Below are 56,576 nucleotides of genomic sequence, written 5' to 3' on the forward strand. Positions count from 1 at the left end.
GTCAGCGGCAGACGGTGCATCTGCCGACGTGGGTGTGGCTGGATGAGGGCACCTACAAGCCGTTGTCGGTGACGGCGTCGGTGGATCTGGGCGCTGGGAGGAGGATTTCGGCGACGACGCGGGTGGAGCCGGAGTCGTTGGCGCTGTCCGCGGGGACGAGGGAGGCCGTGGTGCATCCGGCGTCGGGTGAGTGCGCCGTGCGGGAGGACGGCGGGATCGGGGTGCCGTACCGGAAGGGGGCGGGGAAGAAGTCTCCGCCGTGCGGGGTGACGTATCTGCGGGCGACGCAGGGCGGCGGCAGCTACCCGTTGCGGGCCACGCTCACCTGGGACGCCTCGTGGAAGGGCACCGGGGGCGCGGGGGACGACGACCTGCCCGACGGCGAGTTCGGCAGCACGCGCAACGTCACCGTCCAGGAGATCCAGTCCATCAACTAGGTGTTGCAGGTGAGGGCGTTGGCGAGGCGAACGCTTGGCAAGCTGGACACTCGCGAACAACGGGGTGGCCACACTCCAGCACGTGATCGAGGAACGCCGCGGTCCGTTCGAGCTGCGCGCGTTGCCGGTTGATCGCATCGCGCTGCTCGACGACGAGGTGCTTGCGCTCCTGCGGCGGCCCGTTCAGCAGCTGGGCGATCGTGCTGAGCGACATGCCTGCCTGCTGGCACTTGACTGCGATCGACAGTGCATCCAGCAGTGCCGGGCCGTAGCGTCGGGCACCGCTCGTGGTGCGATGCGGTGTGATCACCCCTTCCACCTCCCAATGTCGGAGGAGGTGGGTGGAGACTCCAAGACGTTCAGCCGCCTCGCCGATTCGCAGTAGCTGGGTGCGCATGAGCTCATGATGCTTGACTTCGTGTCGACACGAACTTCTACTGTCCGCCGGGTGCGCATCCACGAACTCAATTGCGGAACCCTGAACGTCCCCGGCGGGGCAGCCGTCTTCGGGGTATCCCACTTCGTCTGCAGATGTCTCCTGATCGAGCTGGAGAACCGGCTCATCGCCGTGGACACCGGGATCGGGCACAGGGACATCGAGTCCCCCGGGCCCCGGCTGGGGAAAGACTGGATTGCGCAGGTCAACCCAGCTCTCGATCCGGGCGAGACACTGATGGCCCGTGTGATCTCGCTGGGTCTGGACCCACGGGACGTCTCCGATGCGATCTTGACTCACCACCACCGCGACCATGTCGGCGGCCTCGCCGACTTCCCCTCGGCCCGCGTACACACCACGCCCGCGTGCCGGTCTGCTGTCGAGCAGGGCGATGGCCGTGCCGTGCCCGCACAATGGGCGCACGGCGTGGCGTGGGCTCCCGCACCCGTGCCGGCACCGCGCTGGCGGGGACAGGCTTCCTGGACACTCGCGGGCATCCCTGACTCGATCCGGTTGGTCGAGCTGTCGGGCCACTCGCCGGGGCACGCCGGCGTGCTCATCGACGACGTCGGCCCGGGTCAGGAGCTTCTGCACACCGGTGACGCGATCCACCACCACACCCAACTCACTTGCACCGCACCGCTCGCAGTCGAGGCGTTCGCCGCCTCCACGCAACACGACGAGACCGCCCGACTCGACACGCAGCGGCTGCTGGCGAGGCTTGCCGATGAGGGATCCGTACGCCTGGTCAGCTCACACGACCCCGATCCCGACCCCCTCGGCAGGCCCCGGCAACCATGTACGGGGGGCACCGTCGGAACACCGCCTCGTGGGTGAGGCGGGAGGGCCGCCCGACCCCCGTACGGTCCGCAGCGCGAGCAACTGCCGACCAGGAGGTGACGTCCTGGCCGTACCCGGTGGACCGGTCGCCGGTCTTGCCCACGTCTCAGCTGCCGGGGTCGGGCACGAAGCCGCTCTCGTCGGCACTCGGAACCATGGCCCCGCCGACACGGGCCACGTGCTCGCTGTGCCACGCTGCCGCGGGCCGCACCGGCGTGCGGGCTGAACTCGTGCACCCCTCTCACGAACCGGTGCACGATCCTCGCCGCCGACCTGATGGGATGAGCGTCGTCGCACGGTACGAGGCAAGGAGCGATGGTATGCGCACGGTGATGACGGGGATGGCTCTGGTCGCGGGGCTGGCGCTGTTGGCGGGCTGCGGGAGCGACGACGGGGAGAAGCCGCAGGCACACCAGCAGCATGCCGACAAGAGCGGCGGGGGCGGCAAGAAGAGTGGTGAGGCCGAGGGGGAGCGTGCCACGCACAAGGTGACCCTGGAGCTGCGGGGCGAGGGCAAGGCGACCAAGAGCATGTACATCCTGGACGGCGGGCCCTACTACACGTCCGAGCTGCCGTGGAAGAAGGAGAAGACCGTCAGCCTGACGCCCGCCGAGCAGAAGGTGGGCTCCCTGGTCAGCGTGGTCCCGGGCTCGGTACAGGGTGACGACGGGCAGCTCACGGCGGCGTCCTGCGTCATCGAGGTCGACGGCAGGCAGGTGGCGGACAACGACGGCGGCAAGAGCGACAAGGGCTGCAAGTACAAGATCAGGTGACCGGGCCCTCGCCCCCGGCCCGGCCTCACCGGGCCGGGGGCACCGCGCAAGCGGCCGCACCGCCCGGCAGCCGGTGCCGGTTGGCCGCGACGAGGCGGTACGCGGCTGCCCCGAGCCACCGTTGAGGCGGCAGCGTGAGCAGGGCGCCCGCCACCGGCCACCCGCCGCCAGGCGCGCTCAGCAGCGCTTTCGCCACGGCCTGGACGCCCCCGTGGACGGCACCCGACGGCGTCACCCACAACGCCTCGTGCTCCGCGCGCTCGCGGGTCACCCCGAGTGCGGCGAGCTCGGCGGCGCCGAGGGACTGCCACGGCACGGCGGTGCAGCGGGGGCGTACCCGCCGCAGGCCGAACCGCACCGCTGTGGTGCAGAAACCGCAGTCACCGTCGTAGATCAGTACGGGCCACGTGTGCATGCCCCCATTCTGGCCCGTGCGCTTGCGAGACTCGGCGCATGGCAGCCAAGGAGCGGGGCGTGGAGCGTCAGGGCGCGGAGCGCGGTGAGGAGCACGGCATGAAGGTGTACGTCAGCGCGGACATGGAGGGGGTGACCGGGCTGGTCGGGGCCGACGACGTCCAGATGGGGGGCCGCGACTACGAGCGCGGGCGCGTGATGATGACCGAGGACGTCAACGCGGCCGTGCGGGGTGCCGTGGCGGCCGGCGCCGGGACGGTGGTCGTCAACGACTGCCACAGCACCATGCGCAACCTGCTGATCGAGGAGCTGCATCCGGCGGCCTCCCTCGTTCGCGGCAAGCCGAAGCCGATGGGCATGCTGGAGGACCTGGACGACTCGTTCGACGCCGTCGTCTGCGTCGGCTACCACGCGCGGGCGGGCGCGCTGGGGGTCCTCAGCCACAGTTTCATGGGCCACGAGGTCGAGGACATGTGGCTGGACGACACCCACGCCATGGGCGAGATCGGTTTCTCCTGCGCGACGGCCGGCGCGATCGGCGTGCCGGTGGTCGCCCTCTCCGGCTGCGACGTGGCCTGCGCGGAGGTCGAGGAGTGGGCCCCGGACGTGCGCACGGCACCCGTGAAGTACGCGCGCGACCGGTTCGCCGCCCGGTTGCGCCCGGCCCCCGAGGCGCGCGGCGCCATCGAGGAGGCGGCGGCGGACGGGGTACGGGACGCCGTGTCCCGTACCCGCATGGTGCCCGACACCACCGAGCACACCCTCGCCGTGCGCTGGCAGTCGGCGTCCGTCGCCCAGCAGCTGGAGGGGGTTCCGGGGGTGGCCCGTACGGACGACCGCACGGTGCGCGTACACGCCGAACTGCCCGCCCTCTTCCGCCTCTTCGGGGTCTTCATGGGCGTGGCCCACTCCCTGACCGGCCAGCCGCCCTACTGCTGACGGGCCGACACGGAGGTGTGGCCGAGGCTGGTGCGGCCGGGGCGGGCGTACCTGGCGTGTCCACGTCTCGGCCGCCCCGGCGGCCACCGAGCGTGAGCGGCGTGCGCTGCGCGCTGTGCGGTGACGCGTCCAGGCGCAGCGGGCGCGGGCGCTGAGCGCCCGGCTGCGCGAGGTCGACCGGCGCAGCCCGGGCACGCTGCTCCGGCCAGCGAAGAGGGAGGAAGCAGGGCGGGTGCAACGATTCCCCGCATGGCGGCGCCGTGCGCAAGGGTCGTGCGGCAACACGCAACGGACGTGCATTACGGCCGTGAGCTGCCCACTCGTAGGCTCGTGCCCCGTGTCAGGAGTGGCGGTGACCGCCGGCTGGGCCACCGCAGGTCCCTTGTCGCAGGTCCACACCTCCACCCGAGGCCGACCGACGCGGAACGAAGCGACCGAAGCGACAAGGGGAGCCCCAGATGCTGCAACACGGCGCCGCACCGCCCTCGGCCGAGGGGCCGCACGGCCCCGGTGGCTCCGGCGGCCCGCGCCCGTCCCCCCGGCTCGGGCGGCGGCTGATGCGGCGCAAGCCCGTCGACCAGCTCGTCGCCGAGAGCGGACAGGGCGAGGGCGGCGCGCTGCGGCGCTCCCTGTCGATGTGGCAGCTCACGACGATCAGCATCGGCGCGACGCTCGGCACGGGCATCTTCGTCGTCATGGGGGAGGCCGCGCCGCTCGCCGGTCCTGCCGTGGCGATCTCGTTCGTCCTGGCCGGGCTGACCGCCCTGTTCTCCGCGCTCTCCTACGCGGAGCTGGCCGGCTCCATCCCCGTCTCCGGCTCCTCGTACTCGTACGCGTACGCGACGATGGGCGAACTCGTCGCCTGGGTGTGCGGCTGGTGCCTGCTGCTGGAGTACGGCATCTCGGTCGCGGCCGTCGCCGTCGGCTGGGGCGAGTACCTCGACGAGCTGCTCGACGGCACGTTCGGGGTGACCCTCCCCGCCGCCGTCTCCGCCCCGCTGGGCGAGGGCGGGTACGTCAACCTGCCGGCGCTCGCCGTCATCGTCCTCGCCATGGCCTTCTTGATGGGCGGCGCCAAGGAGAGCGCCCGGATCAACACCGTCATGGTCGTCATCAAGATCGTGACGCTGCTGCTCTTCTGCGGCATCGGCTTCTTCGGCATCGAATCCGGCAACTACACGCCGCTCGCCCCGCTCGGCATCAGCGGCATCAGTGCCGCAGCCGCCACCCTCTTCTTCTCCTACATCGGCTTCGACGCCGCCTCCACGGCCGGTGAGGAGGCCAAGAACGCGCAGCGGGACCTGCCGCGCGCCATCATGCTGTCGCTGCTGATCGTCACCGTGCTCTACTGCCTCGTCGCGCTGGTCGCCGTCGGCGCCATGCCCTGGCAGGAGTTCGGCCACACCGACGCCGCCCTCGCCAGGATCATGAAGGACGTCACCGGTCTGGGCCTGTGGAGCGTGGTGCTGGCCGCGGGAGCCGTCGTCGCCATCGCCAGCGTCGTCTTCGCCGTCCTGTACGGGCAGACCCGCATCCTGTTCGCCATGGCCCGCGACGGGCTCGTACCCAAGGTGTTCGAGAGGGTGCACGCGCGCACCGGGACGCCCCGCGCCAACACGGTGCTCGTCGCGGCGTTCTGCGGCGTCCTGGCCGCCACCGTCCCCCTCGGCGAACTCGCCGACGCCACCAGCATCGGCACCCTCTTCGCGTTCGCGCTCGTCAACGTCGCCGTCCTCATCCTGCGCTACAGCCGGCCCGACATGCCGCGCACCTTCCGCGTGCTGCTCTTCCCCGTCACGCCGCTGCTCGGCTTCGGCTTCTGCGTGTGGATGATGCTCAGCCTGCCCGCCGTCACCTGGACCGTCTTCGGCTGCTGGATGGCGGCAGGGCTCGCCGTCTACTTCCTGTACGGGGTACGGCACTCGCGGCTGGCGGCCGTCCCCTCCGGGGAGGACGGGGCCGGGACGGGCTGAGGTGGCGGGGCCGGCCGAGTGGGGCGGGCGGGGTCAGTCGCCGTCCCCCGCCCGGAGAGGGAGCGTGAGCCACGGGCTCTCGGGGTCCGTCGTCAGGAGGCGATGGGCTTCGAGCATGTCCTCGTACCAGTGCCCGAACTCCTCGTCGTCGAAGTGCAGACAGCGGCCCAGGATGTAGCCGGCCGAGAAGTCCTCCCAGGAGCGGTAGGCCACCGCGCTGACCCGCCCGGCGCGCAGCACGGCTTCCTCCGCCTCGGCCAGGGAGCAGAAACGGGCCGCCAGACCGAAGCGGGCCATGCCCGAGGCGCGGCCGTAGTCCCAGGCCGCCACGGAGCGGACGAAACGGCCCTCCGGGAGCAGGCCGTCCGCACGGAAGCGGGACTCGTAGCGGGTGATACGGCCTATGAGCCGCTTCACGCCCTCGATCTGGTACTCCGCCTCCTCCTCGGAGGGGCCCTCGACCCGGGTGACCCCGTCCGGAGTCAGCTCGACGGTGGCCGTCGCGGAACGGCTGCGCAGCACCCTCTCGGCCGCCTGCCGCCAGTGCGCCGTCTCGACCTGGCCGCCGAAGTCCTGCGCCATGCTGTACCGCAACCCGAGCGTGAACTCCCACACCTGGCTGCTCATCTCGTTGCACAGCAGCTCCTCCTGATGGCGTCGCCACGTCGCCCGGGAGGTGCAGTCCCACCAGCGTGCGAGGGTCTGCCGCTCGTCGACGTAACCCCAGCCGTGCCCGAGGGAGTTCCAGTAGGAACCGTTCCGTACCGACAGCAGCGCGCCACACGCCAGACCGCGCGCCACGGCCCCGCTGCGCGGGCCACCGACCCACAAGGTGCGCAGCGTCGTGGACTTCTCCGGGGACGTACGGTCCGCGTGCTGCCGCCACAGCGCGCACAGTGCGCGGCTTGCGGGGAAGTACGCCTCGCAGGGCGACCCGGGGTTCACGGCCAGCCAGGCCGGGTCCTGCTGCGTCCAGTCGCGGGCGTAGTCCCCCAGGCCCTCGGAGATGAACACCGGATCCTCGACGGGCGCGGGCAGCATGCCCTGGGTGTAGACGGCAGCACACCAGCCCTGCACCTCGGGGCGCCACACCGGGGTCAGCCGCGCCGGGAGCCTCCCCGGGTTGGCGTCCAGCCACTGCCTGGAGACGAGACGGTAGAGCCACTCGCCCGCCAGCACATCCATGTAGGCCGCCCAGTCGTGGCGCACCTTCGCCTCAAGAAGCCGCCGCTCCACCTCACTCGGCGCCTCCCACGACGGAGACGGGGCCCCGGGCGCCGCCCCCTGCGCTGCTGTCGCCCCCGCGTTCGATGCCGCCCCGGCCCCCGGCGCCGCCCCGGCCCCTTGGCCTCCCGCCGACGTCACCGGTTCGCCCGGCCCGTCCGACGCCGCCCCCGTGCGCTTCCACATGCTGTGACCTCGACCCCTCGACCTCGACTCGTCTTCGTACCGGCGCCCGGTGCCCGCGCCGCCCTCAGGAGAACAGCCAGTCCCCGACCGGCAGCACGACGTAGAAGAACACCAACGCCCCGCCGACGCACATCCCGATGACCCGCCCACTGCCGGAACCCTTCCGGGGCACCACCGGCGGCGCCCACCCCGCCCCCGGATGCGCCCCGTAGGGGTTCGCCGGCGGCGTCGGAAGCTGCGGCTGCCGCTTGCTCATGAGGCGGTGTCCTCCTGGAACGGTGGGCGGACGGCGACCTTCCGCGAAGGGCTTGGTACGCCGCGCGTGGCCTGACCCTGTGTGATGGTGGGGTCAACGTACGGTCAGCCAGCAGGGTAGCCCCCTGCAGGGGCACGGGTGGAGAGGGGGCGCCCACTCCGCCGGGGCCTCGCCGTGAGGGCGCAGTGGCGTCCGGCCGCCGCGCGGGCGTCGACGGCCGGGGGTGCTGGTGGGCCGCTCTGCCTCGCCGCGGCTTGCCCAACTGTTCGGTGTCTCCACGTCTGCTGCGGGCCGGATCACCGTCTCCCTGGCCTCGCGGCCGAACGTGGGCTGATGGTGCCGTCCCCCCTGCGCAAGTCGCACTCCGCCTGCTCGGTCCCGTTGTGTGGAGAAACGGGGTGTCACCTGGGGCGATGAGGTTTCTTCCGGCGGTCTCCGGGCGACGGCTGTCGCGTCGTTGGTTCAGACCTATTGCCCCGTCCGCGTGGGCCTCGTAGCCTCACGGCTCACGCGTGCAGGTTGTGCAGTGCGAAACAGCCGTTGCGTATCGTGCAATACCAGTGCTTGGGGGTCTCATCGTGAGGGACGGCAGAAGCAGGGTGGGGCGGCGGGTGGCGGGGGTCGGCGCCGTGGTCGTGGCGGTGGCGATGGCTACGGGGGCGGCGGGGTGCGCACCGTCCACGTCGGGTGGCGGGGGAGAGGGGAAGGACAGCAAGAGCGGCACCGTGCGGGTGTGGCTCTTCCGGGAGGTCGGCAACGGGCCGAAGGAGAAGGTGGTCAAGGAGGTCGCCGACCGGTTCGAGAAGCGGCACCACGGTGTCGATGTCGACGTCCAGTACATCCCCGTCGACAGCCGGGCCGAGAAGATCAAGGGGGCGTTCAACGACCCCGACTCCGCCCCGGACGTCATCGAGTACGGCAACACGGACACCGCCGGCTATGTCGCGGACGGCGGGCTCGCCGACATCAGCGCCGAGTTCGGCGACTGGAAGGCGGCCCGCGACCTCGACCCCACGGCCAAGAAGTCGGTGACCGTCGAGGGGAAGCAGTACGGGCTGCCTCTCTTCGTCGGAGTCCGCGCCCTGTACTACCGCACCGACGTCTTCGAGGAACTGGACCTGAAGCCGCCGCGCACGCTCCAGGAGCTGACCGGAGCCGCGAAGAAGATCCGGGACGCGCACCACGACATGTACGGCATCGCGGTGGGCGGCGCCTACACCTACGGGGCGATGCCCTTCCTGTGGGCGCACGGCGGTGAGCTGGCCGAGGAGGGGAAAGGTGGCTCGTTCCACTCGACGCTCACCAGCGCGGGCGCCAAGAAGGGCATCACCGCGTACACCTCCCTCTTCGGCGGCGACAACTGCCCCGCGGGCAAGTGCGCCAAGATGGGCGGCAACGAGACCGTGGAGGCCTTCGCAGGCGGGAAGGCGGGCATGGTGATCGGCGGTGACTTCAACCGCCAGGCCATGGAGGACGGCGAGGTGAAGGGGGACTACGGCGTCGTCCCGCTGCCCGGCGTGAAGAAGGGGGAGGTCGCGCCCGCGTTCGCCGGCGGCAACAACATCGGCGTGCTCAAGAGCACCGACCACCGCAGCCTCGCCGTGGACCTGGCCGAGGAGTTGGCGGGCAAGCGCACCCAGGAGAAGCTGTTCGACGCGATGGGTTTCCTGCCGACCTACGGTGACACCCGCACGAAGGTCGCCGAGCGGGAGCCGTTCGTCGAACCGTTCGTGGCGACGCTGGAGGCGGGGACGGAGTTCGTGCCCGCCAGCCCCGCCTGGGGGCGGATCGACGCGTCGCAGGTGCTGCCTTCGATGTTCCAGCGGATCGTCAGCGGCAAGGACGACGTCGACGGTGCGGCCGCCGACGCCGCCGCGGCGATGGACGAGGCGTTCGCCCGGTGAGCCTGACCACCGCCGCCGAGGCGGGGGGCGGCTCCGAGAAGGAACCCGCCGCCGCCCGGCTGTCGGGCCCGCGCAGCGGCGGACCGGGCACCGGCGGTCCCCACGAGGGACCGCGCAGGAGCGGCCCGTTCAGGGGCGGCCCGCGGGCGGGCGCCGCGCGGGGGCGGCCGGCGCAGGGCCGTTGGACGCCGTGGCTCTACCTCGCGCCCGCCCTGGTCGTCCTGGCGGGGCTGCTCGCCTACCCCGTCTACCAGCTCGGCCTGATCTCCTTCCTGGAGTACACGCAGGCGCAGGTCAGTGGCGGGGAGCCGACCAGTTTCCAGGGGTTCGCCAACTATGCGGAACTGCTGGGCGACGGCGAGTTCTGGAACGTCCTGCTGGCGACCGTCGTGTTCGCCGCCGCCTGCGTGCTGGGCACGGTGGCCGTCGGGTGCGCCCTGGCGGTGCTGCTGACCCGGGTGCGGGCGGTGCCGCGGCTGGTGCTGATGCTGGCCGCGCTCGGCGCCTGGGCCACCCCCGCCATCACCGGGTCCACCGTATGGGTGTTCCTCTTCGACCCGGACTTCGGGCCCGTCAACCGGGTGCTGGGGCTGGGCGACTTCGCCTGGACGTACGGGCGCTACAGCGCGTTCGCACTCGTCTTCTTCGAGGTCGTCTGGTGCTCCTTCCCGCTGGTCATGGTGACGACCTACGCCGGGATCCGCGCCGTTCCGGCCGAGGTGCTGGAGGCCGCCTCGCTGGACGGGGCGAGTGTGTGGCGCACCTGGCGCAGCGTGCTGGCGCCGATGCTGCGGCCCATTCTGATCGTCGTGACGATCCAGTCCGTCATCTGGGACTTCAAGGTGTTCACACAGATCTACGTGATGACGGGCGGCGGTGGAATCGCCAAACAGAATCTGGTGCTCAACGTGTACGCCTACCAGAAGGCTTTCGCCTCCTCCCAGTACAGCCTGGGTTCGGCCATCGGCGTCGTCATGCTGCTGATTCTGCTGGCCGTCACGCTCGGATACCTGAAACTGCTGCGCAGGAACGGGGAGGAGATATGAGCACCCCGGCCACCACCGCCCCCGGCGCGCCCACCCGGCGGTGGCGCGTCCGCAAACCCTGGCGGCTCGCCGCCGAGTGCGCCGCCGTACTCATCGCCGTGGCTGTCGCTTTCCCGCTCTACTGGATGGTGCTCTCGGCGTTCAAACCGTCCGGTGAGGTCCGCTCCGACCGGCCCGTTCCGTGGACCCTCACACCCACGCTCGACTCGTTCCGGCGCGTCTTCGAACAGCAGGAATTCGGGCGCTATTTCCTCAACAGCGTGCTGGTGGCGGGCACCGTCGTCGTCGGCTCCGCACTCATCGCCTTTCTGGCGGCCACCGCCGTCACCCGGTTCCGCTTCCGGCTGCGCACCACGCTGCTCGTCCTCTTCCTCGTCGCGCAGATGGTGCCCGTGGAGGCGCTGACCATTCCGCTGTTCTTCCTCATGCGGGACCTCGGTGCGCTCAACTCGCTGCTCTCCCTGATCCTGCCGCACCTCGCCTTCTCGCTGCCGTTCGCCGTGTGGATGCTGCGCGGTTTCGTCAAGGCGGTGCCCGAGGCGCTGGAGGAGCAGGCGTTCATCGACGGGGCGAGCCGCACGCGGTTCCTGTGGCAGATCCTCTTTCCGCTCGTGTTCCCCGGCCTCGTCGCCACGAGTGTCTTCTCCTTCATCTCCACCTGGAACGACTTCCTCTTCGCCAAGTCGTTCATCATCAGCGCGACGGAGAACTCCACCCTCCCCATGGCGCTGCTCGTCTTCTTCGACACCGAAACCCCCGACTGGGGCGGGGTGATGGCCGCCTCGACGGTCATGACGCTGCCCGTGCTCGTCTTCTTCGTCTGCGTACACCGCCGCCTGGTCTCCGGACTGGGCGGAGCGGTGAAGTAAGGAGGACCGACCATGCCGGCCACTGGCAGCACAGCGGCGGGACGCCCCGGACTGGTGCCCCGCGCCCGCGACGTACGGGAGGAGGAGGGGCCGCCCTTCGTGTGGGGGAGCGGCACCGTCCTCGTCGCCGGGCCCGGCACGGGCGGGACCGCGCGGTGGCTGCGCGCACAAGCGGTGCTGCCCTTCCGTGAGGAGGAGCACGAAGCCGCGGTGGGGGCGCCCGGCAACGAAGGCGGGGCGCCCGGCAACACCGTCGAGCTGCGCATCGACGCCACGCGCGGGCCCGAGACCTACCGGCTGGAGGTCACCGCGGCACGCGTGCTGATCGAGGGCGGGGACGCGGCCGGCGTCTTCTGGGGTGCCCAGACGCTCCGCCAGCGCCTGCCGCCGGCCGCGTACCGGCGCGCGGGCGGGGCGCGGGAGTGGCGGCTGGCGCCCTGCCGCGTCGAGGACGCACCGCGGTTCGCCTGGCGCGGCATGATGCTGGACGTCGCCCGGCACTTCACGCCCAAGGACGGTGTGCTGCGCCTCCTCGACCTGCTGGCCGCGCACAAGGTGAACGTCTTCCACTTCCACCTGACGGACGACCAGGGCTGGCGCATGGAGGTGCGCCGGTACCCGGAGCTGACCCGCATCGGCGCGTGGCGGCCCCGCACCCGGGTGGGCCACCGGGCGTCCCCGCTGTGGGACGAGAGGCCGCACGGCGGCTACTACACCCAGGACGACCTGCGCGAGATCGTCGCCTACGCCGCCGACCGCCACATCACCGTCGTCCCCGAGATCGAACTGCCCGGACACTCGCAGGCCGCCATCGCCGCCTACCCCGAACTGGGCACCAGCGACGCGGTGGACACCGCCACGCTCGGCGTGTGGACCGACTGGGGCGTCAGCCCCTACCTGCTCGCCCCCACCGACGACGTCCTGAGCTTCTACGAGCACGTGCTGGAAGAGGTCCTCGACGTCTTCCCCTCGCCTTTCGTGCACATCGGCGGCGACGAGACCCCGAAGGAGCAGTGGCGGTCCTCCGCCGTCGCACAGGCCCGCATCGCCCAGGAGGGGTTGCGCGACGAGGACGCTCTCCAGGGGTGGATGGTGCGGCACTTCGACCGGTGGCTCGCCGCACGGGGGCGGCGGCTCGTCGGGTGGGACGAGATCCTGGAGGGCGGCACCCTCCAAGGGCCGGGACTCACGCCCGGCGCCGTCGTCTCCTCCTGGCGGGGGACGGAGGGCGGCATCGCCGCCGCCGAGGCGGGCCACGATGTGGTGATGTGCCCGGAGGACCAGCTCTACCTCGACCGGCGGCAGGCCCCCGGCACCGAGGAGCCCGTGCCGCTGGGCAAGGTCGCCACCCTGCGCGACGTGTACGGGTTCGAGCCGGTGCCCGCGCAGTTGACCCGGGGCGGGAGCGGGAGCGACGCCGCGGCCCGGGTCATGGGGGTGCAGGCCAACATGTGGACGGAGTGCACCGAGAGCCCCGCCCGCATCGACTACCAGGTCTTCCCGCGGCTGGCCGCCGTCGCCGAGCTGGCGTGGTCGGGACCCGGCGGGGACTACGCGGACTTCGCCGAACGGTTGGCGGGATCGCACCTGGCGCGGCTGGACGCGCTGGGAGTGGCCTACCGGCCCCTGGACGGCCCCCTGCCCTGGCAGCAGCGACCCGGAATTCCCGGCCGCCCCCTGGACTGAGAGGGCACCGCCCCGCGGGCCGGACCGGGAGAACCCGCGGGCGGACCGGGGGCCCCGCGGGGCCGAGACGGAGCACCGGCGCATGTGCGTCCTGGTGCGAAGTAGGCGGCGAACAGCCCCGTTCCGGCCTCTTTCCTGCCTCTTCCCGCTTACTCCGCGAGAGAGGGTCAACCGGGCGAAAGGGCCCATCCCCGGCCCTCGTGTCGGTGCCCGGCCGAGATATGCCAGAGTTGCCTCGTCCGGGCTGTGAGCACGTACCGTACGGCAATGCAGCCGGAGGCCCGGTCGGTCGGGGAAGGGGCAGCAGGTTGAGCACGCACGTACGGCATGCACCAGGCGGCGGACAAGCCGCGCAGGCTGTGCCCCCTGTCATGCTGCCGACCACCCTGGACGAAGCCGTCTCGGCGCTCTCCGCGGTACCGGCGGCCGTCCCCGTGGCCGGGGGCACGGACCTGATGTGCCACGTCAACTCCGGGCAGCTCCGCCCCGCCGCGCTCGTCGGCCTCGGCCGGATCAGCGAGATCCGCGGCTGGTCCTACCAGGACGGGCACGCCGTCCTCGGCGCGGGCCTGACGCACGCGCGGATGGGACGGCCCGACTTCGCGGCGCTCATCCCCGCGCTGGCCGCCGCCGCCCGCGCCGCGGGCCCGCCGCAGATCCGCAACGCGGGCACGCTGGGCGGCAACGTCGTCAGCGCCGCGCCCACCGGTGACGCGCTGCCCGTGCTGGCAGCGCTGGAAGCGACGCTGTCCATCGCAGGGCCGGAGGGTGCCCGCCGGGAACTGCCCGTCAGCCATCTGCTCGCAGGCATGGACATGCTCCAGCCCAGCGAGGTCGTCGGCTATGTGAAGGTGCCCCTGCTGCACGCACCGCAGACCTTCCTGAAAGCCACCAGCCGCACCGGGCCCAGCCGCGCGCTGGCCTCCGTCGCCGTCGTCCTCGACCCCATGCGGCGCCATGTGCGGTGCGCCGTCGGCGCGGTCGCGCCGATGCCGCTGCGCCCGCTGGAGGCCGAGACCTGGATCGCCTCGCTCATCGACTGGGACGGCCGGCGCGGCCTCGCCGCCGAGGCGCTGACCGCCTTCGGGGAGTACGTCGCCATGGCGTGCATCCCCGACCCGCCGCCGGAGGAGAGCACCGACGGCGCCGCCGGTGCCGTACCCCAGCTACCGCCCGCCGCCCTCCACTTGCGGCGTACGGTGGCGACACTGGCCCGCCGAGGACTCGGGAGGGCTCTCGCATGAGCGGCACACCACAGGACAACGGGAACGGAAACCGGAACGGGGGCGCGGGGCCGCACGCGGGTGCGGACCCGCAGGGACACGTGAACGCGCACACGGACGCAGAGGACCACCGCCACACCGCCCCGCACACCGCGCACACCCCACCCGCGCCGTACGACCCGTACGGTGCGGGCGACCCGTACGGCGCGGACCCCGCCTACGGACAGGACGCTGCTTACGGGCCGGGCGGCGCCTACGACCAGGGCGGCGCCTACGGGCAGCATGTGCCGCGGAGTTGGGGCGGTGGCGAGTACGACGCCGACGCCACCGCCTTCGTGCAGCTGCCCGCCGGCGGCTTCCAGGACGAGGTGCCGCTGGCCGCGCCCGGCACCGGGCAGGGCGGGTACACCCCGCCGGCCATCGACCCGTCCGAGGCCGCCGCCGCGGCCGGGCCCGCATCCGCCCCGCTGCCACCCGCCGCGGGCACGGACCCCGCCGCCGCGGGCCACTGGGTGCTGCCGTTCGCCCCCGAGACGGGGTATCAGGACGCCCCGGGCCGGGGTGACGGCGGTGACGGCGGTTTCGGTGGTGACGGCGGTTTCGGTGGTGCCGGCGGCGGCCCCGGTGCCGGACACGTCGGCGGTACCGGGCAGCAGGGGACCGCCGGGCACGAGGCCGTGTTCGGCGCCGACCCCTCCCAGGGACAGGGGAACGGGCACGGAGACGGCGACGGCGGCGCCCACCTGCCGGGCGGCTCCGCCGCGGCCGCGCTCGCCGGTTCCCACGAGGCCCGCACGGGCCGCCGCCCCCTCGGCACGGGTGTGGCCCGCGGGGAGCGGGAGGGCAACCCCGCCGGGGCAGCCGGTCCCGCCTCGCCCGCTGCCGCGCCACCCGAGTCCGCCTCCGGCCACTGGCCGCCCTCTTCCCCCGCCGCGGCCCCGCACTGGGGCGAGCCCGGCACCGGACCGTTGCCGCCCCAGTCGCCCGCGGGCTCCTTCGAGTCGGCCGACACCCCTCCGCACGGCAACTCCGCGGGGCCGCAGGGGACTCCCGGGCCGCACGGGTCCGCGGAGCCGCATGGTGCCGCGGGTCCGCATGGTCCCGCTGCGCAGGGTTCCGGTGCCCCGCATGATCCTGCGGGTCCGCATGGTCCCGCTGCTGCGCAGGGTTCTGCGGGTCCGCAGGCGCCTGTCGGGCCGCACGCGCCTGCGGGACCGCACGGGTCCGCGGAGCCGTCGGGGCACGTCGGCCCTTCCGCGGCCCCCGGGTCCGGTGAGCGTGCCGGAGCCTCCGGGACTTCGCCGGAGGCGGGTGCGCCGGAGGGCTCCGCGCCTTCGGACGGCTCCGGCCGCATCCCGTCGGATGCCGCCTTCCCGGGATGGCCCTCGGTGGACCTGCCCGAGCGTCCGAGCGCGAACTACACCTTCCCGAGCGCCCCGTCGGGTGCCCCGGGCTCCGTCCCCGTGCCCCCCGACGCCCTGCCCAGGCCCACGGCGGACTCCGCACCGGCACCCGCGCCGTCCGGGGAGGACCCGGGCGAGGGCGGGGGCGCCCCGGGGAGGGCCGGACACTTCGGGGCGGAACACCTCGCGGCCGAGCAGTCGGCCCCGCCCATCGTCGCCGCCGAGCCCCCGGCGCCGCCCGCCGAGCCGGAGAGCCGTACGGACGCCGAGGTGACGCCGCTGGGCGAGGCCGAGCCCCAGGCGCACCTTTCACCGCAGCCCCACCCGCACACGGTGCCCCAGCCCGCGCCGGGCCCGCCCCCGGTCGCCGCGGAGACCTCCGACGCCTCCGGCTCCGCACCGGCGGGCGGGCAGGAGCCGGGCGCGCCCGGCGACGACGGCGCGGCCGCAGCTCCCGGTACCGACGGCCCGGACGCGGAGGAGTGGGCCGGGGCCGCCCGTGCTCCTTCCGTCCCCCAGGACGGCGAAGCCGCGGGCCCGCACGCCTCCGAGGGGTCCGCGCACGCTGCCGCGGACGGCGCGGAGGCGACGGCCGCAGGCGGGGGAACGACGGAGGGCCCGGCGGCGGAAGCAGCCCAGGGGCCCGGCGCCGGCCAGGGCACCGATTCCGCAACCGGCCCGGCTGCCGACACCTCCGACGCGGCGACCGACGCCGGGACCGACGGGACCGAGCCGGGGGACGACGGGGCCGGTGACGTGTCCGAGACGGTCCCCGAGGCGGTCGGGACGGAGGACGAACACCCGCACGTCTCCTACGTGCTGCGTGTCAACGGTGTCGACCGCCCCGTGACGAGCGCCTGGATCGGCGAGTCACTGCTGTACGTGCTGCGGGAACGGCTGGGGCTCGCCGGTGCCAAGGACGGCTGCGCGCAGGGCGAGTGCGGCGCCTGCTCGGTGCAGGTGGACGGCCGGCTGGTGGCCGCGTGCCTGGTGCCCGCCGCCACCGCCGCCGGCAGCGAGGTGCGGACGGTCGAGGGGCTCTCGTCCGACGGCACCCCGTCCGACGTGCAGTGCGCGCTGGCGGAGAGCGGTTCGGTGCAGTGCGGCTTCTGCGTACCCGGACTCGCGATGACCGTGCACGACCTGCTGGAGGGCAACCACGCCCCCAGCGAGTTGGAGACCCGCAAGGCGATCAGCGGCAACCTGTGCAGGTGTTCGGGCTACCGCGGGGTGCTGGACGCGGTCCGTACGGTGGTCGAGGGACGGGCCGCCAAGGCCGAGCGCGAGGCCGCCGAGGCGGAGGCGCACGCGGCACACGGCGGTGCGCCCCACGGTCCCGGCGGGCACGGCGCCTACGGCCAACCCCCGTTCGGCCAGGGCGGCTACGGGCAGCAGCCCGGCGCCTATCCCGAGACGACGTACGAGCCGGGCGCCCCGGGGCCGCACCACGGCCAGGGCCCGTACGGCGAGCAGGGTCCCTACGACGGCGGCCAGGGCTCGTACGCGGGCCAGGGCACCTACGAGGGCCAGGGCGCGTACGACTCCGGCACGTACGGGGAGGGGCTCGACTCCGGTCCGGAGTACGGCGCGTACGGGTACGACGCCTACGGTCAGCCGCAGCAGGGCTCCTACGGGTACGATCCGGCCGCGCACATCCCGCACCAGACCCGCAGCTCCGAGCACCCCGGCTACGCGGAGCACCCCGAGAACGGCGGCGAGTCGTGAGGCGTGGGGCGCGCACGCACGGAAAGGGCACAGAAAGGCGGCGGCATGACGGACACGGCTGACGGTCACACCGGTGCCGGGCGAGGTGCGGGCGCCTCCACCGCGACGCCCCCGGAGGGGACACCGCTGCCCGCGCACCCCGGCCCCGAGCCGGAGCCGCGCGGCCTGGGGACCTCCGTGCTGCCGACCGACTCCTACGCCAAGGCGCAGGGCACCTTCCCCTACGCCGCCGACCTGTGGGCGGAGGGACTGCTGTGGGCGGCGGTGCACCGGTCGCCCCACCCGCACGCGCGGATCGTCTCCATCGACACCGCGGAGGCCGCCAAGATGCCCGGCGTCCAGGCGGTGCTCACGCACGAGGACGTGCCCGGCGACGCGGCGCACGGGCGCCGGATCGCCGACCAGCCCGCGTTCGCCCGGGACATGGTGCGCTACTACGGCGAGCCGGTCGCCGCCGTCGCCGCCGACCACCCGGACACGGCGCGGCTCGCGGCGGCCGCCGTCGCCGTCGAGTACGAGGTGCTGGAGCCGGTCACCGACCCGGAGAAGTCGTTCGAGGCCGAACCGCTGCACCCGGACGGCAACCTGCTGCGCCACATCCCGCTGCGCTACGGCGACCCGGAGGTGACCGGGGACGTCGTCGTCGAGGGCCTCTACCGGATCGGCCGGCAGGACCCGGCGCCCATCGGCGCCGAGGCCGCGCTGGCCGTACCGCGCCCGGACGGCGGGGTGGAGATCTACACCGCCACCACCGACCCGCACACCGACCGCGACCTGGCCGCCGCCTGCTTCGGGCTGCCGCCCGAACAGGTCAAGGTCGTGGTGACGGGCGTGCCGGGCGCGATGGGCGACCGTGAGGATGCCGGAATCCAGGTGCCGCTGGGGCTGCTGGCGATGCGTACCGGCTGTCCCGTCAAGATCGCACTCAACCGCGAGGAGTCCTTCCTCGGGCACGCCCACCGCCACCCCACCCTGCTGCGCTACCGCCATCACGCCGACAGCGAAGGCGCGTTGGTGAAGGTGGAGGCGCAGATCCTGCTGGACGGCGGCGCCTACGCCGACACCTCCTCGGACGCGCTCGCGGCGGCCGTCTCCTTCGCCTGCGGCCCGTACGTGGTGCCGCACGCGGTGATCGACGGCTGGGTCGTGCGCACCAACAACCCGCCCTCGGGCCACGTGCGCGGTGAGGGCGCCCTCCAGGTGTGCGCCGCCTACGAGGGGCAGATGGACAAGCTCGCCGAGCGGCTCGGGCTCGACCCGGCCGAGGTGCGGGCCCGCAACGCGATGGCGACGGGCGACCTGCTGCCGACCGGGCAGACCGTGACCTGCCCGGCGCCGGTCGCCGAACTGCTCGACGCCGTACGGGAAGCGCCGCTGCCGCCGCTGCCCAAGGACGCGCCGGAGGAGGACTGGCTGCTGCCCGGCGGGCCGGAGGGCGCCGGTGACCCGGCGGCCGTACGGCGCGGCGTCGGCTACGCGCTCGGCATGGTCCACATGCTCGGCGCGGAGGGCACCGACGAGGTCTCCACGGCCACGGTGAAGGTCGACGGGCCCGTGGCCACCGTGATGTGCGCCGCCGTCGAGTCCGGGCAGGGCTTCGACACGCTGGCCCGGCAGATCGTCCAGGACGTCCTCGGGGTCGAGGAGGTCCACGTCGCCTCCGTCGACACCGACCAGCCCCCGTCCGGGGCGAGCGGACGCGGCCGGCACACGTGGGTGTCCGGGGGCGCCGTGGAGCGCGCCGCCAAGATGGTGCGCACCCAGTTGCTCCAGCCGCTCGCCGCGAAGTTCGGCATGTCCACGGAGCTGTTGACCATCGCCGACGGCAAGATCACCTCCTACGACGGGGTGCTCTCCACGACGGTCGTCGAGGCGCTGGAGGGCAAGGAGCTGTGGGCCACCGCGCAGTGCCGCCCGCACCCCACCGAGCCCCTCGACGAGTGGGGGCAGGGCGACGCGTTCGTCGGCCTGGCCTTCGCCGCCGTGCGCGCCGTCGTCGACGTCGACATCGAGCTGGGCTCGGTACGGGTGGTGGAGGTCGCGCTGGCCCAGGACGTCGGGACGGTGCTCAACCCGCGTCAGTTGCGGGCCCGTCTGGAGGCCGGGGTCACCCAGGGCATCGGTACCGCGCTGACCGAGCACCTGCGGGTGGCCAAGGGCGTGGTGCGGCACCCGGACTTCACGGCGTACGCCCTGCCCACCGCGCTCGACACCCCGGACATCCGCATCGTGAAGCTGGTGGAGGAACGTGACGTCGTCGCCCCGTTCGGCGCCAAGGCGGCCTCGACGGTCCCGGTCGTCACGACCCCCGCGGCCGTCGCCTCGGCCGTACGGGCCGCCACCGGCCGCCCGGTCAACCGCATGCCGATCCGCCCCCAGGCCGCGGTCGGCGCGTGAGCCGTAGGCCGGGGATACCGGAGCCCGGCGCTCCGGGCCCGGGGCCGGAACGGTGCGGTGCCGGGCCCGGGAACGAGTCGCGACGACGATCCACGCGCACAGGCCCACCGCGGCGACGGGCGGGGCGTCCGCAGGTGGGGGCCGGGCGCCATCAGGCGTCGGCGGGGAGGTCGTAGACGCGGCGGACGCTGCTGCCCAGCCGGGAGATGTCGGCTCCGTAGACGTGCAGGGAGACGGCGGGCCCGTCGCAGCCGTTCCACACCCGGTGGATGTCGCCGGGCGGGGCGAACCCGCACACCGAGCCCCTCGGGTTGACCACGTCCTCCGTCGCGACGAGCCGGGCGGCGCCGCCCGCCGCCTCGGCCGGCAGCAGCCGGTAGCGGCGCTCGTGCTCCTCGCCCCGGTGGACGCCGGTCACACACCAGGAGACGTGGTCGTGGACGGCGGTGCCCTGACCGGGCAGCCACACCAGGGCGACGAGGGAGAAGCTGCCGTCGCTCTCGGCGTGCAGCACGTGCTGGCGGTAGTGCGCCGGGTCGGGTTCGCACTGCTCCGCGGTCAGCAGGTCCGCTGCCCCCAGGTGCGGGGCCAGCCGCTCGCCGACCAGGTAGGCGGTCACGTCCGGGGACAGCCCCCGGCCGACGGCCTCGCGCACCTCTTCGATGAGGGCGCGCAGGCGCTCCGTCGCGGGGGAGAGGGTCGGGGTCGTCGTCGCGGTCATACGGGCAGCGTCGAGCCGGGTGTGCCGGGCGTCCAACGACGGTTCGTTGGGGGAACCCCCGCTGCCGCTTATGGATCCAAGGGGCCGGGAGGGCTCAGCAGCCGACGCGGCGCTCCGCTGCGCGGCGCAGCGCGTCCAGTGCGCGTGCCGTCGCCGGGACACGCAGGTGCTCGCGCAGCACGTACGCCGAGACCTGGCGGCGCGAGGCCGGGTCCAGAGCGCGACCCGTCACCTTCTGGTGGACGAGGAAGGAGAGCACCAGGCCCGGCACCATCGCGATGCCCAGCCCCTCGGCCACGAGGCTCTGCACCACCAGGTTGTCGTCGGTGGTGAACGCGATCTCGGGGGCGAAGCCCAACTCGGCGCACTCGTGCAGGAAGTTGGCGCGGCAGCGCAGGCAGCCCGCGATCCAGCGTTCGCCGGCGAGTTCGGCCAGTTTGACGGCGCGGCGCCGGGCCATCGGGTGGCCGGCGGGCAGCAGGACGGTGAGCTGGTCCTCCAGGAGCGGGATCTCCACCAGCTCGTCGGGCACCTGCTCGCGCAGCCCGGGATAGGTGAAGGCGAGCGTGATGTCGCACTCGCCGCGCACCACCCGGCGCAGCGACTCGGGCGGCTCCTCCTCCACCAGGTCCACCCGTATCCCGGGGTGCTCGGCGGCCAGCGCGGCCAGCGCCTCGGGGACGACGGTGGCCCCGGCGCTGGGGAAGGCGCAGACGGTGACCTTCCCGGCGCGCAGCCTGGTGAGGGACTCCATCTGCTGCTGGGCCGTGCCGATGGACTCCAGGATCACCTCGGCGTGCCGCGCCAGCGTCTCGCCCGCCTCGGTGAGCCGCATCCGCCGGCCGACGCGGACGAAGAGCGGGGTGCCCACGGACCGCTCCAGCGCCTTCATCTGCTGGGTGATCGCCGGCTGGGTGTAGCCCAGGGTGCGGGCGGCGGCCGAGTAGGAGCCCGCGCGCACCACGGCGTGGAAGGTCTTGATGTGCCGCGAGTCGAACATGCCCGAACCATAAGCAGATTTTGGGGAGCGCTGTCAGTGCCCGTGTCACCGCTTCTGGATCACTCGGCCTGCTCGACGGGTGCGGCCTGTTCGGCGGTGGCGACCGCACGCGGGGCCGCCGCGTTCCCCGGGGCGGCCTTCGACCCGGCCCCCGGCGGTGCAGTTCCCGGCGGTGTGCCGTCGCGCCGGGGGTGCAGCCGTCCGGCCACCCACACGCCGGCCAGCGCGACGAGGGCCGAGACCGCGTACACGGCCCCGAAGGCGCCGGGCTCCCCGCCGGCGTGGCCCGTGCCCGTGTGCGGCTCGGGGGCGCCCACGGTGACGGCGCCGCCGCCGAGCGCCGCGAACAGCGCGCCGGTCACCGCCAGCAGCAGCACGTTGGACAGGCCGTCGGACAGCTGGAGGGCGGCGGAGTTGCGGCCGGCCTCCTGGGGCGCCGAGAGCCGCAGCATGAGCACGCTCAGCGAGGAGATGGTCAGCCCCATGCCGAAGCAGCCGACCCCCATGGCCAGCGCGAGCGTCCACACGGGGACCGTCTCGACCAGCACCAGCGGCGCGTAGCCGATGCCGAGGGTGACCAGGGCCATGCCGAGGCGGACGAGCCGTTCGCGGTGGGGTTCCATGCGGGGGCGTGACTGGGCGAAGGAGCCCAGGGCCCACAGGGCGCCGCCCGCGGCGAGGGTGAGCCCGGCCATGGTGACGGACAGCCCGCGCTGGGTGACCAGCATCAGCGGCACGAAGCTCTCGGCGACCACGTAGGAGCCGGCCGCGACACCGCGCAGCAGGACGACGGCGGGCAGCCCGTGGGCGGCCCGTGCCGTGCCGCGGGGCAGCAGCACCCGCAGCGAGGGCACGAGCAGAGCGAGCCCCGCGGCAGCGGGCAGCAGGGAGCTCCAGCCCAGGTCCTGCCCCGCGTACTGGAGCAGCCCGGCGCCCGCCGCGACGCAGACCGCGAGGCGGATGCGCCGTCGGCCGTCGTCCCCGGCGGGGGCGGCACTGCTCGGTGCGGGCCCGGCGGAGTCGTCCGCGGGCGGGGGCGGAGGCGGGCCGGCGGCCCGGCGCCGCAGCGGCGGCAGCATCACCAGCAGCGGCACCACGACCAGCACCGGGATGCCGAGGAAGACCCAGCGCCAGCCGAGGTGCTGGGTGACCGTGCCGGAGATCAGCGGGCCCACGACGGAGGGCACCACCCAGGAGGCGGCGAAGGACGCCATCACGGTGGGCCGCAGGTGCTCGGGGTAGGCGCGGCTGACGGTGACGTAGAGGGCGACGATCACCAGGCCGCCGCCGACGCCCTGGACGGCGCGCCCCAGCACGAACGGCCACATGGCGGCGGCGGTGCCGGACAGCACGAGCCCCCCGGCGAACAGCGCGATGCCGGCCGCCAGCGGGGGCAGCGGCCCGCGCCGGTCGCACCACTGGCCGGAGGCGACCATGCCGACGACGGAGGTGGTGAAGAAGGCGGAGAACGCGTACGCGTACAGGGAGATGCCGTCGAGCTCGTCGGCGGCCAGCGGCATCGCCGTCCCCACGGCGGTTGCCTCGAAGGCGATGAGGAGGACGACGGAGACGATGCCGAGTGTCAGCGGCCGGTGTGCGGCGCTGAGCACGGATTCCCTGGGAGGCGCGTCCTGCGTAGGCATGCCACCAAGGTAAGTACCGTCCGCCGTGGACGATACCTACCCTGGTGGCAGCGGGCGGTGGGCCGCTGGTCCTAGGCCGCCGCGGGCCGGCTCCGGTCCGGCGTCACGTCAGCCCTTGACCAGCTTCATGTACGTGTCCCAGTCCCAGTGCTTGCCCGGGTCGGTGTGGTCGTTGCCGGGCGCCTCGCTGTGCCCGATGATGTGCTGCCGGTCCAGCGGGATGCCGTGCTTGTCGGCCAGGTGACGGGTCAGCTTCGCGGAGGAGCGGTACATGGCGTCGGTGAACCAGGAGGGGTCGTCGACGTAGCCCTCGTGCTCGATGCCGAGTGCGGAGGCGTTGGCGCTCCTGGCGTGGTAAGCGGTGTCCGCGTCGCGCACCATCTGGGTGATCTCGCCGTCGGAGGAGCGGACCACGTAGTGGGCGCTGACCTGCGCCTCCGGGTTCTGGAACCAGCTGATGGAGCCCGCGTACGACCCCTGGGTCACGTGAATGATGATCTTGTCGAGCTTCTCGGCCCGGCCCGCACGGTAGTTGGCGGGATCGGCGGGGACCCACGTGGCGTCGGGGTAGTCCGGGCTCAGGACGCCGGGCCCGTCCGCGTCGGCCTTGTCCTTGTCGGGGTGGACGTCGCGCCCGGTGACGGTGATCCGCTCGCCGCCCGGCCCGGTGCCGTGCACCCCGCTCTCCAGCAGCTCGTAGACGGTGTCGGCGTACAGCCGTGCCGTGCCGCCCTGGGCTCCGCTGTAGCGGGCGACGACCGGGTACCAGGCGTCGGCGTCGTGCCGGTCGGCGGCGTCGAGCTTCAGCTTGTCGGCGTAGGCGCGCAGCACGGCGGCGCCGCCGTGCACGTTGGCGTCCGTGTCCTTGCGCAGCTCGGCCACGGGCTCGCCGGTCAGCTTCGAGGCCTGTTCGAGGGTGTGCAGGGTGGGGTTGCTGACCAGGTGCATCACCCCGTAGCCGCCCGCCTGACTGGGCTTTCCGCGGTGGCCGTCGAAGTGGGTCTCGCCGTAGCCGACGGCGGCCAGCAGGTCGCGGGGAACGCCGTATTGGTGGGCGGCCGAGCGGAGGGACTCGTTCAGGGTGGGGCCCGGTTCGCCGCTGGACGGCGGCTCGGCGGTCGCGGCCTGGCCGGTGACGCCGGTGACCAGGAGGGCCGTCGCGGCGGCGAGGGAGAGCGCGGCGGTCCGCAGCGTACTGCGCCGCCGGGCTGAGGTGCGTGAGGGCATGGCTGCTCCTGTGGTGGGGGGATGGAGCTGTGGCGCCTGGGCCCGTCACAGTACCGACGTGGTTGGGACATGACAACGACTTCACGGCGCGCCGCCGCACCCCCACCCGCGAGGTGACACCCGCTCAGCGCCACGCGGGCGAACGCCAGTTGAACGTCGCACCCGAGCGGAACCTCGAACGCCGGTGGAACAGAGAACTGCCGGGGCCCGGTCCCCCCTCGGGATCGGCCCCCGGCAGTCGGGTGACCCGCCTGGGGGTCACCCGGCCCGTCGGCAGGAGACGTCACAGCCCTTCCCGAACGGGCCGCTCGGCGCGGCGCACCCGCCCGGCGGCGTACCCCGCCCGAGGGCGGAGCCGCGGCCGGGCGGCGTACCCGCTCAGCGGGCGAAGGCGGTGCCCAGCTCCGAGCCCTTCTCCGGGGCACCGAGCGTCTTCGGCCCGAAGGAGACGACACCGTCGGCCGTCAGGCCACCGGTGGCACCGCGCAGCACCCACACCGCGCCCGCGTCGGTCGCCGAGGCGTCGCCGTCCTCGCCCGGGGCGCCGATCGCGAGGTCGTCGCGGCCGTCGTTGTCGGTGTCGCCCAGGCCGAGCGCGCTGCCGAAGCGGTCCCCGGCCTCCACGGCGCCGGGCACCCCGGCGCTGCCCTGGTCCCAGTTCTTGGCGCCGGCGCCGGTCAGGCCGTTCTTGCCGCCGAGCAGTTGGACGACCGCACCGGTGTCCTTGCCGCCCGCGCCGCTGCCGATGTCCTCGCCGGGCACGCCGACGGCGATGTCCGCGTAGCCGTCGCCGTTGACGTCACCGGCGGCCAGCGCCTTGCCGAACTCGTCGCCCTCCTCGTTGGTGCCGGGCACGCCCGCGCTGTTCTGGGTGAGGGTGGCGGTCTTCTTGGCACCCGGGCCCTGCGCGGAGCCGTAGAGCACCTTGACGGTGCCGTGGTCGTGCGGCAGGTCCTCCACCACGCCGCCGGGGACGGTACGGACGACCAGGTCGCCGTAGCCGTCCTTGTTCACGTCGGCGATCACGGCGGTCTCCGCGTCGTCGACGGACCTGGCCTTGTCGACCAGGCCGTCCTTGGAGCCCGCGTAGAACTCGCTGGACTCCGACATCTCCTCGAACGCGTGCGTGGTCACCAGGTCGTCGGCGCCGTCCCCGGTCACGTCCCCGGCGGTCAGCGTGGTGGGCGCGAACTCGTGCCCGGTCTTCACCTGGCCCGTGCGGGCAGCCTTGCCGTCCCGGGTGAAGCCGCCGTAGAGCACCTCCACCGTGCCGTCGAAGTCACCGCCGGCCAGGGCGAGGTCGGCCTTCTTGTCGCCGTCGAAGTCGCCGGCGACCAGCCGGGAGCCGCCGTCCGCGGAGGAGAACTGGGTGGCCTCGGTGAGGCCCTTGCCCTTCTCGCCCCACAGGATGACGGGGCCCTTGCCGTTGCCGAAGGCCAGGTCGGTGACGCCGTCCCCGTCGAAGTCCCGCGCCGCCGTCTGGGAGCCGAGGTTGCCGTAGTCCTCCACCCCACCGGGGATGCCGTCGCTGTTGGCGCTGAAGAGCTGCCGGTGCGTGGTGCTGGTCCCCTTGGCGGAGCCGTAGGTGACGGTGAAGTATCCCGCGTACTGCTTGCCCGCGACGGTGGCGTGCGGGGCGCCGCTGACGGTGTCCGCGTACCCGTCCCCGTTGAAGTCCGCCTTCGGCGCGGCGGCCTGGGAGGTGGCCGTGGCGCTGCCGTCGGCCGCCGCGGCCGGTGCCGCCCAGACCTGGCCGGCTGCGGCGGTGGTGCCCGCCAGAAGCGCGGCCGTCACCCCGATGACGCGGGCGGCGGTGGCGGTGGCAGTGGCTTTGTTGCGGTGGAGCACGTGTCCTCCTGTGGTCGGACGCTCCGTGTCCGGGCGCAGTGAGCGGGTGTTGTCTGCGGGGACGGGCCGGGACCGGTGCGATGGTCGTTCATACGTGAGACCTACGAGGTGACGGAACGGTTGCCCTTCCTCCGCCAACTCCCCGCGGAACCGCACAGAACCGCGCGGCCCCGCACGCACCCGCACTCCGGAGGCGGCGCGGGACTGCTACGTTCCCCGGAAAGGACAGCACCCGGAGGAAGAGATGACCCTGCTGGTGGCGGCCGTCATCGTGCACGACAGGGCCGCACGACAGGTTTTGCTGCTCCAGCGGGGCCCCGGGGCGGCACACGGCGCGGGGCTGTGGGACCTGCCCACCGGAAAGCAGGAACCGGACGAACCGGTGACGCACACGGCCGTGCGGGAGCTGTGGGAGGAGACCGGCCTCACGGTGGCGCCCGGCCAACTGACCCTTGCCCACGTGGTGCACGGCCCCGTGGGCACGGCGGCACCCGACGGCTACCTCGTCGTCGTCTTCGCCGCGCACCGGTGGGAGGGCGAGGCCCGCAACCGGGAGCCGCACAAGCATGCGGACCTGCGGTGGGTGTCCACCGACGAGCTGCCTGCGCAGCTGATGCCCAGCGGCCGGGCGGCGCTGCGCGGCCACCTGACCGAGGGGCCCGGGGTGTGGCTGGCGGGGCGTTGGTCACAGTCGCCGGTGGCCGGCCAGGACGGTCCGCGGCCCCGGTAGGGTTGCGACGGCCCCGCGCCGGCCGTCGTACCGGTCGCCGCGCCCGCCCGCGTACCCGACCCCGTCGCCCCGGAGACCGTGACTACCACCCCCACCACCCCCAGCAACAACACGCACCTGTCGCCCGCCTTCCCGGGCCGGGCCCCGTGGGGCACGGCCAACAAGCTGCGCGCCTGGCAGCAGGCGGCGATGGACGCGTACCTGGAGCGGCAGCCGCGCGACTTCCTCGCGGTGGCCACCCCGGGCGCCGGCAAGACCACGTTCGCCCTCACGCTCGCCTCCTGGCTGCTGCACCACCACGTGGTGCAGCAGGTGACCGTCGTCGCGCCGACCGAGCACCTGAAGAAGCAGTGGGCCGAGGCCGGGGCCCGGGTGGGGATCAAGCTCGACCCGGACTACAGCGCCGGACCGCTGAGCAAGGAGTACCACGGGGTCGCCGTCACCTACGCCGGTGTCGGCGTGCGCCCGATGCTGCACCGCAACCGCGCCGAGCAGCGCAAGACCCTCGTCATCCTCGACGAGATCCACCACGCCGGGGACAGCCGCTCGTGGGGCGAGGCGTGCCTGGAGGCGTTCGAGCCGGCGACGCGGCGCCTGGCGCTGACCGGTACGCCCTTCCGCTCGGACACCAACCCGATCCCGTTCGTGGAGTACGCGGAGGACGGCGACGGGGTACGGCGGTCCGTCGCGGACTACACCTACGGGTACGGCGACGCGCTCGCCAACGGCGTCGTGCGGCCGGTCATCTTCCTCTCCTACAGCGGCAACATGCGCTGGCGTACCAAGGCGGGCGACGAGATCGAGGCCCGGCTGGGCGAGCCGATGACCAAGGACGCCGTCTCCCAGGCCTGGCGCACCGCGCTGGACCCGCGCGGCGAGTGGATGCCCGCCGTGCTGCGCGCCGCCGACCACCGGCTGAGCGAGGTCCGCAAGGCGGTGCCGGACGCGGGCGGCCTCGTCATCGCCTCCGACCAGGAGCAGGCCCGCGCCTACGCCAAGTTGCTCCGCTCCCTCACGGGCACCGGACCCACGGTCGTGCTGTCCGACGACACGGGCGCCTCGCAGCGCATCGAGGAGTTCCGGAGCTCGGAAAACCCCGACGACCGGTGGATGGTGGCCGTCCGCATGGTCTCCGAGGGCGTCGACGTGCCCCGGCTCGCCGTCGGCGTGTACGCGACGACCGTCTCCACGCCGCTGTTCTTCGCGCAGGCCGTCGGCCGCTTCGTCCGCTCCCGGCGGCGCGGCGAGACGGCCTCCGTCTTCCTGCCGACCATCCCCACGCTGCTGACCTTCGCCGGCGAGATGGAGGTCGAGCGCGACCACGTTCTCGACAAGCCTGTGAAGGACAGCGAGGACGACCCGTACGCCGAGGAGGCCGACCTGCTCAAGGAGGCCGAGCAGGAGCAGGACGAGGACACCGGCGAGCAGGACCAGCTCCCCTTCGAGGCGCTGGAGTCGGACGCCGTCTTCGACCGGGTGATGTACGAGGGCGCCGAGTTCGGCATGCAGGCCCACCCCGGCAGCGAGGAGGAGCAGGACTACCTCGGCATCCCCGGTCTGCTGGAGCCCGACCAGGTGCAGATGCTGCTGCAGAAGCGGCAGGCGCGGCAGATCGCGCACAGCAGGAAGAAGCCCGACAGCGAGGCGGACCTGCTGGAGAAGCCTGCCGAGCAGCGGCCCGTCGTCACCCACAAGGAGCTGCTGGAGAAGCGCAAGCAGCTCAACACGCTGGTCGGCGCCTACGTCCACCAGAGCGGCAAGCCGCACGGGGTGGTCCACAACGAGCTGCGCCGCGTCTGCGGCGGGCCGCCCAGCGCGGAGGCGACGGCGGGCCAGATCGAGGCCCGCATCGCCAAGGTGCGGGAGTGGGCCACGCGGATGACGTAGCCGGCGCCTCACCGGGAACGGAAGCGGCTCATCGCGCCCCGGCAGATGGCCGATTCGGGGACGTATGCGGCGAATGCGGGCAGTCGTGGACCGGATTCTGGACAGACTCTTCCGGTCAGCGGTGCTCCTCGCTACATTCCCCGGACACACGGCCCGTGGCGCCACCGCCACGGGCGGCCGGTCACCTCGTCGACACTCAGCTCGCCATGCCACAGTTCTTGCCAGTGCCACCGCGACCGGCGGCCTCCAGCGCTGCGCTCGGGGTACCGATCCAGGCCCGGGGCCGGGGGAGGCGCCCCCCGACGCGTCGGCATCCGCGGCTGCCGTCACTCACCCGAGAAGGGGGGCGTCGTGACCGCGGAGACCTCTCAGACGCTCGACAGAGGGCTGCGAGTCCTCACATTACTGGCCGACACCGACCACGGCCTGACCGTCACCGAGCTGTCCAACAAGCTCGGCGTCAACCGCACCGTGGTCTACCGGCTGCTGGCCACCCTGGAACAGCACTCCCTGGTCCGCCGTGACCTGGGCGGCCGGGCCCGGGTGGGACTCGGCGTGCTCCGCCTCGGGCGGCAGGTCCACCCCCTGGTGCGGGAGGCCGCGCTGCCCGCGCTCCGCTCCCTGGCCGAGGACGTCGGCGCCACCGCGCACCTCACCCTGGTCGACGGCAGCGAGGCGCTGGCGGTCGCGGTCGTCGAACCGAGCTGGACGGACTACCACGTCGCCTACCGCACGGGTTTCCGCCACCCTCTCGACAAGGGGGCGGCCGGCCGCGCCATCCTCGCCGGCCGGCTGCCCGACGACGAGCGGGACCCCGGTTTCGTCCTGACCCGCGGGGAACTGGAGGCGGGTGCCTGCGGTGCCGCGGCGCCCGTACTCGGCGTGAGCGGCATCGAGGGCAGCGTCGGCGTCGTCCTGCTGGCCGACACGGTGCCCGAACAGCTGGGCCGGCGCGTCGTCCGGGCCGCCAACCAGGTCGCCGACGCGCTGCGCTGACCACCCCGCACAGGGGGCTGCGTACGGCCTCCCCCGCAGTCGGTAGATTGCGGGGGTGTCCGAATCCACCACCGCTCGCCGCCCCACGGGGCCCGGCGGCCCGCGCCCGCGCCTCACTCGCGGCCGCACGCTCGCCCTGTGCGCGCTGCCCGTCGTCCTGCTGTTCGTCGTGGTGCTGGTCGTGCCGCTGCCGTTCTCGCTGGCCCAGCCGGGGGAGACCGCGAACGTGCTGGGCAAGCGCGGCGGGAAGCCCGTCGTCTCCGTCACGGGCGCCCCGGAAAGCGGCACGGACAAGGGGCGGCTGCTGTCCGTCACCATCGCCGCCACCCGCCCCGAGGCCACGGTGCGGCTGCCGCAGGTGGTGGACTCCTGGTTCCGCGAGGACCGGGCCGTGATGCCCCGCGAGGCGGTCTACCCCGGCGGCGGCGACACCGGGGACGCCGAGCGGCGGATCGCCGCGGAGATGAAGGACTCGCAGGACAAGGCCGTCACCGCCGCCCTCGCACAGGTGCACAGGTCCCCCGACGACGTGCACGTCAAGCTGCGGCTCGGCGATGTGGGCGGCCCCAGCGCCGGGCTGTTCTTCGCGCTCGGCATCGTCGACAAACTGGACGGGAACGGCACGGGCCACGGGGGCCTCACCGGCGGCCGCACCGTCGCGGGTACCGGGACCATCGACGCCAAGGGCGAGGTCGGCGCCGTCGGCGGGGTCCCCCTGAAGACCCAGGCCGCCCGCCGGGACGGGGCCACCTGGTTCCTCGTACCGAAGGCGCAGTGCGCCGAGGCGGACGCCCAGCGGCCCGCGGGGCTGCGGCTGGTACCGGTCAGCACGCTGAAGGGGGCGCTCGACGCGCTCAAGGAGATCCGCACGGACGGAGACGTACCGCACTGCTGAGTGCGCGGGCGGCCGTCCGGCCGTCCGGGCCGCCCCTGTGCGAGAGGCGGGACCTCACGCGAAGACCGGCTCGCTCTTCACCGGAGCCTCGTGGCCTTCCTGGACCCGACCGGCCGCCTCGGTCCGTCCTTCTCCGGGGCCGACTGCGCCTCTTCCTCCGCGCCGGTCCACGGACCGCGCGCGCACATGTCCCCGTCCGTGCGGACCTCCTCACCGCTGCTCGCTGTCGTCCGCGGCCTGGCGCACCAGCGGCACGATCCGCAGCGGCACGGGGTTCTCCATGACGATGGCCGTGGCGGCACGGACGATGCCCTCGATGCCGACGACCCGGTCGATCACCCGCTGGAGGTCGGCGTTCGAACGGGCGACCAGCCGGCAGAGCATGTCGCCGCTGCCGGTCGTGGTGTGCAGCTCCAGCACCTCGGGAACCGTGGCCAAGTGGGCGCGCACGCCCGAGCCCTGCCCCTGACTGATCTCCAGCGTCGCGAACGCGGTGACGGGGTAGCCCAGCGCCGCCGGGTCGACCTCGGGGCCGAAACCGCGGATGACGCCGCCTGAGGTCAGCCGGTCCAGCCGGGCCTGTGCCGTACCGCGGGCCACCCCCAGCCGCCGGGAGAGCTCCAGTACGCCGATCCGGGGCTCCTCGGCGAGGAGTTCCAGCAGACGCGCGTCGAGCCGGTCGATGCCCATGAGGTGCCTCTCCGTGAAGGAGCGTCGGAGCCCGCGCAACGGTGCACAGATTGCGCACATCGTCCGTACGAACCCCCATCCCACTGAGCAATATGCCCAGTGAAAACGCGAACTATTGCGCACCTTGCGGACCGGCGGGACGCTGCCGCCATGACTGCTACCCCAGGAGCTCACCCCGGTACGAACCCCGGAACACACACTCCGGCAGCAACCCCGCAGACCGCCCGGCAGGCCGATCCCTTCCCGGTCAAGGGGATGGACGCGGTCGTCTTCGCCGTCGGCAACGCCAAGCAGGCGGCGCACTACTACTCGACCGCCTTCGGCATGCGGACCGTCGCCTACGCGGGGCCCGAGAACGGCAGCCGGGAGACGGCCAGTTACGTCCTCGAATCGGGCTCGGCCCGCTTCGTGTTCACCTCCGTCATCCGCCCCACCACCGACTGGGGCCGCTTCCTAGCCGAGCACGTCGCCGCGCACGGCGACGGCGTCATCGACCTGGCCATCGAGGTCCCCGACGCGCGGGCCGCCTACGCGTACGCCGTCGAGCACGGCGCCCGCGGCATCGAGGAGCCCTACGAGACCAAGGACGACCACGGCACCGTCGTGCGCGCCGCGATCGCCACCTACGGCGAGACCCGCCACACCCTCGTCGAACGCACCGGCTACGACGGCCCCTACCTGCCCGGCTTCGTCGCCACGGACCCGATGGTCGCGCCGCCCGGGAAGAGGGTCTTCCAGGCCGTCGACCACTGCGTCGGCAACGTCGAACTCGGCCGGATGAACGAGTGGGTCGCCTTCTACAACAGGGTCATGGGCTTCACCAACATGAAGGAGTTCGTCGGCGACGACATCGCCACCGAGTACTCCGCGCTGATGTCCAAGGTCGTCGCCGACGGCACGCTCAAGGTCAAGTTCCCGATCAACGAGCCCGCCGTTGCCCAGAAGAAGTCGCAGATCGACGAGTACCTGGAGTTCTACGGCGGCGCCGGCGTCCAGCACATCGCGCTCGCCACGAACGACATCGTCTCCTCGGTACGGGCCATGCGCGCCGCGGGCGTCCAGTTCCTCGACACCCCCGACGCGTACTACGACACCCTGGGGGAGTGGGCCGGGGAGACCCGCGTGCCCGTGGAGACCCTGCGCGAGCTGAAGATCCTCGTCGACCGCGACGAGGACGGCTACCTGCTGCAGATCTTCACCAAGCCGGTCCAGGACCGGCCGACCGTCTTCTTCGAGATGATCGAACGCCACGGCTCCATGGGCTTCGGCAAGGGCAACTTCAAGGCCCTCTTCGAAGCCATCGAGAGGGAACAGGACCGCCGCGGCAACCTGTAGCCCCACCACCGTCGACGGCCCCGGCCCCCGGTTCGCCCGGCGACCGGGGCCGTCGGCGAGGTGCCGGGTGCGACCACGCCGCTCCAGGAATCCGGCTGGTGAAGAACAGCAGGTCCGGGGCCTTTCCGCCCCGCCTGTCTGCTGCCAGGCTGGAGGCATGAGCGAGCTGATCGAACGGCTGGCCGAGGGCCTCCCCGCGGACGCGTTGCTGACCGACCCCGACGTCCTGGCCTCGTACGCGAACGACATGGCCAGTTTCTGCCCCGCCGGGGCCCCGACCGCCGTCGTCATGCCACGCACCGTCGAACAGGTGCAGCACACCATGCGCACCGCGAACGCGCTGCGGGTCCCCGTCGTCCCGCAGGGTGCCCGTACGGGTCTGTCGGGGGCGGCGAACGCCTCCGAGGGCTGCGTCCTGCTGTCCCTCGTCCGGATGGACCGCATCCTGGAGATCAGCCCCGTCGACCGGATCGCGGTCGTCGAGCCCGGCGTCGTCAACGCCACCCTCTCCCGCGCCGTGGCCGAGCACGGCCTCTTCTACCCGCCGGACCCCTCCAGTTGGGAGATGTGCACCATCGGCGGCAACATCGGGACCGGCTCGGGCGGACTGTGCTGCGTCAAGTACGGGGTGACGGCGGAGTACGTGCTCGGGCTCGACGTCGTCCTGGCCGACGGCCGACTGCTGTCCACCGGCCGCCGCACCGCCAAGGGCGTGGCCGGATACGACCTCACCCGGCTGATCGTCGGCTCCGAGGGCAGCCTCGGCATCGTCGTCCGCGCCACCCTCGCACTCAAGGCCGAACCGGCCCAACAGCTCGCACTCGCCGCCGAGTTCCCCACCGCGGAAGCCGCCTGCGACGCGGTGTGCCGCATCATGGAGGCGGGTCACACGCCCGCGCTGCTCGAACTCATGGACCGCACCACGCTGCGGGCCGTCAACGACCTGACGAAGATGGGCCTCCCCGAGACCACCGAGGCCCTGCTGCTCGCCGCCTTCGACACCCCCGACCCGGGCCCCCGACTGCGCGCGGTCGGCGACCTGTGCACGGCCGCCGGTGCCGTCCAGGTGGTCCCCGCCGAGGACGCGGCCGAGTCCGCCATGCTGCTCCAGGCCCGGCGCACCGCGCTGACCGCGCTGGAGGCCGTCAAGGGCACCTCGATGATCGACGACGTCTGCGTACCCCGCACCCGCCTCGCCGAACTGCTGCGCGGCACCGCCGAGATCGCCGAGCGGCACGATCTGACCATCGGTGTCTGCGCCCACGCCGGAGACGGCAACACCCACCCGACGGTCTGCTTCGACGCCGCCGACGAGGACGAGGCCCGCCGCGCCCGGATCTCCTTCGACGAGATCATGGAACTCGGCCTCCGCCTGGGCGGCACCATCACCGGCGAGCACGGGGTGGGACTGCTCAAGAAGGACTGGCTCGCCGAGGAACTGGGCCCGGTCGGTCTCGACCTGCACCGTGCCGTCAAGCACGCCTTCGACCCGCACGGCATCCTCAATCCGGGCAAGCTTTTCTGAGCCCGGCCGTCGGTCGTCCCCGCCCGCACGGAACGTCGGTCCCGCCGACCGTGCGGGACGGCGGGAACCGGACGGTACGCAGGCCGGATCGACGACGGGGGCGTCGACCCGGCCTGCCGCCCATGAGGGCGTCACTCACCCCCTCGGGGCCGCCCGGCGTCTCACCAGAAGGGGTACGAACCCCACCGGGTGCCGGGGGCGGCCGAGAAGTCGGCGCCGCAGGCGTGCGGCGCCGACCCGTACGTGAGGTGAGATGACGCGCTCCGGAGAAAAGTTCACGGGACCGCGCAGAATTCCGGTCTGCCCGGGGGATCCCGGTCTCCGGCGGTTCCAACTGCCGGTGCGGCCCCAGCAACCGGTACGGCTGCAACGGAGCGCGGCTGACGGGTTCGTGGCGGCAGTGGAGCTGTCGGCGGCAGAGCTCCCGCGTCCGGGTCCCCCGTAGGAGGCAGGCGCACGAGGCAGGCGGGGAGGCAGGCGGGGGAGGGGGCAGGCGCCCCTCATGGTCGCAACAGGGCGCTCAACTGCGCGTCCAGCCCCATCGCCGTCTGCTCCGCACCGGCCGGCACCGCATGGAGAGTCTGTTCGAGCCAGGCCGTCAACACGGTCGAGGACACCTCCACCAGGGCGTCCCCGTGCGGCGAACTCAAGGCCATGCACACCACCTCCCGCGCCCCCACCCGTGTCGGCCACACCCGCACGTCGCCCTCCCCGCACGGCTCGGTGAGGCCCTGCACCAGCAACTCCCGGGCGAACGTCCAGTGGACGGGCGCCTCCGAATGGATGTGGAAGCCCACATGAACGGCATACGGGTCGTGGCTGCGGTAGCTGAGCCGGGACGGTACGGCCACGCTGCGCTCGGGCGAGAGAACGAGCCTCATCTCCACTTCGCGTTCGACCACGGTGTGCATCGACTTCGCCTTCCTCTGTCGCTGTGCGGCCCGCTGCGAGAGGCCCGCACAGGGTTAGAGGCAGTTGCGCGCAGTTCGTTACACGGGTTTGCAGACTTTTTTCGCCGACCTTCTTCTCCTCCTTCTCCTCGGGCCTTCTGCGGCGACTCCGCGGGCTTCTCGCCCGCCTTTCCGGGCGCCGCGCCATGCCTGCCGACCGGGCCCGGGGGACGTGTGAAGTGCCGGTGACGGACCCGTGCGCGGGCCCCCCGAGGTTCGCCCGAAGGCGGGCTTCCCCGCCGTCTGCTTCCTCCCCGCCCCCTCTTCTTCGTTACTGTCCTCCTTGAACAGGCGGAGGTTCCCGCCGCGCCGCCGGTGGTCGGCCCAGTGCTGGGCGCCGCCGCGGTCTGGTCACAGGCGTCGTTGGTGAGGGGAGTTGGAGGCAGTGGGGCCCTCCGGTGCTCATGACGAGGTACCTCGTGCGGGGTACTACCCGGATCCGTCCATCCCCGGGTACATCCGCTACTGGAACGGTTCGTCCTGGGTGCCCGGCACCAGCCGTCCGGAACCACGTGAGGGTGAACCCATGCCCGCGCCGCCGCCGGTGGCGTCCTCGCCGGCTACGGCTCCCACGCCGCCCGCCACCGCCGAGCAGGACGGGCCGGCCGGGCCGCCCGCACGGCCGCGGCGCTCGCCCTCGGAGGAGACGGGTCCTGTCTTCCTCGACGAGGACACGGTCGGGGGCGGCACGGAGGAGCCCGCCGACGGCACCGGCAGCGGCAACAGCATCGACGAGCGTGCGGCCGCCGCCCCGCAGGCGGGGTTCGGCCCCGCCCAGGACCCGCGCGGCGGCTGGGGACAGGAGGGCGCACCGTCCGGTCGTGCGGGCGCCGCCGCATCCGCCTCCGCGCCCCAGGATCCGCCGCCCCAGCCGCAGGGCGGCCGCGAACACACGGTCGGGCTCCGCCGTTCGGAGGTCCTCCGCTCCGACGCCTCCGGCCCCGCGGCCGCCGCACCGGCCGCGAGTGGTTCCTCCGCGCCGGGCGACTCCCCGCCGGGGCAGTCCGGTACGTCCGGCCGACCCGCCTCCGGTCAACCCGCCTCCGGCCAGTCACCCTTCGGGCAGCAGCCCACCGGGAGAGACGGGACCGGCGACGCCGCCGGGGCCGTCGGCAACCCCGGGTGGGCGCCGTCGGGTGGCCCGGAGCACGGCGCCGGACCGGGCCAGGGCGCCGACCGCCACAAGGGCACCGTCCCGCACCAGGCCGCCGGCCCCGAGCAGAACGTCGGCCAAGGCGCCGGTCCCCGCCAGGGCGCTGTACCGGGCCAGGGCCCGGGGCCGGGCTCCGGCCCCGCAGCAGGTGCGGACTCCGGCCACGGCGCGGGTCCCGGCCAAGGCCCCGGGTACACGCAGGTAGCAGGGCAGCAGGTGACCGGGCGGGAGCCGCAGGGCGGCCGGGGTGCGGTCGCGCTGGAGAGCGGCGCGGCGTCGGGAGCCGCAGCCGCCGAGGCCGCCGCCCCGGCAGGGGAGCGACTCGCGCCGGTCCGGCAGCAGAGCCCGGCGCTGCCGGAGCAGCGTGACGCGTCCGGTGCCCCGGCGCCGCTCCCGGGCGCTGGACAGGACGCGTCCGTCCCACCCGGGACGACGCCGCCCGTGCGCACGGGCGAGGGGGTGGCGACCCCCTCGTGGTCCAACCCGGCACCGCACCAGCAGCAACCGCAGCTTCAGCAGCAGCAACAGCAACAGCAACAGCCGGTGGCGCCGTGGCGGCCGCCCGTGGACGACCCGTTCTCCCGCGCGCTCGCGCAGGAGGCCCGGCCGGCGGAGCTCGGCAAGCGGCTGGGCGCCCGGCTCCTCGACCTCGTCCTCACCCTCGCGGTGGGGGCGGCGGTCGCGTTCCCGTTCGTCGGCAGGACGGTCGACCACATCCAGGCGAAGATCGACGCCGTCGAACAGGCGGGCGTCACCAAACAGATCTGGCTGGTCGACGGCACGACCGGGCTGTATCTCGCACTGGTCGTCGGCACCCTCCTCGTCTTCGGCCTCCTGTACGAGGTGATGCCGACCGCGCGGTGGGGCCGCACGCTCGGCAAGAAGCTGTTCGGGCTCTCCGTCGTCAACATCGAGGGGCACGGGAAGCCCGGCTTCGGCAGCTCCCTGCTGCGCTGGCTGGTCCACGGGGTGCTCGGCGTCCTGGTGGTCGGGCTGGTCAATGTCGTGTGGTGCCTGTTCGACCGTCCGTGGCGGCAGTGCTGGCACGACAAGGTGGCCGGGACCTTCGTGGCCAAGGGGAACGTGGACGGTGAGGTCAGGCTGTAGCCGGATTCGGAGACCGGCGGAGGGCGGGCGTCCCCCGAACGGCCCGCCCAGGATGCGGCGGGTGGCCGGGGGCTGTGCACTCGGGCCATGAGCACGGAGCAGCCGGAGAACGACCCGTTCCGGAAGCCGCAGCAGCCGCAGCCGCCTCCCGGGGCCGAGGGGGCCCCTCCCGCGTCCGGGCAGAGTCCGTCCGGTGAACGGCCCGGCCAGGAGCCACCCGGTCGACCGCCGTCGGACCAGGAGCCGCCGCCGGGCCAGGCGCCCCCACCCCCTCCGGGCGGCACCGGCCCGGACCCCTACGGCACTCCGCCTCCGCCCCCGGGCGGCTCGGGCGGCGGCCCGTACGGCAGCCCGCCCCCGCCACCGCCCCCGCCGGGCGGGGGTTACGGAGACAGCGGACAGGCAGGCGGCTACGGCAGTCCGTACGACAACCCGTACGGCGGTGCCGCCGGTGCCGCCGATCCGCTCGCGGGGATGCCGCCGCTGGCCTCACGGGGCAAGCGGCTGCTGGCCCGCATCATCGACGCGCTGCTCATCGGTATCCCCGTGGGCGTCGTCTCCGGACTGATCGAGGGCGGCTACTCGTACGACAACGGGTACAACGGGTACGCGTACTGGCCCCAGTTGGTCTACACCGTCGTCTACCTCGTCTACGAGGGCCTGATGCTGACGTCGTCGGGACAGACGGTCGGCAAGAAGGCGATGCACATCCGGGTCGCCATGCTGCAGAACGGCGCCGTGCCGGCGGGGTCACCGGGCTGGCTGCGTGCCGCCGTCTACCAGATCCCCCCGCTGGTGCCCTGCATCGGTTCACTGTTCTGGCTGGTGAACGTGCTGTTCTGCACCTGGGACAAGCCCTACCAGCAGTGTCTGCACGACAAGTCGGCCCGGACGGTCGTGGTCGCGACGGACTGACCGGACCGGCCCGGCCGTGGCGCAAGCCCCGTCGACGGCGCGCCGTCCGGCGGCGGGGCGGCCGGGGCTCAGTGGCGGGCGGCTCCCATCGTCGCCGGCGCCGCTGCCGAGGCCGCCGAGGTGGTCGGCGACGGCGAGGCCACCGACCGCGCGGTCGCCGGGCGCCGGGCGGACACGGCACCCGGCCGGGCGGCGGAGCGGACGGAGGCGCGGGCCGTCGCCCGCCCGGCGGCGGTGCGCCGCCTGAGAGTTGCGTGTGCCGACGGGGCGGTCAGCGCCACCAGCAGGCCAAGTGCGAGCGCCGCGATCGCGATCACGGCGATCCAGCCGCTCGAACGTGTCTGGGAGAGCAGCAACATGGCGAGGGTGGAGCAGATGACGGTGGCCGAGCCGTAGAGGAGTTGGGCGGGATTCGGACGCGGCATGGCGGATCCGTCCTCGGGGGATGGGGGCACGGTCTGAAGGTGAACGGGTCGTTGCGCGCTACGCGTTGCCTCGCTACGAACGGGGCGCCATCGAACGACTCTACGGTCCGGATGCCCTGGCGGAAAGCGCCGCAAGCGTGAGCTGACCCACGCCTCTGTTGCACGGGGGGCGCACGGACGCACAGCGGCCCCGGCATCCCAACTGGCGGACAGCGACCGGCTCTTGGTGCCCTCCCGTGGGCCCCGCCGACGCGCGCCGCGCGCGGGGGTGGCGCGCGAGGGGCCTCGGATCCCGGTGTACGGCCGGGAGTCGGCCCCGTACCGGTGTTCGCACCCGTTATCTGATGGGGAGTTGGGAATTCCGCTTGCCGGAGAGGCGAAGGCGCGGGGTGGCAGCGCCAGCGGTCGGGCCAATGGTGGCCGGAGGGATCGTCCGGCGTTCAACCACCTGAGATGTTACAGGGCATAAACGAATAAAACGGGCGGAAAGACTGCGCAATCACCCCGGGTGAAGGACGGGTGAAGATCCACTACGGCGGCTCGGGGAACTGGTGATCGACGACCATGCAACCCAGGAATGAATTTGTTTGCATCGTTGCAGGTCAAAACATGATCACCCGTTACCCCCTGGCGATCGGCGCTGGATCGCGTTTAGATGCCTGGTGGGGCCGCCTCACGGAGGCCCCGCACAGGACGTACCCGAACGAGTCTCACGGGGGAGATGGTGATCATGTCAGGAGGCGGATTCGTCAGGCTGCCGGACGGCAGCGTGATCGTCGCGCTGACGCTGCCCGCGCCGCCCGAGCCGCACGGTGCGGGGCCCGCTGCCCCGGGGCCGCGGGGAGCGGGTGGAGCGGGTGGTGGGGCCACAGCCCGCCGCTCCGGGCTGCTGCCGGCCGCCCGCCGCTGGTCGGCGCACGCCGACGAGCCGCACACGGTGCGTGAGGCGACCGTCCGCAGACCCGGCGACGAGCAGCGGGTCCGCGTGCTGGTGCACGCGGGCAACCGGGCCCGCGCGCTGACCCGCCTGCGCAATCTCGGCCTGCGGGCCATCTACCTGCGGGGCAACGCGGAGCCGCCGAGCGCGGACGAGGTCACCGCGGTGCTGCACCACCCCGAGGGCCTGGTCTGGCGGGCTGTCCCCGACGACGCCCACAACTCCTGGCGCCCCATCGCCGCCCTCCTCCGCGCCACCCCCGCCTGACCCTCCCGGGTTCGGGCCCCGACTGAGCGCTCGTGGCTCTTCGGGGCCCAGCCGGGGCCCCGCAGCCGGGGCCCCGCAGCCGGGGCCCACAGACCGGGACCGGGACGGGGGGCAGGCTTCGGGGTTCAGGCCGGTGTGACGACTGGCTTGCCCGTCAGTTCGACTCCGGCGTCGCGCAGCTCGTCCAGGGCGCGCTGCACGGTGTCCTCGGCGACTCCGGCCGTCAGGTCGAGCAGGACCTGGGTGCGGAACCCCTCGCGGACGGCGTCCAGCGCCGTCTCGCGTACGCAGTGGTCGGTGGCGATGCCGACGACGTCGACCTCGGCGACGCCGCGCTCGCGCAGCCACTCCGCGAGGGGGACGCCGTGCTCGTCGGCACCCTCGAAGCCGCTGTAGGCGGCGGTGTGCTCGCCCTTGTCGAAGACGGCTTCGATGGAGCCGGAGGCGACGGCAGGGGTGAAGTTGGGATGGAAGCCGACGCCCTCGGTGCCCGCCACGCAGTGGGGCGGCCAGGAGTGGACGAAGTCCGGGGTGTCGGAGAAGTGGTCGCCGGGGTCGATGTGGGTGTCCCGGGTGGCGACGACATGGCGGTATCCGGCGGACGCGTCCCCGACCAGGTCGGTGATGGCGGCGGCCACGTCGGCGCCGCCGGCGACGGCCAGGCTGCCGCCCTCGCAGAAGTCGTTCTGCACGTCCACGACGATCAGTGCCCGGTGCATGGTGCACACCTTTCGGCTGGTGGGTCGACTGGGTGGGGGCGGACCGGGGTGGCGGCCCTGAGCGCTCGCGGGCGCATCGGGCACGCCCTGCGGGATCCTGGAGCGTCCATGGGGGCGGGGCCGCCGCCCTCCGGTTCCGAGACTAGACACTCCGGCGCCGCGGCGGCAGTGCGCGGCCCCCGCTGGTGACTCGCCCGCGGACAGCGGTCACCCACCGGCTCGTGCGGGCGTCGGCCCTCAGCGGTGTTCGACCGGCAGCACGGCCTCTCCGCGGGAGAGCTGGACGGCGGACATGGGCAGCCGGGCCAGGACGGCGCGGTGGCGTTCGCGGGCCGCCTCCAGGGGTTCGCGGCCCACGACGGTGCCGCCGTCGACGAGCTTGGTCTGCAGCAGGTGGCCGGCCAGGTCGGCGGGGACGGGTCCGCTGCCCACGACCTCGGCCTCGGCGACGCCCTCGGCGTCCAGGGGCCGGGCGGCCCACTTGGCGCCGCCCAGTGAGGTCTTGCCGCCCAGGGAGCGCTTGGCGACGGGCAGCAGGGGCGCGGCGGGGTCGTCGCTGTCCGCGCGGGCGACGAGCTTGTAGACCATGGAGGCCGTGGGGTGGCCGCTGCCGGTCACCAGCTGGGTGCCGACGCCGTAGGCGTCCACGGGCGCCGCGGCCAGCGAGGCGATGGCGTACTCGTCGAGGTCGCTGGTGACGACGATGCGGGTGCCGGTCGCGCCGAGCTCGTCGAGCTGCTGGCGTACCCGGTGGGCGACGAGCAGCAGGTCGCCGGAGTCGATACGGACGGCGCCGAGCCCGGGCCCGGCCACCTCGACGGCGGTGCGGACGGCCTCGGCGACGTCGTAGGTGTCCACGAGCAGCGTGGTGCCGCTGCCGAGCGAGTCGACCTGTGCGCGGAAGGCGTCGCGCTCGGTGTCGTGCAGGAGAGTGAAGGCGTGGGCGCTGGTGCCGACGGTGGGGATGCCGTAGCGGAAGCCGGCGGCGAGGTCGGAGGTGGTGTCGAAGCCGCCGACGTAGGCGGCGCGGGAGGCGGCGACGGCACCGAGTTCGTGGGTGCGCCGGGCGCCCATCTCGATGAGCGGCCGGCCTCCCGCGGCGGTGGCCATCCGGGAGGCGGCGGCGGCGACGGCCGAGTCGTGGTTGAGGATCGAGAGGATCACCGTCTCCAGCAGCACGCACTCGGCGAACGACCCTTCGACCCGCAGCAGCGGCGAGCCGGGGAAGTAGACCTCGCCCTCGGGGTAGCCGAGGAGGTCGCCGCGGAAGCGGTAGCCGGCCAGCCACTCCAGGGTGGGCCCGTCCACGACCTCGGTCTCCCGCAGGAACTCCAGGAGCTGGTCGTCGAAGCGGAAGTTCTCCACGGCGTCCAGGACCCGGCCGGTGCCGGCCACGACGCCGTAGCGGCGGCCCTCGGGGAGCCGGCGGGTGAAGACCTCGAAGACGGAGCGGCGCTCGGCGGTGCCCGCCCGCAGGGCCGCCTGGAGCATCGTCAGTTCGTACTGGTCGGTGAAGAGCGCCGTCGAGGGCACGGAGACCGGCAGGCCGGTCTCCATCCGCCGGGCGTGTTCCTGCCGGGTCTCGTGCGGGGGCTGCGCCCCGGGGGATTCCAGCACTGCTGCTCACCTCGTGTGTTCGGGTCGGTCGCTGGGAGCGTACCCCGGATTTCGTCAAGCTGACGATATACGGTACCGGGGGCCGCCGTTTGGGCGCCCGCGGGTACCGGGTGGCAGCATGGGTGTTGTGAGTGTCGCCACCCCGATGGAGATCGAGCGCCCGGAGACCACCGAGGACCCCTTGGAGGTTCCCCAGCCGGACGTGCCCTGGGTGACCGTTGTGCACAACGACCCGGTCAATCTCATGAGCTATGTGACGTACGTGTTCCAGGCGTACTTCGGCTATTCGAAGGAGAAGGCGAAGAAGCTGATGCTCGACGTCCACCACAAGGGCCGCGCGATCGTCTCCAGCGGCACCCGCGAGGAGATGGAGCGCGACGTGCAGGCCATGCACAGCTACGGCCTGTGGGCGACGCTCACCCAGGACCGCTGATGGCCGGGTACTTCGAGCCGACCGGGGACGGCGGCGCGGCGATCGCCCTGGACGAGGTGGAGATCTCGATCCTGCGCAGCCTGGCGGTGCAGGTGCTGGAGCTGATCGGCCCGGGGAGCGAACCGGCCGGGCAGCCGCGCCCGGAGACCCCGCCCGGCGAGGGCGCGCAGGGCGACAGCACGGACGAGGAGCTGGCGGGCATCGAGGCCGTCTCCTGGCCGCCGTTCTCCGACGGCCCCAGCGAGCCGCCCGCCGATCCGGTGCTGGCGCGGTTCTTTCCCGACGCGTACGGACCGGGGCCGGCGGCGGACTCCGGGCAGCAGGTGGAGCCGGGCAGCGACGAGGCCGCTCGGGAGCGGCACGACCGGGCCGCCTCCTCGGAGTTCCGCCGCTACACGGAGAACGATCTGCGGGCCCGTAAGCGTGCGGACGGGCTGGCCGTGGTGCGGTCGCTGGACACGCTGACCCCCGGTGACAGCGGCGCCGTGCTGACGCTCGGCAACGAGGAGTCCCTGCACTGGCTCGGCGCGCTGAACGACCTGCGGCTGGCGCTCGGCACCCGACTGGAGGTGAGTGACGACAGTGACGACGAGCTGTACGCGCTGCCCGACTCCGACGAACGCAAGCCGCTGGTGATGGCGTACCTGTGGCTCGGCGGTCTCCAGGAGACGCTGATCGAGACGCTGACGCCTTGATTCCGGGGTTCTGCAGTGCCCCGGTTCCCCGGTTCCCCGACCCCCTGCCCGCCCGGCCTCGCGGCCGCCCGAACCCGTGACCGCCTGCCCTGATCATCCCGGTTGGTCCCGCTTCGGTATCCGTTAAACGGTCAGTAAAGACCGGTTAACGAAAAGATCACGGCAGGGACGCTGTTGCGGGCGTGATGTCCGCCTCTGCCCCTTCTATCTGTGGTCTGTACCACTCGTCGTGGACAGACCTCCGTGGTACACCTGCACGATCCGCTGTGTTGCGGGCACCACCCCTGCCCGCACAGTGGCGCACGGCCGGCCGATCGCCGGCCCGACAACTCCATCCGGGGGGATCGGAACCCGATCCGGGCAGGCCGGATCGGTATGGAGAAAGGCGCACCACATGACCTCCGAGCAGGTCGCGGACGACGGGGGCAAACCCGGATCCGCAAGCACGGGCGGAAGCGGCGGCGCAGCCGGACCTTCCGACGAGGGCTACCAGCGCGGGCTGGGGAGCCGCCAGGTCCAGATGATCGCCATCGGCGGTGCTATCGGTGTCGGCCTGTTCATGGGGGCCGGCGCGAACATCGCCAAGGCCGGACCCAGCATTCTTCTGATGTACGCCATGGCCGGCGTCGTCATCTTCTTCATCATGCGGGCGCTCGGCGAACTGCTGATGTACCGCCCGGTCTCGGGCAGCTTCGCGGAGTACGCCCGGGAGTTCCTCGGGCCGTTCTTCGGCTTCATGACGGGCTGGACGTACTGGCTGCTGTGGGTCGTGACCGGCATGGCCGAGCTGACCGCGGCCGCCATCTACATCCACTACTGGTTCCCCGACATCCCGCAGTGGGTCAGCGCGCTGGTCTTCCTCGTGGTGCTGTTCGGCGTGAACCTGATCTCGGTGAAGGTCTTCGGCGAGGTCGAGTTCTGGTTCTCGATGATCAAGGTCACCGCGATCATCGGCATGATCGTGATCGGCCTCGGCGTGCTGACCTTCGGGTTCTCGCAGGCCGGTGACACCGCGGCCGTCAGCAACCTGTGGGCGCACGACGGCTTCTTCCCGAACGGCATCGGCTCCAGCCTGATGACGCTCCAGGGCGTGATGTTCGCCTACATCGCGGTGGAGCTGGTCGGTATCACCGCCGGTGAGAGCCGGGACCCGGAGACGACGCTGCCCAAGGCGATCAACACGCTGCCGTGGCGCATCGTCATCTTCTACATCGGCTCGCTGGCCGTGATCCTCTCCGTGGTCAAGTGGACCGAGTTCTCCGACGGCGTCAGCCCCTTCGTGGCGGCCTTCGGCAAGATCGGCATCCCGCTCGGCGCCGGCATCGTCAACTTCGTCGTGCTGACCGCCGCCCTCTCCTCCTGCAACTCGGGCATGTACTCCACCGGCCGCATGCTGCGCGACCTGGCGGAGAACCGGGAGGCTCCGACCTACTTCGGCAAGCTGAACGCGCGCTCCTCACCGGCGGCCGGCATCACCCTCTCGGTGGCGCTGATGGGTATCGGCGTGGTGCTCAACTACGTGGTGCCGGAGAAGGCCTTCGCCTACGTCACCTCGGTCGCCACCGCCTGCGGTATCTGGACGTGGATGATGATCCTGATCAGCCACCTGCTCTACCGGCGGGCCGTCGTCGCGGGCAGGCTGCCCAGGTCGAGCTTCCCCGCACCCGGGGGCAGCGTCTTCAGCTGGGTGGCGCTGCTCTTCCTGACGATGGTGCTGGTGATCGTCGCGCTCGACGACACGGCGCGCGTCTCGCTGTATGTGGGCATCGGCTGGGCCGTGGTCATGGGGATCTACTGGCTGGTGCACGCCCGCCACACCGCGCACGCGCACCGCAGCTCGCGCATCACCGCTGCGACCCCGGCGACCGCCGACGCCGCCCCGGGCGCCGGCGCGCTGGCGCCGGAGGCCGCCACCGGCCAGGACTGAGCCACCGGCCGCACAGTCGGCAGTCGGACGGCCGAGGGGCCGGACCGCACTCCCCCGGGGGGACGGTCCGGCCCCTCGTCGTACGCGGTGTGTCCCGCGGCGCCTGGTACCGGGGTCCGCGACGGGAGGCCCGGACGGGTGTGCGGACGCGTGCATATCCTTGCCCTCATGCTGACCATCACCCAGGAGCTGCACGACCGGATCGTCGCCCACGCCCGCCAGGACCACCCCGACGAGGCGTGCGGCGTGATCGCCGGTCCGGCCGGCGAGGGCCGCCCCGAGCGGTTCGTCCCGATGCTGAACGCGGCCCGCTCGCCGACCTTCTACGAGTTCGACTCCGGCGACCTGCTCAAGCTCTACCGCGCGATGGACGACCGCGACGAGGAACCGGTCGTGATCTACCACTCGCACACCGCCACCGAGGCCTACCCGTCCCGTACGGACATCTCCTACGCCAACGAGCCCGGCGCCCACTACGTGCTCGTCTCCACGGCGGAGTGCGGGAACGACGAAGGCCCCTTCTCCTTCCGCTCGTTCCGCATCGTGGACGGTGAGGTGACCGAGGAGGAGGTCGAAATCGTCGAGAGGTACTGAGCAGCGGTTTCCCGGCATTCGTGAGACGGAATCGTCCGCATGATGAAACCGGCATCCGATTCCCCGTCCGGGAATCGTTACGATGAGCCCATGGTTGTCCACGACGTGAGCGCCTTCGACAAGACCCCGGGCATGCTGCTCGTGGCGCGCCTGCACGTCGACCTGTGCCGCCTCGCCAGCGCGATCTGTCGGCCGGCCTGACCCGCACGCCGCGCCGCGCGCGGTGCCGTCCCCGAGCGCTCCCCGCCCGCACGCAGGGGCACGCGCCTCCGCCTGCCACAGCGAAAGCCACTCTTCCTCTCCGACAGGAGCACTCTCATGGCCATCGAGGTCCGCATTCCGACCATCCTCCGCACCTACACCGACGGCCAGAAGTCGGTCGAGGGCACGGGCGCCACCATCGGTGAGCTCTTCGCCGACCTGGACAGCAGGCACACCGGAATCCAGGGCCGGCTGGTGGACGGCGGCGAGCTGCGCCGCTTCGTGAACGTCTACCTCAACGACGAGGACGTGCGCTTCCTGGACGGCATCTCCACCAAGCTCGGCGACGGCGACAGCGTGACGATCCTGCCCGCCGTCGCCGGGGGCTCCCCGCACGCCGACGGCCGCCGCTGATGCGCTACGACTCCCCGCTCGACGCCGTGGGGAACACGCCGCTGGTACGGCTCCCGCGGCTGTCGCCCGCCGAGGACGTCCGCATCTGGGCGAAGCTGGAGGACCGCAACCCCACCGGTTCCGTCAAGGACCGCCCGGCGCTCCACATGGTCGAACAGGCCGAGAAGGACGGGCGGTTGCGGCCCGGCTGCACCATTCTGGAGCCCACCTCGGGCAACACCGGCATCTCGCTGGCGATGGCGGCCCGGCTCAAGGGGTACCGCATCGTCTGCGTCATGCCGGAGAACACCAGCGAGGAGCGGCGCCAACTGCTGGCCATGTGGGGGGCCCAGATCGTCTCGTCCCCCGCGGCGGGCGGCTCCAACACGGCGGTCCGGGTGGCCAAGGAGCTGGCGGCCGAGCACCCGGACTGGGTGATGCTCTACCAGTACGGCAACCCGGACAACGCGGGCGCCCACTACAGCGGTACGGGCCCCGAGATCCTCGCCGACCTGCCGTCGGTCACCCACTTCGTCGCGGGCCTGGGCACCACGGGCACGCTGATGGGCGCGGGCCGGTACCTGCGCGAGCACCGTCCCGGCATCCAGATCGTCGCCGCCGAGCCGCGCTACGACGACCTGGTGTACGGGCTGCGCAACCTGGACGAGGGCTTCGTGCCCGAGCTGTACGACGAGTCGGTGCTCACCGGCCGCTTCTCGGTCGGCTCCGCGGACGCGGTCACCCGCACCCGTGAACTGCTCGCGCAGGAAGGCATCTTCGCGGGCGTCTCCACGGGGGCCGCGCTGCACGCCGCGATCGGGGTGGCCCGCAAGGCGCTGCGGGCGGGCGAGAGCGCGGACGTGGTCTTCGTCGTCGCGGACGGCGGCTGGAAGTACCTGTCGACGGGGCTGTACACCGCCGCGTCCGACGAGGAGGCCGTCGCCACCGTGCAGGGCCAGCTCTGGGCGTGAGCCACAAGCCGGCTCCGACCCCGTGCCGAGCGGAGCCGGCGAAGGAGGGAGCGGGTCACTCGGCCAGGTGCCGCACCCGCTCCCAGGCGTCCGGGGTGACCTCGCCGTGCCGGACGCGGAGCCGGGCCAGACCGACCTCGGCGACCGACCCGGGCTCCAGGTAGGCGGGCCCGTCCGGGGCGCCGGAGGGCAGCACCGGCAGCGGTGAGGGCTCGCCCGTGAGCCGCGCGAGCCGGGCGCCGTCGGTCCGCACGGTGAGGACGAGGAAGAGGGGCTCGGAGCCGTCGGGCAAACTGGCCCGCCAGATCTCACCGGGCCGGGGGAGGGGCGCGCCCTCCCGCAGCGCGGCGCGCGCCTCGCGGGCCGCGCCCCTGCGCCGGGGACCGAGCCTGCCGCGCCCGTCCACCAGCGCCGCGACGAAGGCGAGCAGCATCACGGCGCCGAGCGCGAGCCACCACGCGGTGTCCATGGGTGCCTCCCGCCTCCGAGCGCCTGCTGCGGCCGCTGTCCGCACGGCCGGGCTGTCCGCCGCGGCTCGGCCGCCGACGCCCGCGGCCGTCGCGTCCGTGCCCGTGAGCTGTCGGGGAACGACGCTACCCCGCACTGGTGATTCCGCCCACACCGACGCCGCACCGAGGACGCACCGGGACCCGCGCGGCTTACGCTCGGAAGTCCCCTCGTCCACGACACGGGGACTTCTCCCGCTTGCCGTCAACGGAGGTTCCCACTCCATGAAGCTCACCGTCGTCGGCTGTTCCGGGTCGTTTCCGTCCACGGACTCGGCCTGTTCGAGCTATCTCGTCGAGGACGGCGACTTCCGGCTGCTCCTGGACATGGGCAACGGCGCGCTCGGTGAGCTGCAACGCCACTGCGGTCTCTACGACCTCGACGCGATCGCGCTCAGCCACCTGCACGCCGACCACTGCATCGACATGTGCGGCTACTTCGTCGCGCGCTACTACCGCCACGAGGGCGGCCGTTGCGGACCCATCCCGGTGCACGGCCCGCCCGGTACCGAGCAGCGGCTGACCACGGCGTACGCCGACACGCCCTCCGACTCGTCGATGAGCGAGGTCTTCACCTTCCACCAGCTCGCGCCCCGCGGCACCTTCGAGGCCGGCCCCTTCCGGGTCGGCACCGAACGGGTCGACCACCCGGTCGAGGCGTACGCCTTCCGGATCGAACACCGCGACAGCGGAAAGGTGCTGACCTACTCCGGCGACACCGGCCCCTGCCCCGGCCTGGAGGTGGCCGCGCGCGATGCCGACCTCTTCCTGTGCGAGGCGTCGTTCACGGACGGCAAGGAGCAGATCCCCGGTCTCCATCTGAACGGCCGGGAGGCCGGCGAGGTGGCGGCCCGCGCGGGCGCCGCCCGGCTGGTGCTCACCCACGTACCGCCGTGGACGGACCCGCAGGTCAACCTGCGGGACGCCAAGGCCGCCTTCGACGGCCCCGTGGACATGGCGCGCCCCGGCGCCGTCTACGAGCTGTAGCAGCCGTGCGGTGACGGCGTGCGGTGACAGGCGCGCGGGCCATGCGCACGGGCCATGCGTGCGGCGAGGGCCCGGAGGCCGCTGCGACCGCCGGGCCCTCGCCGCTGCTCCCCTCCTCCGGCCGGGGGAGGGACGGTCACTCCGGGATCACTTCGTCAGGTCCTCGACCTCTTCGTCGGGCTCGCGGCCCGGGGTCTTGATGTCCAGCTTCACGATCAGGAAGCGGAAGACCGTGTAGTAGACGGCGGCGAAGCACAGTCCGATCGGGATGATCAGCCACGGTTTGCTCGCCAGGCTCCAGTTGATGGCGTAGTCGATGAAGCCCGCGGAGAAGCTGAAGCCGTCGTGCACCCCGAGCATCCACGTCACCGCCATGGAAACGGCCGTCAGGACGGCGTGCACCACGTAGAGCACCGGCGCGAGGAACATGAAGGTGAACTCGATCGGTTCGGTGATGCCGGTCACGAACGAGGTCAGCGCGAGCGAGACCATCATGCCCGTCACGGCCTTGCGGCGGTGCGGCTTGGCGCAGTGCGCGATGGCGAGGGCGGCGGCCGGCAGGCCGAACATCATGATCGGGAAGAAGCCGGACATGAACTGCCCGGCGCTCGGGTCTCCGGCGAAGAAGCGGGCGATGTCGCCGTGCACGACGTCCCCCGCGGCGTTCTTGAAGTCCCCGATCTGGAACCAGGCCACGGTGTTGAGGAACTGGTGCATACCGACCGGGATCAGCGCCCGGTTGATCAGTCCGAAGATGCCGGCACCGGCGGCGCCCAGCCCCGTCATCCACTCGCCGAACGCGGTGATCGCGTCGCCGATGGGGCCCCAGATCAGGGTGAAGACGACGCCGACGACCAGTCCGATGAAGGCCATCAGGATCGGCACCAGGCGGCGGCCGTTGAAGAAGCCGAGCCAGTCCACCAGCTTCGTCTTGTGGAAGCGCTGCCACACCACCGCGGATATCAGACCCATCAGGACGCCGCCGAGGACACCGGGGTCGTTGTAGACCGGCGGCGTGTCCTCGCCCGCCTTGACCACCGCCTCGTGGACGGGGAAGGCCTCCAGCACGTTCTTGTAGACCAGGAAGCCGACGAGGGCGGCCAGCGCGGTGGAGCCGTCGGACTTCTTGGCGAAGCCGATGGCGACGCCGATGCAGAACAGCAGCGGCAGGTTGTCGAAGATGGCGCCGCCCGCGCCGGAGAACGCGGCGGCCACGTCGTGCCACTTCAGGCCCTTGTCGCCGAAGACGTCGGGCTGACCGAGCCGGTTGAGGATGCCGGCGGCGGGCAGGACGGCGATCGGCAACTGCAGGCTGCGGCCGACCTTCTGCAGTCCTTGGAACAGGCCGGAGCCCCGCTTCTTCGCGGGCGCAGCGGTGTCCGTGCTCATGGGCGTGTGTCCTTCAGGTGGGGGCGGGCGCCGCACGGAGAAGGAGGTGGGGCCCGCTGGTGGTCCAGTCCACAGAGTGGTGTAGACCATTAGTAGCACGGGCACGGTGCCGTTCGGAACGGCCGATTCCAGGTGACCCAGGTGATCCAGGCGATGCAGGTGATCCAGTGAGGTGGCCGACCCCTGCCCTGGGCGGGCAGCCCTGCCGGGCGCGCTACGGGCCGGAGCCGGGAGGCCGGTGCTCACCGGCCGACGCCTACGAGCGCGTGTTGTCCTGCTCGATCTCCTCCGCGACCTCCTCCGGCTCCCGGCCGGGCGTCTTGAGGTCGAACTTGGTGATCACGAAGCGGAAGACCGTGTAGTAGACCACCGCGAAACCCAGGCCGATCGGGATGATCAGCCATGGTCTGGTCGCCAGGCTCCAGTTGATGACGTAGTCGATCAGCCCGGCCGAGAAGCTGAACCCGTCGTGCACGCCCAGCGCCCACGTGAGCGCCATCGAGACACCGGTCAGCAGCACGTGGACGGCGTACAGGACCGGGGCGACGAACAGGAACGAGAACTCGATCGGCTCGGTCACCCCCGTCACGAACGACGTCAGCGCGGTGGAGAGCATCAGGCCGCCCACCACCTTGCGGCGCTCGGGGCGGGCGGCGTGCGTGATGGCCAGCGCCGCGGCGGGCAGCGCGAACATCATGATCGGGAAGAAGCCCGAGGTGAACTGGCCCGCGCTCGGATCGCCCGCCAGGAAGCGGTTGATGTCGCCGTGGACCACCTCCCCGTCCGGCTTCTTGAAGCTCCCGAACTGGAACCACATGAACGTGTTGAGGAACTGGTGCAGCCCGACCGGGATCAGGGCACGGTTGGCGACACCGAAGATCCCCGACCCCCAGGCGCCCAGGTCCGTCATCCACTTGGAGAAGGTGGTCAGCCCGTCGCCGATCGGCGGCCACACCCACTGGCACAGCACGGCGAAGACCAGCGCCACGAACGCCATGATGATCGGCACCAGCCGGCGCCCGTTGAAGAAGCCGAGCCAGTCCACCAGCTTCACCCGGTGGAAGCGCTGCCAGAACCAGGCCGACAGCAGCCCCACGACGATGCCGCCGAAGACCCCGGGGTTCTGGAAGGTGGCCGCGCCGGTGGCCTTGCCTCCCGCGCCCACGCAGGTGCTCATCTCGGTGTCGAAGGACGAGCCGGGCGGACAGGTGGGGAACTGCTGGAGGATGTTGTAGTAGACGAGGAAGCCCGCCACGGCGGCCAGCGCGGTCGAACCGTCGGCCTTGCGGGCCATGCCGATGGCCACTCCCACGCAGAAGAGCAGCGGCAGCCCGAGCGCCGAGTCCAGCAGCGCGCTGCCGGCGCCCTCGAAGACCTTGGCGAGATCGGTCCAGCCCAGCCCCTCGTCGCCGAAGATGTCGGGCTGGCCCAGCCGGTTGAGGATGCCCGCGGCGGGGAGGACCGCGATGGGGAGTTGGAGGCTGCGGCCCATCTTCTGCAGGCCCTGGAAGAAGACGGACACCCACTTGCGCTGCGGCTTCTGGTGGGGCCTGCCCGGCTCGGCTGCGGCGTCGGCGCTCACAAGCCTCCTCCTGACTGGTCGGCCCCTCGTCCGTCGACCGGGCGGCTGACGCATACTGGTGTAGACCTCTAGCGTCGAAGCGGGGCCCGTCGGTGGGACGGCGGGCCCCGCTCGGCGCCGGTAATCGCCATCATTCGCCAGAAAGCGGACGGATGCCCGCGTTGGTGGGCTGATCGTGGGCTAACGTGACAACCACGCTGCCCCGCGTCCACCAGGCCGGAACACAGGAGTAGGACATGGCCACCAAGGCTGAGAAGATCATCGCCGGACTCGGCGGGCTCGACAACATCGAGGAGGTCGAGGGCTGCATCACCCGGCTCCGCACCGAGGTGGGCGACCCCTCCCTCGTCGACGAGGCCGCGCTCAAGGCCGCCGGGGCGCACGGCGTCGTCAAGATGGGTTCCGCGATCCAGGTCGTCATCGGCACCGACGCCGACCCCATCGCCGAGGAGATCAACGACCAGTTGTGACCCCGCGCCCCGGCCGGGGAGGGGGTGGCCCCGGCGGGGAGCCTTCCCGCGTTCGGACCAGGCCGCGGCCGGGGATACGCTCGCCCCCATGTCACGTATCGACGGCCGTACGGCCGAGGAACTGCGCCCCGTCACCATCGAGCGCGGCTGGAGCAAGCACGCCGAGGGGTCCGTCCTCGTCTCCTTCGGCGACACCAGGGTGCTGTGCACCGCCAGCCTGACCGAGGGCGTACCCCGCTGGCGCAAGGGCAGCGGCCTGGGCTGGGTCACCGCCGAGTACGCCATGCTGCCGCGCTCCACCAACACCCGAGGCGACCGCGAGTCCGTGCGCGGCAAGATCGGTGGCCGCACCCACGAGATCTCCCGCCTCATCGGCCGTTCGCTGCGCGCCGTCGTGGACTGCAAGGCGCTGGGCGAGAACACCATCGTGCTGGACTGCGACGTCCTCCAGGCCGACGGCGGCACCCGCACCGCGGCGATCACCGGCGCCTACGTGGCGCTGGCCGACGCGGTCGCCTGGGCGCAGGAGCGCAAGCTCGTCAAGGCCAAGGCGCAGCCGCTGACCGGCACCGTCTCCGCCGTGAGCGTCGGCATCGTCGACGGCACCGCGCTGCTGGACCTGCGCTACGAGGAGGACGTGCGCGCCGAGACCGACATGAACGTCGTGTGCACGGGCGACGGCCGCTTCGTCGAAGTCCAGGGCACCGCCGAGGGGGCGCCGTTCGCGCGGACGGAACTCGACGGGCTGCTCGACCTCGCCGTCGCCGGCTGCGCCCGGCTGGACGCCGCACAGCGCACCGCCCTCGGCCACTGAGCGGCGGCCCCGTCGGATGGGGTCGGGTGGGGCCTGGGCGGGTGGTGCCCTCGGTGAGAGGGAGGGCCCCGGTGGGCGGTGCGGAATCCCGCTGCGGAGCCGGGGAACTTTGCCGCCGCTTTACGCGTCTGACGGGGTGCGGGCCGCACGTGTCGAACCGTGCGGCCCGACCAGTCCCGGGGGAGGGACCACGCCGGTGCTCCGCAGGAACGTCGCGGCCGCGGCAGCGGCCCTCGCACTCGCCGTACCGCTCACAGCGGGCTGCGCGGCCGTCGACCGCGCGCTGGACTGCGCATCCACCGCCTCCGCCGTCGCCGGGTCCGTGGACGACCTCCAGCAGGCCGTCTCCGACGCGGGCGACGACCCTGTCCGCGCCCGGGAGTCCCTGGACGCCATCGAGAAGAACCTCGACAAGATCGAGAAGGAGACGGACGACGGTGACGTCGGTACGGCCGTCTCCACGCTGCGCGACGCCGTCGAGAGCGTCCGCTCCGACGTCGAGGCGGGCCGGACACCCCGCACCCGCCCGGTCACCGACGCGGCCGACGAACTGACCAAGGTCTGCACCCCCGGCTGACCCCCGCGGCGCCGTTCCCGAACGGCTGAAGCGCCCCCCGTCCGGGCCCCGCACGTCACCCGCTCCGGGCCGTAGCCGACCTGCGCCCCTGGGCGACGCCTGGTTCCGGGCACGTGGGTGCCCGCCCGCCGCGGTCGGCGGGCGGGGCGGCGGGATACTGGAGTCATGAGCACCCCACGCCTGGTCCTGGCCACCCGCAACGCCCACAAGGTTGCCGAGCTGAAGTCGATCCTCGCCGAAACCGGTCTCGATCTGGAGCTGGTGGGTGCCGACGCCTACCCGGAGGTTCCGGACGTCAAGGAGACCGGCGTGACCTTCGCCGAGAACGCCCTCCTCAAGGCGCACGCCCTCGCCCAGGCCACCGGGCTGCCCGCCGTCGCCGACGACTCCGGCCTGTGCGTGGACGTCCTCGGCGGGGCGCCCGGCATCTTCTCCGCACGCTGGGCAGGCCGGCACGGCGACGACGCAGCCAATCTCGAACTGCTGCTCGCCCAGCTCTCCGACATCGACGCCCGGCACCGCGCGGCCCACTTCGAATGCGCCGCCGCGCTCGCCCTCCCGGACGGCACCGAACGCGTCGTCAACGGGCAGTTGCGCGGCATCCTGCGGCACGCCCCCGCGGGCGACGGCGGCTTCGGGTACGACCCCATCCTGGAGCCCGACGGGGAGAGCAGGACCTGCGCGGAGCTCAGCGCGGCCGAGAAGAACGCCATCAGCCACCGCGGCAAGGCCTTCCGCGCTCTCGCCCCGCTCGTGCGGGACTCCCTCGCCCGGAGCTGAACCCCCGGGAGACCCACCGGCGAAGGCGGGGTCCGCCGGGGCGCGGTGCGCGAGGGGGGACTCGAACCCCCACGTCCGAAGACACCGGCACCTAAAGCCGTCCCGTCTACCAATTCCGGCACTCGCGCGCGCACGTATCGTACTGCGCACGCACGGCTGCGGGCCGGGGCGGGGTGGCAGCAGGGGCCCGCGTCCCGGTGGACGCGGGCCCCTCGTGGTGCCTTGCTCGTGGTGGTCGCTCTCAGAACGTGGGCTCGTTGGCCTCGGCCCGGGCCAGCGCGATGGCCTCCTCGCGGGTACTGACCGAAGGCGGCGAGCCCTCCAGCGGCCGACGCGCCGTCTCCTTCATGCACGCCACCGCGATGATGCCGAGCACCGCCGCCCCCGAGGCGTAGTAGGCCGGGGCCAGTTTGTCGTGCGTGCTGTCGACCAGATACGTCATCAGACCCGGCGCCGTCCCGCCGAACAGCGAGGTCGCCACGTTGTAGCCGATGGACAGCGAGCCGTAGCGCACATCGGTGGGGAAGAGCGCCGGCAGCGTCGCCGACATCGTGCCCAGCAGGCAGACCAGGCAGGCACCCATCACCAGCAGCCCCAGCAGGACGGCGACGAAGCTGCCCTGCTGGAAGAGGGCGAAGGCCGGAATGGTCAGGATCGCGAACCCGGCCATGCCCGCCATCAGCAGCGGCTTGCGGCCGAACCGGTCGTTGAGGTGCCCCACCCGCTGGATCACCAGCGCCATCGCCACCATCGTGATGATGGCCGCGACCAACTCCATGGAGTTCTCGTACCCCAGAGCGTCGGTCAGGTAGGCGGGCATGTAGGACAGGAGCATGTAGTCGGTGACGTTGTAGGCGGCCACCAGACCGATGCACAGCAGCAGTGTGCGCCACTGCTCGGCGAAGATCGTCTTGAGTTCCTTCTGGGGTGCGTTCTCCGAGAGCCGCGGATCGTTCGCCTCCACGGCGGAGGCCTCGGGGGAGTGCGACGACTGCGCGGCCTGCTTCAGGAAGGCCGGCGTCTCGTCCAGCTTCATCCGCAGGTACAGACCGACCACGCCGATCGGCCCGCCCACCAGGAACGGGATGCGCCAGCCCCACTGGAGCATGGCGTCGTCGCCGAGCGCCGTGTTCAGGATGAGCACCAGGGCGGCCGCGCCGGTGTAGCCCGTCAGGGTGCCCAGCTCCAGGAAGCTGCCGAAGAAACCGCGCCGCTTGTCGGGCGCGTACTCCGCGATGAAGGTGGCCGCACCGCCGTACTCGCCGCCGGTGGAGAAGCCCTGCACCAGCCGGCAGACCAGCAGCAGTACCGGCGAGGCGAGGCCGATGGAGGAGTAGGCAGGGATCAGACCGATGCAGAAGGTGCCGGCCGCCATCAGCACCATCGTCAGGGCGAGCACCTTCTTGCGCCCGATGCGGTCGCCGAGCGGCCCGAAGAACAGGCCGCCCAGTGGCCGCACCAGGAAGGAGGCGGCGAACGCAGTGAACGAGGCCAGGAGCTGCGTACTGCCGCCGGGGAAGAAGACCTTGCCGATGGTGACCGCGAGATAGGCGTAGATCCCGAAGTCGAACCACTCCATCGCATTGCCGACGGCGGCGGCTTTCGTGGCGCGCTTGACCGTGGCCTCGTCCGTCACCGTGATGTCGCTACGACGGACCTTGGGCTTCCGCCTGCGTCTCACAGCGCGGAAGAGGTGCCGGTGCCGCTTGAGGGCAGCCGGGTCGTGGGGCTGATCCTCTTCGTGGTTCATCCCTCATGAGTACCGCACCAGGCGGACCGCAACGCAACACGGGCCCCTCGTTGCCGGGTGCAATTACCCCGAAACCAGCCCGAGATCCTTGATCAGCTTCGCCACGTGGCCCGTCGCCTTCACGTTGTAGAGCGCCCGTTCGACCTTGCCCTGCTCGTCCACGATCACCGTGGAGCGGATGACGCCGGT

At 72.7% G+C, this 56,576-nt stretch carries 50 protein-coding genes, 1 tRNA gene and 2 pseudogenes (1 of these 53 running past the window's edge); 33 read left to right on the forward strand and 20 right to left on the reverse strand.

Going from position 1 to position 56,576, the window contains the following annotated elements; translation table 11 throughout:
* A pseudogene (locus tag H297_RS0117020) lies at positions 1-437 on the forward strand (hypothetical protein); the annotation flags it as partial.
* On the opposite strand, the gene H297_RS43275 reads toward H297_RS0117020, so the two are convergent.
* Entirely contained in the window at positions 430-834 is a 405-nt protein-coding gene (locus H297_RS43275; protein WP_158693702.1) for a MerR family transcriptional regulator, read from the reverse strand. The pseudogene H297_RS0117020 and the gene H297_RS43275 overlap by 8 nt on opposite strands.
* Positions 835-885: 51 nt before the next feature.
* Here H297_RS43275 and H297_RS36795 point away from each other — a divergent pair, with 51 nt between their 5' ends.
* Both H297_RS36795 and H297_RS0117040 read left to right on the forward strand, forming a co-directional pair.
* Complete coding sequence (locus H297_RS36795) at positions 886-1,710, forward strand: MBL fold metallo-hydrolase (RefSeq protein ID WP_051351922.1); 825 nt, start codon at positions 886-888, stop codon at positions 1,708-1,710.
* Between the two features lie 323 nt (positions 1,711-2,033).
* Complete coding sequence (locus tag H297_RS0117040) at positions 2,034-2,486, forward strand: hypothetical protein (RefSeq protein ID WP_027738052.1); 453 nt, start codon at positions 2,034-2,036, stop codon at positions 2,484-2,486.
* Between the two features lie 25 nt (positions 2,487-2,511).
* Here H297_RS0117040 and H297_RS0117045 read toward each other — a convergent pair whose 3' ends face one another.
* On the reverse strand, positions 2,512-2,901 hold the full coding sequence (locus tag H297_RS0117045; protein WP_027738053.1) for a thiol-disulfide oxidoreductase DCC family protein: 390 nt from the start codon (positions 2,899-2,901) through the stop codon (positions 2,512-2,514).
* 98 nt (positions 2,902-2,999) lie between these two features.
* Here H297_RS0117045 and H297_RS0117050 point away from each other — a divergent pair, with 98 nt between their 5' ends.
* Entirely contained in the window at positions 3,000-3,839 is an 840-nt protein-coding gene (locus H297_RS0117050; protein WP_027738054.1) for a M55 family metallopeptidase, read from the forward strand.
* A gap of 458 nt (positions 3,840-4,297) precedes the next feature.
* Positions 4,298-5,812: an amino acid permease gene (locus H297_RS0117055; RefSeq protein WP_027738055.1), complete on the forward strand. Its 1,515-nt coding sequence runs from the start codon at positions 4,298-4,300 to the stop codon at positions 5,810-5,812.
* Between the two features lie 33 nt (positions 5,813-5,845).
* Here the strand turns inward: H297_RS0117055 and H297_RS0117060 are convergent, their stop codons facing one another.
* Together H297_RS0117060 and H297_RS0117065 are read right to left on the reverse strand one after the other, a co-directional pair.
* The gene (locus tag H297_RS0117060; protein ID WP_027738056.1) at positions 5,846-7,222 is read right to left on the reverse strand and encodes a DUF1266 domain-containing protein; all 1,377 of its coding nucleotides are present in this window, start codon (positions 7,220-7,222) and stop codon (positions 5,846-5,848) included.
* Between the two features lie 64 nt (positions 7,223-7,286).
* Positions 7,287-7,478 carry a hypothetical protein gene (locus H297_RS0117065; protein ID WP_027738057.1) on the reverse strand — a complete coding sequence of 64 codons (192 nt, stop codon included), beginning with the start codon at positions 7,476-7,478 and terminating at the stop codon, positions 7,287-7,289.
* Between the two features lie 647 nt (positions 7,479-8,125).
* On the opposite strand from H297_RS0117065, the gene H297_RS0117070 reads away from it, so the two are divergent.
* From H297_RS0117070 to H297_RS0117100, 7 genes are all read left to right on the forward strand, one after another.
* Positions 8,126-9,382 carry an extracellular solute-binding protein gene (locus tag H297_RS0117070; protein WP_051351942.1) on the forward strand — a complete coding sequence of 419 codons (1,257 nt, stop codon included), beginning with the start codon at positions 8,126-8,128 and terminating at the stop codon, positions 9,380-9,382.
* 59 nt (positions 9,383-9,441) lie between these two features.
* Positions 9,442-10,428 carry a carbohydrate ABC transporter permease gene (locus H297_RS36800; protein WP_051351943.1) on the forward strand — a complete coding sequence of 329 codons (987 nt, stop codon included), beginning with the start codon at positions 9,442-9,444 and terminating at the stop codon, positions 10,426-10,428.
* Complete coding sequence (locus tag H297_RS0117080) at positions 10,425-11,297, forward strand: carbohydrate ABC transporter permease (protein WP_027738059.1); 873 nt, start codon at positions 10,425-10,427, stop codon at positions 11,295-11,297. Before H297_RS36800 ends, H297_RS0117080 begins: the two co-directional genes overlap by 4 nt.
* 12 nt (positions 11,298-11,309) lie before the next feature.
* Complete coding sequence (locus H297_RS0117085) at positions 11,310-12,983, forward strand: beta-N-acetylhexosaminidase (RefSeq protein ID WP_027738060.1); 1,674 nt, start codon at positions 11,310-11,312, stop codon at positions 12,981-12,983.
* Positions 12,984-13,354: 371 nt separating this feature from the next.
* Positions 13,355-14,227, forward strand: coding sequence for an FAD binding domain-containing protein (locus tag H297_RS0117090; RefSeq protein WP_064744839.1), 873 nt, complete (start codon positions 13,355-13,357; stop codon positions 14,225-14,227).
* Positions 14,224-17,334 carry a 2Fe-2S iron-sulfur cluster-binding protein gene (locus tag H297_RS44295; protein ID WP_051351924.1) on the forward strand — a complete coding sequence of 1,037 codons (3,111 nt, stop codon included), beginning with the start codon at positions 14,224-14,226 and terminating at the stop codon, positions 17,332-17,334. Before H297_RS0117090 ends, H297_RS44295 begins: the two co-directional genes overlap by 4 nt.
* 45 nt (positions 17,335-17,379) lie before the next feature.
* Positions 17,380-19,731: a molybdopterin cofactor-binding domain-containing protein gene (locus tag H297_RS0117100; RefSeq protein ID WP_027738062.1), complete on the forward strand. Its 2,352-nt coding sequence runs from the start codon at positions 17,380-17,382 to the stop codon at positions 19,729-19,731.
* A gap of 151 nt (positions 19,732-19,882) precedes the next feature.
* Here the strand turns inward: H297_RS0117100 and H297_RS0117105 are convergent, their stop codons facing one another.
* The 5 genes and pseudogenes from H297_RS0117105 to H297_RS0117125 all read right to left on the reverse strand — a co-directional run bounded on the left by H297_RS0117105 (position 19,883) and on the right by H297_RS0117125 (position 26,170).
* The gene (locus H297_RS0117105) at positions 19,883-20,452 is read right to left on the reverse strand and encodes a cysteine dioxygenase (protein ID WP_027738063.1); all 570 of its coding nucleotides are present in this window, start codon (positions 20,450-20,452) and stop codon (positions 19,883-19,885) included.
* A 94-nt stretch (positions 20,453-20,546) separates the two neighbouring features.
* Positions 20,547-21,452: a LysR family transcriptional regulator gene (locus H297_RS0117110; RefSeq protein WP_027738064.1), complete on the reverse strand. Its 906-nt coding sequence runs from the start codon at positions 21,450-21,452 to the stop codon at positions 20,547-20,549.
* Between the two features lie 59 nt (positions 21,453-21,511).
* Positions 21,512-23,095, reverse strand: coding sequence for an MFS transporter (locus H297_RS36810; RefSeq protein ID WP_078514212.1), 1,584 nt, complete (start codon positions 23,093-23,095; stop codon positions 21,512-21,514).
* Between the two features lie 111 nt (positions 23,096-23,206).
* A pseudogene (locus H297_RS0117120) lies at positions 23,207-24,322 on the reverse strand (N-acetylmuramoyl-L-alanine amidase); the annotation flags it as partial.
* A 378-nt stretch (positions 24,323-24,700) separates the two neighbouring features.
* Positions 24,701-26,170 (reverse strand): VCBS repeat-containing protein, encoded by a 1,470-nt coding sequence (locus H297_RS0117125; RefSeq protein WP_078514214.1) that lies wholly within the window; start codon positions 26,168-26,170, stop codon positions 24,701-24,703.
* Between the two features lie 244 nt (positions 26,171-26,414).
* On the opposite strand from H297_RS0117125, the gene H297_RS36815 reads away from it, so the two are divergent.
* The 4 genes from H297_RS36815 to H297_RS0117145 all read left to right on the forward strand — a co-directional run bounded on the left by H297_RS36815 (position 26,415) and on the right by H297_RS0117145 (position 30,678).
* Positions 26,415-26,900 (forward strand): NUDIX domain-containing protein, encoded by a 486-nt coding sequence (locus H297_RS36815; RefSeq protein ID WP_051351925.1) that lies wholly within the window; start codon positions 26,415-26,417, stop codon positions 26,898-26,900.
* 78 nt (positions 26,901-26,978) lie between these two features.
* Positions 26,979-28,787 (forward strand): DEAD/DEAH box helicase, encoded by a 1,809-nt coding sequence (locus H297_RS0117135; protein WP_027738067.1) that lies wholly within the window; start codon positions 26,979-26,981, stop codon positions 28,785-28,787.
* A gap of 351 nt (positions 28,788-29,138) precedes the next feature.
* Positions 29,139-29,783: a helix-turn-helix domain-containing protein gene (locus H297_RS0117140; protein ID WP_027738068.1), complete on the forward strand. Its 645-nt coding sequence runs from the start codon at positions 29,139-29,141 to the stop codon at positions 29,781-29,783.
* Between the two features lie 55 nt (positions 29,784-29,838).
* The gene (locus H297_RS0117145; RefSeq protein WP_027738069.1) at positions 29,839-30,678 is read left to right on the forward strand and encodes a S16 family serine protease; all 840 of its coding nucleotides are present in this window, start codon (positions 29,839-29,841) and stop codon (positions 30,676-30,678) included.
* 210 nt (positions 30,679-30,888) lie between these two features.
* Here H297_RS0117145 and H297_RS0117150 read toward each other — a convergent pair whose 3' ends face one another.
* Positions 30,889-31,368: an Lrp/AsnC family transcriptional regulator gene (locus H297_RS0117150; protein WP_027738070.1), complete on the reverse strand. Its 480-nt coding sequence runs from the start codon at positions 31,366-31,368 to the stop codon at positions 30,889-30,891.
* Positions 31,369-31,623: 255 nt separating this feature from the next.
* Here H297_RS0117150 and hppD point away from each other — a divergent pair, with 255 nt between their 5' ends.
* Together hppD and H297_RS0117160 are read left to right on the forward strand one after the other, a co-directional pair.
* Positions 31,624-32,703, forward strand: a complete 1,080-nt coding sequence (hppD, locus tag H297_RS0117155; RefSeq protein WP_027738071.1) for a 4-hydroxyphenylpyruvate dioxygenase — start codon at positions 31,624-31,626, stop codon at positions 32,701-32,703.
* Positions 32,704-32,860: 157 nt separating this feature from the next.
* Positions 32,861-34,228 carry an FAD-linked oxidase C-terminal domain-containing protein gene (locus H297_RS0117160; protein WP_027738072.1) on the forward strand — a complete coding sequence of 456 codons (1,368 nt, stop codon included), beginning with the start codon at positions 32,861-32,863 and terminating at the stop codon, positions 34,226-34,228.
* A gap of 500 nt (positions 34,229-34,728) precedes the next feature.
* On the opposite strand, the gene H297_RS0117165 is transcribed toward H297_RS0117160, so the two are convergent.
* Positions 34,729-35,139, reverse strand: a complete 411-nt coding sequence (locus tag H297_RS0117165; RefSeq protein WP_027738073.1) for an SsgA family sporulation/cell division regulator — start codon at positions 35,137-35,139, stop codon at positions 34,729-34,731.
* A 424-nt stretch (positions 35,140-35,563) separates the two neighbouring features.
* Between H297_RS0117165 and H297_RS0117170 the strand changes: the two genes are divergently transcribed.
* Positions 35,564-37,438: an RDD family protein gene (locus H297_RS0117170; RefSeq protein WP_106959648.1), complete on the forward strand. Its 1,875-nt coding sequence runs from the start codon at positions 35,564-35,566 to the stop codon at positions 37,436-37,438.
* 87 nt (positions 37,439-37,525) lie between these two features.
* Positions 37,526-38,353, forward strand: a complete 828-nt coding sequence (locus H297_RS0117175) for an RDD family protein (protein ID WP_027738075.1) — start codon at positions 37,526-37,528, stop codon at positions 38,351-38,353.
* A 68-nt stretch (positions 38,354-38,421) separates the two neighbouring features.
* Here H297_RS0117175 and H297_RS0117180 read toward each other — a convergent pair whose 3' ends face one another.
* Entirely contained in the window at positions 38,422-38,778 is a 357-nt protein-coding gene (locus H297_RS0117180) for a hypothetical protein (protein WP_027738076.1), read from the reverse strand.
* A gap of 937 nt (positions 38,779-39,715) precedes the next feature.
* Between H297_RS0117180 and H297_RS44300 the strand changes: the two genes are divergently transcribed.
* Positions 39,716-39,982: a hypothetical protein gene (locus tag H297_RS44300; protein ID WP_486589555.1), complete on the forward strand. Its 267-nt coding sequence runs from the start codon at positions 39,716-39,718 to the stop codon at positions 39,980-39,982.
* Positions 39,983-40,107: 125 nt separating this feature from the next.
* On the opposite strand, the gene H297_RS0117190 is transcribed toward H297_RS44300, so the two are convergent.
* Positions 40,108-40,701 (reverse strand): isochorismatase family protein, encoded by a 594-nt coding sequence (locus H297_RS0117190; RefSeq protein ID WP_027738078.1) that lies wholly within the window; start codon positions 40,699-40,701, stop codon positions 40,108-40,110.
* A 237-nt stretch (positions 40,702-40,938) separates the two neighbouring features.
* Complete coding sequence (locus H297_RS0117195; RefSeq protein ID WP_027738079.1) at positions 40,939-42,258, reverse strand: nicotinate phosphoribosyltransferase; 1,320 nt, start codon at positions 42,256-42,258, stop codon at positions 40,939-40,941.
* Positions 42,259-42,436: 178 nt separating this feature from the next.
* Here H297_RS0117195 and clpS point away from each other — a divergent pair, with 178 nt between their 5' ends.
* The 7 genes from clpS (at position 42,437) to H297_RS0117230 (ending at position 47,532) form a co-directional block, all read left to right on the forward strand.
* Positions 42,437-42,751, forward strand: coding sequence for an ATP-dependent Clp protease adapter ClpS (gene clpS / locus H297_RS0117200; RefSeq protein WP_027738080.1), 315 nt, complete (start codon positions 42,437-42,439; stop codon positions 42,749-42,751).
* The gene (locus H297_RS0117205) at positions 42,751-43,446 is read left to right on the forward strand and encodes a DUF2017 domain-containing protein (RefSeq protein ID WP_027738081.1); all 696 of its coding nucleotides are present in this window, start codon (positions 42,751-42,753) and stop codon (positions 43,444-43,446) included. Before clpS ends, H297_RS0117205 begins: the two co-directional genes overlap by 1 nt.
* A gap of 394 nt (positions 43,447-43,840) precedes the next feature.
* Positions 43,841-45,373: an amino acid permease gene (locus H297_RS36820; protein ID WP_078514216.1), complete on the forward strand. Its 1,533-nt coding sequence runs from the start codon at positions 43,841-43,843 to the stop codon at positions 45,371-45,373.
* 168 nt (positions 45,374-45,541) lie between these two features.
* Positions 45,542-45,967 carry a M67 family metallopeptidase gene (locus H297_RS0117215; protein ID WP_027738082.1) on the forward strand — a complete coding sequence of 142 codons (426 nt, stop codon included), beginning with the start codon at positions 45,542-45,544 and terminating at the stop codon, positions 45,965-45,967.
* Between the two features lie 90 nt (positions 45,968-46,057).
* Entirely contained in the window at positions 46,058-46,168 is a 111-nt protein-coding gene (locus tag H297_RS44305; RefSeq protein ID WP_341483251.1) for a putative leader peptide, read from the forward strand.
* Between the two features lie 117 nt (positions 46,169-46,285).
* Entirely contained in the window at positions 46,286-46,582 is a 297-nt protein-coding gene (locus H297_RS0117225; protein ID WP_027738083.1) for a MoaD/ThiS family protein, read from the forward strand.
* Positions 46,582-47,532 (forward strand): cysteine synthase, encoded by a 951-nt coding sequence (locus H297_RS0117230; RefSeq protein WP_027738084.1) that lies wholly within the window; start codon positions 46,582-46,584, stop codon positions 47,530-47,532. The genes H297_RS0117225 and H297_RS0117230 overlap by 1 nt, the downstream gene beginning before the upstream one ends.
* 55 nt (positions 47,533-47,587) lie before the next feature.
* Here the strand turns inward: H297_RS0117230 and H297_RS0117235 are convergent, their stop codons facing one another.
* On the reverse strand, positions 47,588-48,001 hold the full coding sequence (locus H297_RS0117235; protein WP_027738085.1) for a hypothetical protein: 414 nt from the start codon (positions 47,999-48,001) through the stop codon (positions 47,588-47,590).
* Positions 48,002-48,263: 262 nt separating this feature from the next.
* On the opposite strand from H297_RS0117235, the gene H297_RS0117240 reads away from it, so the two are divergent.
* On the forward strand, positions 48,264-49,025 hold the full coding sequence (locus H297_RS0117240) for an MBL fold metallo-hydrolase (RefSeq protein WP_027738086.1): 762 nt from the start codon (positions 48,264-48,266) through the stop codon (positions 49,023-49,025).
* A gap of 147 nt (positions 49,026-49,172) precedes the next feature.
* Here H297_RS0117240 and H297_RS0117245 read toward each other — a convergent pair whose 3' ends face one another.
* Positions 49,173-50,414, reverse strand: a complete 1,242-nt coding sequence (locus H297_RS0117245) for a PTS transporter subunit EIIC (protein ID WP_027738087.1) — start codon at positions 50,412-50,414, stop codon at positions 49,173-49,175.
* A 256-nt stretch (positions 50,415-50,670) separates the two neighbouring features.
* The gene (locus H297_RS0117250; RefSeq protein WP_027738088.1) at positions 50,671-51,996 is read right to left on the reverse strand and encodes a PTS transporter subunit EIIC; all 1,326 of its coding nucleotides are present in this window, start codon (positions 51,994-51,996) and stop codon (positions 50,671-50,673) included.
* Between the two features lie 236 nt (positions 51,997-52,232).
* Here H297_RS0117250 and H297_RS0117255 point away from each other — a divergent pair, with 236 nt between their 5' ends.
* From H297_RS0117255 to rdgB, 4 genes are all read left to right on the forward strand, one after another.
* Positions 52,233-52,466 carry a PTS glucose/sucrose transporter subunit IIB gene (locus H297_RS0117255; RefSeq protein WP_027738089.1) on the forward strand — a complete coding sequence of 78 codons (234 nt, stop codon included), beginning with the start codon at positions 52,233-52,235 and terminating at the stop codon, positions 52,464-52,466.
* Between the two features lie 88 nt (positions 52,467-52,554).
* Positions 52,555-53,280 (forward strand): ribonuclease PH, encoded by a 726-nt coding sequence (gene rph, locus H297_RS0117260; RefSeq protein WP_027738090.1) that lies wholly within the window; start codon positions 52,555-52,557, stop codon positions 53,278-53,280.
* A gap of 196 nt (positions 53,281-53,476) precedes the next feature.
* The gene (locus H297_RS0117265) at positions 53,477-53,857 is read left to right on the forward strand and encodes a hypothetical protein (protein WP_027738091.1); all 381 of its coding nucleotides are present in this window, start codon (positions 53,477-53,479) and stop codon (positions 53,855-53,857) included.
* A gap of 165 nt (positions 53,858-54,022) precedes the next feature.
* Entirely contained in the window at positions 54,023-54,637 is a 615-nt protein-coding gene (gene rdgB / locus H297_RS0117270) for an RdgB/HAM1 family non-canonical purine NTP pyrophosphatase (protein ID WP_027738092.1), read from the forward strand.
* Between the two features lie 46 nt (positions 54,638-54,683).
* On the opposite strand, the gene H297_RS0117275 is transcribed toward rdgB, so the two are convergent.
* The 3 genes from H297_RS0117275 to bcp form a co-directional block, all read right to left on the reverse strand.
* Positions 54,684-54,765, reverse strand: a tRNA-Leu gene (locus H297_RS0117275).
* Positions 54,766-54,878: 113 nt separating this feature from the next.
* Positions 54,879-56,387 carry an MFS transporter gene (locus tag H297_RS0117280; protein ID WP_027738093.1) on the reverse strand — a complete coding sequence of 503 codons (1,509 nt, stop codon included), beginning with the start codon at positions 56,385-56,387 and terminating at the stop codon, positions 54,879-54,881.
* Between the two features lie 63 nt (positions 56,388-56,450).
* Positions 56,451-56,576: the 3' end of a thioredoxin-dependent thiol peroxidase gene (bcp, locus tag H297_RS0117285; RefSeq protein ID WP_027738094.1), read on the reverse strand. The gene runs 351 nt beyond the window's last position; 126 of the gene's 477 nt are visible here — the last part of the coding sequence; its start codon lies off the right edge, out of view; it ends in the stop codon at positions 56,451-56,453.

This window comes from Streptomyces sp. CNT360, assembly GCF_000424785.1.

Coding starts and splice junctions, on each gene's coding strand:
- H297_RS43275 (WP_158693702.1), bottom strand. CDS start 834: ATGCGCACCCAGCTACTGCGAATCGGCGAGGCGGCTGAACGTCTTGGA.
- H297_RS0117040 (WP_027738052.1), top strand. CDS start 2,034: ATGCGCACGGTGATGACGGGGATGGCTCTGGTCGCGGGGCTGGCGCTG.
- H297_RS0117045 (WP_027738053.1), bottom strand. CDS start 2,901: ATGCACACGTGGCCCGTACTGATCTACGACGGTGACTGCGGTTTCTGC.
- H297_RS0117050 (WP_027738054.1), top strand. CDS start 3,000: ATGAAGGTGTACGTCAGCGCGGACATGGAGGGGGTGACCGGGCTGGTC.
- H297_RS0117055 (WP_027738055.1), top strand. CDS start 4,298: ATGCTGCAACACGGCGCCGCACCGCCCTCGGCCGAGGGGCCGCACGGC.
- H297_RS0117060 (WP_027738056.1), bottom strand. CDS start 7,222: ATGTGGAAGCGCACGGGGGCGGCGTCGGACGGGCCGGGCGAACCGGTG.
- H297_RS0117065 (WP_027738057.1), bottom strand. CDS start 7,478: ATGAGCAAGCGGCAGCCGCAGCTTCCGACGCCGCCGGCGAACCCCTAC.
- H297_RS0117070 (WP_051351942.1), top strand. CDS start 8,126: ATGGCTACGGGGGCGGCGGGGTGCGCACCGTCCACGTCGGGTGGCGGG.
- H297_RS0117080 (WP_027738059.1), top strand. CDS start 10,425: ATGAGCACCCCGGCCACCACCGCCCCCGGCGCGCCCACCCGGCGGTGG.
- H297_RS0117085 (WP_027738060.1), top strand. CDS start 11,310: ATGCCGGCCACTGGCAGCACAGCGGCGGGACGCCCCGGACTGGTGCCC.
- H297_RS0117090 (WP_064744839.1), top strand. CDS start 13,355: ATGCTGCCGACCACCCTGGACGAAGCCGTCTCGGCGCTCTCCGCGGTA.
- H297_RS44295 (WP_051351924.1), top strand. CDS start 14,224: ATGAGCGGCACACCACAGGACAACGGGAACGGAAACCGGAACGGGGGC.
- H297_RS0117100 (WP_027738062.1), top strand. CDS start 17,380: ATGACGGACACGGCTGACGGTCACACCGGTGCCGGGCGAGGTGCGGGC.
- H297_RS0117105 (WP_027738063.1), bottom strand. CDS start 20,452: ATGACCGCGACGACGACCCCGACCCTCTCCCCCGCGACGGAGCGCCTG.
- H297_RS0117110 (WP_027738064.1), bottom strand. CDS start 21,452: ATGTTCGACTCGCGGCACATCAAGACCTTCCACGCCGTGGTGCGCGCG.
- H297_RS36810 (WP_078514212.1), bottom strand. CDS start 23,095: ATGCCTACGCAGGACGCGCCTCCCAGGGAATCCGTGCTCAGCGCCGCA.
- H297_RS36815 (WP_051351925.1), top strand. CDS start 26,415: ATGACCCTGCTGGTGGCGGCCGTCATCGTGCACGACAGGGCCGCACGA.
- H297_RS0117150 (WP_027738070.1), bottom strand. CDS start 31,368: ATGGGCATCGACCGGCTCGACGCGCGTCTGCTGGAACTCCTCGCCGAG.
- hppD (WP_027738071.1), top strand. CDS start 31,624: ATGGACGCGGTCGTCTTCGCCGTCGGCAACGCCAAGCAGGCGGCGCAC.
- H297_RS0117160 (WP_027738072.1), top strand. CDS start 32,861: ATGAGCGAGCTGATCGAACGGCTGGCCGAGGGCCTCCCCGCGGACGCG.
- H297_RS0117165 (WP_027738073.1), bottom strand. CDS start 35,139: ATGCACACCGTGGTCGAACGCGAAGTGGAGATGAGGCTCGTTCTCTCG.
- H297_RS0117175 (WP_027738075.1), top strand. CDS start 37,526: ATGAGCACGGAGCAGCCGGAGAACGACCCGTTCCGGAAGCCGCAGCAG.
- H297_RS0117180 (WP_027738076.1), bottom strand. CDS start 38,778: ATGCCGCGTCCGAATCCCGCCCAACTCCTCTACGGCTCGGCCACCGTC.
- H297_RS0117190 (WP_027738078.1), bottom strand. CDS start 40,701: ATGCACCGGGCACTGATCGTCGTGGACGTGCAGAACGACTTCTGCGAG.
- H297_RS0117195 (WP_027738079.1), bottom strand. CDS start 42,258: ATGGAGACCGGCCTGCCGGTCTCCGTGCCCTCGACGGCGCTCTTCACC.
- clpS (WP_027738080.1), top strand. CDS start 42,437: ATGGGTGTTGTGAGTGTCGCCACCCCGATGGAGATCGAGCGCCCGGAG.
- H297_RS0117205 (WP_027738081.1), top strand. CDS start 42,751: ATGGCCGGGTACTTCGAGCCGACCGGGGACGGCGGCGCGGCGATCGCC.
- H297_RS36820 (WP_078514216.1), top strand. CDS start 43,841: ATGACCTCCGAGCAGGTCGCGGACGACGGGGGCAAACCCGGATCCGCA.
- H297_RS0117215 (WP_027738082.1), top strand. CDS start 45,542: ATGCTGACCATCACCCAGGAGCTGCACGACCGGATCGTCGCCCACGCC.
- H297_RS44305 (WP_341483251.1), top strand. CDS start 46,058: ATGGTTGTCCACGACGTGAGCGCCTTCGACAAGACCCCGGGCATGCTG.
- H297_RS0117225 (WP_027738083.1), top strand. CDS start 46,286: ATGGCCATCGAGGTCCGCATTCCGACCATCCTCCGCACCTACACCGAC.
- H297_RS0117230 (WP_027738084.1), top strand. CDS start 46,582: ATGCGCTACGACTCCCCGCTCGACGCCGTGGGGAACACGCCGCTGGTA.
- H297_RS0117235 (WP_027738085.1), bottom strand. CDS start 48,001: ATGGACACCGCGTGGTGGCTCGCGCTCGGCGCCGTGATGCTGCTCGCC.
- H297_RS0117240 (WP_027738086.1), top strand. CDS start 48,264: ATGAAGCTCACCGTCGTCGGCTGTTCCGGGTCGTTTCCGTCCACGGAC.
- H297_RS0117245 (WP_027738087.1), bottom strand. CDS start 50,414: ATGAGCACGGACACCGCTGCGCCCGCGAAGAAGCGGGGCTCCGGCCTG.
- H297_RS0117255 (WP_027738089.1), top strand. CDS start 52,233: ATGGCCACCAAGGCTGAGAAGATCATCGCCGGACTCGGCGGGCTCGAC.
- rph (WP_027738090.1), top strand. CDS start 52,555: ATGTCACGTATCGACGGCCGTACGGCCGAGGAACTGCGCCCCGTCACC.
- rdgB (WP_027738092.1), top strand. CDS start 54,023: ATGAGCACCCCACGCCTGGTCCTGGCCACCCGCAACGCCCACAAGGTT.
- H297_RS0117280 (WP_027738093.1), bottom strand. CDS start 56,387: ATGAACCACGAAGAGGATCAGCCCCACGACCCGGCTGCCCTCAAGCGG.